Here is a 57,671-nt window from a genome sequence, read left to right on the forward strand (position 1 = left end):
CCAATCAGGCTTAACGTGAGCGTTTTTATTTAAATCGTTCATTAACGCGCCAGAGCCGGCACGGTACGCTAATCCACAATAAGAGCCGTGGGCACCAAAGTTTTTACTACCAAATGAGTTTTGAGCAAAGCGACGAATAAACGTATCGCGGCCATCATCACCCGCATTTGTCATCAATAATTGGTTCGCTTTAGGGCCTAAAGCTGGTTGCTTTGGATCGATTAAAGTATCTAAATCACGAATAGCACGTAAACCATCAACATGCCCTTCACCAAAGAGATCGCCACCTTCAACAACTTCTTGGATCAACTGTTCAAAACTGATACGTTTCCATTTACCTTCACCACGTTTACCCACACGTTTCATCGGCTCAAGAATACGTGTTGGGCTATCAAGGCTTTCCATCATGGTTGCGCCACGAGCACAAGCCGTCGAGCGGTTTTCTAAACCACTTTCCCCACCCATTTTTTCAAATGCTTCTTTAATTGGCATGTTATAGCCAAAATGATGATCATGAGAAAGTGGGTGATAAGGATTACCAGCAATACGTAAAATTTTATTATTTGCTCTATCAACACGGGCACGCACACCGCATTGTGTCCAGCATCCAAAACATTGCGTCATACAAACAGATTGATCTGTATTCGCTTGCCATTTTGCGTCTTTTACAACTTTACCTTCGGGTAATAAAGAGTTCCCGTTGATCCTATCAAGTGTCACTTTGCCTGATGTACCATCAACTAAACCATCTATGGCACGTTTAGCAACATCACGATAACTGGCAGCAAATGCGGCAATACCACCGATAACTAACCCACCTTTAAGCCATTGACGTCTTGTAAACTTAGCCATGCTGCACTCTCCTGACAACCCAACGAATACTTTCTCTAAATAAAATGGTTAACGCTATCCACAATCCAAATGTACCGACAATTGCCATCAGTCCATCATTACCTAGCGTGAACTCATAAGGGTTTGTAATAATGTTATATTTGGGAATATATTGAGCGCCCATCAACATCAACCAGCGTAATACCCACGCCAGTCCCATTGATACAAATGCCATGATGGTAATAAACGCAACTGAACGTGCTTGTTTTGCCATCAAAAGTCCCATCACGACAGAGATACCCCATAGTGCGATAACACCAATGGCACTCCACCAGCCAAGACTTCCCACAGCTAATTGTTCTCTAATTGCCACACCTGAAATCGTATCGCCGGCAACCCAAAAACCCGTACATACGGCTAATAACATCAGTGAACTCACAAACCACATTGCTAATTCACGCTGATGTTCTGGCTCGCGACGTGTTCCTAATGCTAGTAGTGTCGGTAATACTTGCATTGCACTAAAAAACAGCAGGATTGGTAACCAGTAGGTATACAGCACAGGTCTTGCTTTTAAGATAGATGCTTCACGACCTGTATATAACAGCAAACCAATCGCAGTTAATGAGCAAGCCAATGCTACCCAACGAGTTAATTTGTATTCACGCTTCCAAACTAAGCGCACAATCATTGCCACAAAGTAAAGTATGCTAAATGCTGAAAATAATGGCAGTAACAGCGAGCCCCATGCCATCCACGACCATGGTGTTGGGTAAGCATAGAAATGCCATACACGTGCTGTTTGATGTAAATCTGCTGTTAAAGCCAGAGGTGCCGTAATACCAGCTGTTACAGCAATAAACACAGCAACAGCTTCTAAACGTTGATTACCTGCATGACCTTTCCAACACTGCCAGCACGCATAAAGCGTTGCACTACATGCAATACCAATAAAAAAGAAATATTGCACAGCCCAAGGTAACCAAAAATATTCTTGAGGGATCGCGATGACTTCTTGAATTTGAGAAACTTGCGGGATCATGAGTGAACCTCCTGCTGCCATAATGCGGGTTGTCCTTGACCTGCTAACGGTTGTACAAATGCATCATCGAGGCCGAGATAAAAAACTTGTGGTAATGTGCCACTTTCTGGTTTTAATACTTTCAGCTCTTTTTCATGTGTACGTAGCATTTTGCTGATAGTGCTATTAGGATCTTTCATATCGCCGATAATACGAGCACCACCGACACAAGATTCAACGCACGCAGGCAGTAATCCAACTTCAAGGCGGTGTGCGCAGAAAGTGCATTTATCTGCTGTTTGTGTTGAGTGATTAATAAAACGTGCGTCATAAGGACATGCTTGAACACAATAAGCACAACCGACACAACGTTCATTATCGACAACGACAATGCCGTCTTTACGTTGGAAAGTGGCTTGAACAGGGCAAACAGGTACACAAGGCGGTTCATCACAATGGTTACACAATCTAGGCAGTAAGACATTGGTGATCCCTTCTTGCCCCTTGATAGCAACCTGATATTGGTTTACTGTCGTCCTAAATTGTCCTTGAGGAGTCTGATTTTCAATATTACAGCTTACTGTACAGGACTGGCATCCTACACAACGGCGTAAATCAATCAGCATTCCATAACGTTTATCTTCCGAGCCCTCACGACGCTCAGGTGATAATTTAATGCCGGCTTCAGCTAAAGGAACGATTGAAGCACCAGCAGTAAGGACCCCTAATTGTTGTAAAAATTTTCGTTTTCCAAGATCCATATTTGTCTCCAGTATCACTCAATAACACAAGCTCACAATGAGTGAAGGAAATAGAAAGTAAAAAGTATGTGTTTTGTTATAAGAGCATTGTAAAAATTACTGAAGACGGCACCTATTGTGGTTTACCACATACCCCGTGCGAACTTGATCCAAAACAATATTTAACATTAGATATTTATGACGATAAAACAGACAATTGGGATAAAACATGCGGTAACCATCGGGTTATTACTGCTCTTTTTTATACTTCCTTTACAAGCCACAGCAAAAGAGTGGACGATCGGTGTTTTAGCACTACGAGGAGATGCATCAACCCAGAGACATTGGCACCCACTTGTCGATACATTGAATAAACATCTCTCAACAGAAAACTTTGTATTAGTTCCTTTAAATCTTGAAGAAATGAAATTAGCGGTCGCGAAAAAAAACGTTGATTTCTTACTAACAAATCCTGCGCAATTTATTCAATTAGATAATGCGTTTCCATTACGTTGGTTACTCTCATTACACTCCGGCTATGAGCCAGATAACACAACAAGAAATGTTATTGGTAGCCTAATTTTGGTTCGTAACGATAGCCCAATTACTTCTGTTAACGAGCTAATAGGAAAACGTGTTGGAGCTATCGCACCAGATGCGTTTGGTGGATACCTTTTAGGTTATAAAGCGCTACAAGAACAAGGGATTGATCCTGATAAAGATTTCACATTACGTTTCACCGGTTTTCCTGCTGATGCTTTGCTTTACCTTTTACGAGATGAAGATATTAATGCCGCAATTATCCCCGTCTGTTTGTTAGAAAATATGGATAGTGAGGGATTAATAAAAAAAAGTGATTACCGGCCCGTGCTCACCTATCAAACCAACACTCCTTGTTTAACCAGTACACCGCTCTACCCTAATTGGTCATTTGCGGCACTAGATACCGTTCCTGATGAGTTAGTTGATAAAGTCACACGAATTTTACTCACAGATGATAGTAAACCGATGAAATGGGGGGCTCCTGCATCACATACCCAAGTTGAAACACTATTAAGAGAAGTAAATCAACATCCTCGACAAAGACAGCTTTGGCAAGATGCACAGAGTTGGGCAATTCAACACCAATTTATTATTGGTCTGTCATTAGCTGCTATCCTTTTTCTCATCCTAAATCAAGTCTGGGTCAGTTATTTAGTGAGACGCCGTAGTCGCCAATTAGAGCATGCGCACAATCGATTAAGACAGCAAAAAGAAGAATTAGAACACGCTCAACGCTTAAATATATTGGGAGAAATGGCATCAGGGTTTGCTCATGAGCTTAATCAGCCACTTTCTGCTATAAAAAGCTATGCACAAGGAAGCGTTATTCGCCTTAAAAAAGAGAATGAATCGCACCCATTGCTACCTGCATTGCAACAAATAGATAAACAAGCACAACGCGGTGCTGATATCATTAGAAATCTACGTTTATGGGTTGGAAAACAAACACCTAACAGCGATACAATTTCACTTTCTCATCAAAATATTGCGCAATGTATCCAACATATCTGGAAACTTTTACGCGTAGAAGAGAAATACCCACAGGTTTCACTGATCACCCATATTGATGAACATGACACCCTGTATTTACCTGAAACATTATTAGAGCAAATTTTATCGAATCTAATCACTAATAGTCTCCAAGCTGGCGCTAAAGTACTAAAAATTAGCACCCATAAAGCGCCTGATCGGTTGCTTATCGTCATTGAAGATGATGCAGGTGGAATGAGCTACAGCCAACTTGAACAGCCCTTTGCCCCATTCCAAACAACAAAAATGGAAGGTCTCGGACTAGGTTTAGTAATTTGTCAACGTTTATTACTTTCTCAAGGCGCTGATATTCATATTGAAAATCAAAAGAATGAACAAAATAAAATTGGATTAAAAATTACCCTTATTTTCCCTAACAAAAATAAATAACGGAGAAAAAATGCCAACTATTCATCTTGTTGATGATGATCTTGCTGTCACTGATGCTTGTCAGTTTTTATTAGAAAGTTTAGGTTATTCTGCCCATGTCTGGAATGATAGCGAGTTCTTTATCAACAACGTCAATCTTTATCAACAAGGTGTTGTGTTATTAGATATGAGAATGCCAAAACCCGATGGCAGACAAGTTCACCAGCATTTAATTGATAAACACAGTACACTTTCTGTCATTTTTTTAACGGGTCATGGTGATATTCCCATGGCGGTTGAAGAAATTAAAAAGGGTGCGATTGATTTTCTACAAAAACCTGTTGATAGCAATGCGCTACTCACTGCTTTAGACTCAGCTTTTGCTGACACCAAAATACGTTTTACTGCTCATGATATTCGTCGTCGTTATGCTTCATTAACACCAAGAGAAAAAGACATTGCCTATTATGTCATTCAAGGATTAATGAACCGTGAAATTGCAGAAGTGGCTTGTGTTTCCATCAGAACAGTCGAAGTACATCGTGCAAAAGTGATGGATAAAATGGCAGCTAAAAATATTGCTGAGCTAGTTACAGCGCTACAAGGTATCGAAATAGTTTCACCTAATTTATGACAAAATTTCTTATCTGCGCTAAAAAATGTCACAATATAAAATATTCATTGGAAAAAGAGTAAATAGATAGGCTTATGATAAAGTCACCTCCATTTAAAAAATCATTTTTACAGCCTAAATATTGGCTGACTTGGTTTGGGATCGGATTACTTTATATTCTGGTTCTGCTCCCTTATCCTGTTATTTATTGGTTAGGCACGCGTTTAGGGCGTTTTTCAAAAGTTTTTTTAAAAAAACGAGTCCAAATAGCAGAACGTAATCTCGAACTCTGTTTTCCACAAATGCCTAAAAGTGAACGCGAAGCCTTAGTGAATAAAAACTTCGAATCTGTTGGTATGGGATTATTTGAAACAGGTATGGCTTGGTTTTGGCCTGATTGGCGTGTAAAACGCTGGTTTAAAGTCAGTGGCAGAGAGAATATTCAAAAAGTACAAGAAACAGGTCAAGGAATTATTGTTGTTGGGATCCACTTTCTAACTTTAGAATTAGGCGCTCGCATTTTTGGTATGTTAAACCCCGGTATTGGTGTTTATCGTCCAAATGACAATCCAGTTATGGATTGGCTACAGACTTGGGGTCGGTTACGCTCCAATAAATTTATGCTTGATAGAAAAGATCTAAAAGGAATGATCCGCAACCTCAAAGCCGGTGAGATCCTTTGGTATGCCCCAGATCACGACTATGGCCCACGTAAGAGTGTTTTTGTTCCATTATTTGCTGTTGATAAAGCAGCTACAACAACAGGCACCTATATTCTAGCAAAAACGGGAAACCCGGCTTTGATTCCATTTACTCCTAAGCGATTACCAGAAGCCAAAGGGTATGAGTTAATTATTTCACCAGCAGTAGCAGACTTCCCACTTGATAGCGAAGAAAATGCCGCGAATGCAATGAATAAAGTAATAGAGCAAGAAATCTTACGAGCACCTGATCAATATATGTGGTTACATCGTCGCTTTAAAACTCGCCCAGAAGGTGATGCTTCTTTATATAACGAAATAAAGAAAGTACACTAATGATAAAGTGGCTGTTTTATTCACAAACAGCCACTTTATCATATTGCAATACACTGAAATAACAATAATAAAATAAATAACAGCACAAGCTGTAAACTCCTGCAAAACACATTATAAGAGCAAGACCTATCGCACTTATTCTGTATCATGGCTATATTCTTATTCACTATAAAATAAGAAAAAACCAATTCGTTGTTGCCATGCTCAACATCGCTATGGTTATTTTCAGTCTATTTTCTTGGTTTACTCTCTCGTTCTCGGCTAAAGGAGTAACATGGATCTCAAGCCCCGAAATAATTCTTGGAAACGTAATCTCTATATTGTCTGGTTTGGCTGTTTTCTAACGGGTGCCGGTTTTAGCCTGATCATGCCTTTTCTTCCACTCTATGTAGAAGAACTCGGTATCACTGATCACGAAGAGCTTAATCTTTGGACGGGTGTTGCATTTAGTATTACCTTCCTTTTTTCTGCCATTGCAGCGCCTTTTTGGGGGAAATTATCGGATAGAAAAGGTCGCAAATTAATGCTGTTACGTTCAGCCCTGGGTATGGCGATTGTGATGGTATTAATTGGATTTGCTCAAAATATATGGCAATTATTGGTACTACGAGCCTTGCTTGGTATATTAGGTGGCTTTGTTCCGAATGCAAATGCGTTAATTGCAACCCAAGTTCCGGTTAAAAAAAGCGGCTGGGCATTAGGTACACTTTCAACAGGTGCGGTAAGTGGCGCATTAATAGGCCCTTTAATTGGTGGTATGCTTGCCGATCTCTACGGTTTACGACCTGTGTTCTTTATTACTTCCGCTGTCTTATTTATTTGCTTTTTAGTCACCCTCTTTTTCGTAAGTGAAAACTTCACACCCGTTTCTAAAAAAGACGCACTAACCACAAAACAGGTCTTTTCATCACTTAAAAACAAAAGACTCGTTGTATGCCTGTTTTTCACCACAATGATCATTCAAATCGCAACAGGCTCTGTTACGCCTATTTTGACACTTTATATTCGTGAATTAACAGGTTCAGTCAGCAATCTTGCCTTTATCAGTGGTGTTGTCGCCTCCGTACCTGGCATTGCGGCTCTGATCAGCGCACCTCGTTTTGGTAAATTAGGTGACAGAATTGGCCCGGATAAAGTCCTTCTTTTTACCTTAGGGCTCTCTATTTTTATGCTTATTCCAATGGCTCTAGTTAGTAGCTATTGGGAACTTGGCGCACTACGTTTTTTACTTGGTGCAGTCAATGCAGCCATGTTACCTGCGGTACAAACGCTTATTCTCTATAACATTACCCCTACCATTGCAGGTCGGATTTTCAGCTATAACCAAGCATTAAGAGATGTTGGAAATGTTACAGGCCCGTTAATGGGCGCTTTTGTTGCTGCAAGTTATGGATTTAGAGCTGTTTTTTATTTCACCGCTGCCGTTGTCTTTTTTAATCTAATTTATTCTTGGTTAAGCTTTAAAACACCACAAAAAAAGTAGTCAAAAAATCTACAAATCAGATCAGTTAATAGTTTTTTTTCTTCAAAAAATTACACTTTTACATTTAAAGGCTCAATTGTTATTTTTTTTATTCTATTTTTTATAATTAATTGTTTATTAATAATATTTTTACCTCCTATTTGTTAAGGCCTCTAAAATTTTCTTGTCCTCTTTTTTCAAAAAATTGCAAGGTTAACTATTGTAAAATGAGATTTTTATCGACTTTTGCACCAAAAAATGGTTTATAAAGTATTAAATATACTTTTAGTCGCTAAATTATGACAAAAGTATGTTAAAAATATATTAATTAAATGCGGTGTGTATTGATAACAGAATGAAATAATTTTGTTTAACCACTAGCTAATATTTTGTTCTTTTTACTTGCAAACGACCTGTAGAGGTTTTTTTTGGGAATTTAAGATGCAATCTACTCACTCAAAATCTAGCCGAACTTTCTTTGGCCACCCATATCCATTAAGCTCTCTTTTCTTCACCGAAATGTGGGAACGCTTTTCTTTCTATGGTATTCGCCCATTATTAATTCTATTTATGGCGGCAACCGTTTATGAGGGTGGCATGGAAATCCCCAGAGAGCAGGCATCTGCTATTGTGGGTATTTTCGCAGGCGGTGTTTATTTAACGTCGCTACCTGGAGGTTGGTTGGCTGATAACTGGTTAGGTCAGCGACTAGCGGTATGGTATGGCTCTATCTTTATCGCGTTAGGGCACTTATCCATCGCACTTTCAGCGTTTTGGTCACAAGATCTGTTCTTTATCGGTTTATTACTGATTGTATTGGGTACGGGGCTATTTAAAACCTGTGTAACTGTGATGGTAGGAACCTTATATAAAAAGGATGATACTCGCCGTGATGGTGGATTCTCCTTATTTTATATGGGTATTAATATGGGGTCATTTATTGCCCCACTCATCACAGGTTTCTTAGTGCGTGATTATGGCTGGCATTGGGGCTTTGGTATCGGCGGAATTGGTATGCTTGTCGCGTTACTGATTTTCCGCTTTTATGCAGTACCGACCATGCGTCGCTTTGATAGTGAAGTTGGTTTGGATTCAAGTTGGGATCGTCCAACCGTTGTTCGTCGTAATGTCGGTCAATGGATCTTAGCATTGTCTGTTGTTCTTATAGCAATTGTTGGCCTTATTATTTCTGGTGTTATTCCTTTCAACCCAGTTGTTGTGGCTAACTTTATGGTCTATGTGATTTCTGGTAGTGTTATCGCCTATTTTATCTATTTATTCCTATTTGCTGGATTAAGTAGTAGTGACCGTTCTCGCTTATTTGTTTGTTTCCTTTTATTGGTTTCAGCAGCTCTTTTCTGGTCTGCATTCGAACAAAAACCGACATCATTTAACTTATTTGCCAATGACTATACTGACTTAAACTTTATGGGTTTTGAGATCCCAGCAGTTTGGTTCCAGTCTGTTAATGCCCTGTTTATTATTCTTCTTGCCCCTGTATTTAGCTGGTTATGGCCAATGATGGCTCGTAAGAATATGAATTTAAGTAGCATGACTAAGTTTGTGATTGGTATTTTATTTGCAGCTGGTGGCTTTACCGTCATGATGTTTGCATCTGAAAGTGTTATTGCAACAGGACAAGGCGTTTCACCACTTTGGTTAATTGGCAGTATCTTATTACTGACATTAGGTGAATTATGCTTAAGTCCTATAGGTCTTGCCACAATGACTATTTTGGCACCAGCTAAAATGCGTGGTCAGGTTATGGGATTATGGTTCTGTGCAAGCGCATTAGGTAATTTGGCTGCAGGTTTAATGGGGGGAAATATCCGTCCAGACAAACTTGATGTAATGCCTGACTTCTTCTCTCATGTTTCTATTGCGCTGGTTATTTGTGCAGTTGTTCTTGCTGCACTTATTATTCCAGTTCGTAAGCTTTTACAAAGCGCAGATAGCAAAGAGAAAGCACAAGCTTAATTAATGTGTCAATTATTAAAGCCATGTCTAATTTTACTTAGGCATGGCTTTTTGCTTTTACATCCTACAATTTGAACGCTGTGTTTAAGTATTGCACCCGATATTTAAAACACTTAATCTCATTACCTTCTATTTATTGATAGTTTATCACTAAGGTAATGCGATGACTGTTCTTCCTATTTATTATGTTAATGCTTTTTCCTCTCAACCTTTTTCAGGAAACCCTGCAGCTGTTGTTTTGTTAGAAGAATGGTTACCTGATGACACCTTAATTACACTCGCGAGCGAAATAAACTTACCTGAAACCGCTTTTTTAGTTGGCGACCATATTCGGTGGTTTACACCAAAAATTGAAGTTCCTCTTTGTGGACACGCAACATTAGCTACTGCTTTTGTACTAAAAACGATAAAACAGTCCCCTGATGATCTCTTTAAATTCCAATCTCTTTCAGGTGAGCTCACAGTTTCTAGTCAAGGTTCTCTCTTTACACTAAATTTCCCAGCTATACCCGCAACATTAAATAACGATATAAAATCAGTGATTGAAGAAAAATTAGCATTACAAATAGATGAAATTTGGCAAGCGCATGATCGTTATGTTTGCTTTTTATCTGATCCTGAAACTGTCATTAACTACCAACCTGATTTCTCTCAAATTGCACAATTGCCTTTACCCGGCGTAATTATCACAGCTAAAGGCCACTCTCCTTTTGACTTTATCTCTCGCTTCTTTGCCCCCGTAAAAGGCGTAAATGAAGATCCTGTTACAGGCACATCACATTGTGTATTAGCACCCATTTGGAGTAATAAACTCAATAAAAAACAGTTACAAGCAAGGCAAGTTTCAAAACGAGGTGGAAATATCGACTGTGCACTAAAAAATAATCGTGTTTTACTGGCAGGAGAGGCGGTACTCTTTTTAACTGGTGAAATAACCTTTTAATTATGAGCGGGATAATCAGCCATTCATCTACTTTGCTTTCAATTTACTCTATTTTATACTGTGGGCAATTTCTCCCTACAGTATAAAAAGAAGGCTTTATTGTTATGTCCATCTCTGACTTATCTCCTGAATTACAAGATAAAATTAAAAATTCAATCACACGCGTATCTAAAGTCATATTCCCTACTACAACAAATCACCACTCAACACTCTTTGGTGGCACAGCATTAGCTTGGATGGATGAGGTTTCATTTATTACCGCCACCCGTTTTAGCCGGAAACGCCTAGTGACGGTTTCAACTGAAAAAATAAATTTTAATCACCCTATTCCATCGGGAACGATTATTGAATTAGTAGGTGAAGTTATTCGTGTTGGACGTACAAGTTTGACGGTAAATGTTTCTATTTTTCTTGAGGATATGTATGCAGAAGGTCGTGAAGAAGTGATCCATGGTCAGTTTAATTTTGTTGCGGTTGATCATGACGGAAAACCAACACCATTATTCGATAAATAATATCTTATAGAGAGATTTATTATACTTTTTATCTTTCTTAATTCAAAACTGCACTATTTTATTAAGTTTGTTATTATTTTTTAATAATAACAAAGTATTAAGAACATTAATTTAGATGGATATTTTTCAATCAAAACAAAATAACCAATAAAATCAATAGATAATAAGATTACTAACATGTAAGGCAAGAGTTATCCACAGTTAATGTGGATAACTGAATAAATCCAAAAATCAAAGAACACAGATTTTTGTTACTACAAATTCAATCTGACACAGAGTCAGTTTCCGTCCTACTATTGCACTTTCAGCAATAACAATATCCGTTGATTGTGAATACAATCGTCCCACTTCCAACGCTAATTCAATAGTGGGTTCAATCAGTAATATCACCCCGACATCTTCAATATCAACAGGAAAATCGGCAAAAGTGCTAAGCTGTGCCACTTGTTTTATCTTATTTTTAGCAATTTCTTGCGCTTTTTCCGTTGCAACTTGATTAACTCTTACTTGTTTTTCAAAAACACCACCACCAGAATGAAGATAGATCATAATTTACTCATTATAGAAAACAAAGGCTGTTATCTTTATTATTCAAATCAAATGTATAAAAGCCAGTAGATAAATAAAAAAGAAACAGCCTTATCCCTATTTTTTCATTCTAATGAACACAATACAAAAGTGCTTTACCAACCATAAGAAACACCGCCACCGACAACGCCACGATCTTCAGTATTCCATGAAGCAGAAACTCGGATAATGGCACTTTCTGTTATTTGATACTGAGCACCTGTTGCCAATGCATTCGCATCGCGATAATTACCCACTCCCACACCTAAACTAAATGTGTGATTAGTTACGTAAGGAATATTAGCCATCGCAGCGACAGAAGCAATGCCCGCACTTGCTCTTTTATCTGCCTTATCAATTTTATTATCCATATTCTTAAGCGCAATATCATTATCAAGAAAGATATTCTTAAATTTATTATTGGTGTATTCATTTGCAATAGAGATAGAGTCATTTTTTGATTTTTCGATATATTCCTTCAACGATTCATCTCTTTCATTTATTAGTGAGTTAGTCACATAAATATACTCATTTCCTTTTTGGGTAACATAATTTTGATGCTCTTTGGTTAATTTCTCATTATTTTTTCCAATCAAACTTTCCATACCGGATGTTATTTTTCTGATCTCAATATCTGTATAACTATTAGCATTTTTTTCTGATGCATTAACCTGTCGAGTTGTTGAAAAAGTAATTTCATCTTTAATATTATTAACATGTTTAACTATTTTTTTATCATGCTCATTCACTTTAAAGTCCGTGTATTCCTTACTCTTATTTTCAGATTCAACAACTCTAGTGTTTATATTTTTTTCTATTCCTTCTTTCATATTATTAACTTTGTTATCAGTATATTGATTTGATTTTTTTTCTGTACTTTCAGCAAATTCTTTAGCCTTTAATTCACTTTCTTTTAAGACTGTTTCATTTGCTTTTGTAATATCGCCTTGTATTACTTTATTATTTTCATTTATCTGTTGAGTTGTTACTTTAATAACTGTATTTTTTTCTTGCTCTATTTTATTGTAAATAGAGGTATTATTGTCATTAATACGCTCATCTGTCTCAATAAGGATATTATCTTTTTCTTTCCTTAACTGAGAAACATTAACTGCATCAGTATCTTCTGTACCAGCTGCTACATTAATAATTTGTCGCTGATTTTTATCACTGCCAATTGATAATGTATTATTGCGATTATTACTACTTTTATCGCCTAATATAATTGCATTACTTGCAGATCCTGAAGACTTACTACCAATAATAACTGAATTATCCGCTTTATCAGAAAGGCGACTACCGCTCCCTAAAATAACACCATTTTCAGCATTATTTATTGCCCCTTTCCCTATACTAATTGAATCTTTATTTTCACTATAAGCTTCTGTTCCAATAGAAAGAGAACCTTCGCCGATAGCCATAGCACCACTTCCCAACGATATCGCATTATCACCAATAGCTGTACTTTTATGACCTATTGCAGTTGCATTTTCACCCTCGGCTCCTGCATTAGCACCAATTGCTGTTGATTGATCAGAATGTGCCCACGTATTATATCCAACTGCCGTAGATTCATTACCATCAGCTTTACTATTCCCCCCTAATAAGGTTGTATTATTTGCATAAGATAAAGGTGATGATAATAATGAAACCACTAATAGTTTTATCTTAAAATCTTTATTTTTAATCATATCTACATCACTCCATAGTTAATAAACTCATATATAGAGTAATATGTATTTTATTTTTTACACGTTATATGACTTATGAAATAAACTAATAATGAATTGAAACTCTATTAATTAAAGATAATAACATCAAAATACAATTAACTTTATTATAAATAAAAACCATTACTTAATTTATATTTAAATAATAATCAATAACTAAAGAACATTGATAGAAAAAGGAAATGAAAGTTAAATAACCCCATTCATTATTTATAAAAAATAAAATATTTCTATTTTTGAGACAATGATCAAATAAAGAATATCTCTAATCTATAAATAACAATGCTATTTATTAAAAGAAATACTAAGTAGAACCCCTAAACTTATTTATGCTTAGGGGGGTAGTATTATTCAATAAATTGTGCTTCTGCAATTAATAATTTATCAATTGATGATTGACATAAAAGAGGTCTAAGTGTTTCAAATTTCTTTTCTGACCATTGGTAAATATTTAAAGATAAAAGTTGCTCAATAATCTTGGGTTCAAAACGATATTTAAGGTGTCGTGCAGGTATCCCTCCCACAATGCTATAAGGTTCAACATTTTTGGAAACAACACTATTAGCTGCAATAATAGCCCCTTCTCCAACCGTCACACCTGGCATTATCATTGCACGCATTCCTATCCATACACCATCATGAATATGAGTATCCCCTTTACCAATATAGGCTTCCTCAAGCTTATCCATAAAAGGATAAAGTGAGAACCAATCCATACGGTGAGTATGATTTCCACCCATTAATATAACCGCCTGTGCTCCAATACAGACATAATCACCAATATATAATTTATCAATTTCCCACAATGGCTCCCATTGCAGGCTAACTTCATCACCATAAAGATAACGAACAACAGAAGTTTCAAAACCATCATCCCAGCAATCACTGTAATAACTGTGTTGCCCTTTAATGATAATGTTTTTATTTTTAACTGTTTCGTGCAGATATTCTACGCGCGACCAATGTTTATTTTTCATGATATGACTCGCAATAAATTTAATGAGTCATCAAAGAATGCTTAAATTCTCTGATGATGTGTTCGCATTCAAAACACATCGTCTTAAGCAATCCTTGGTTGAAGCAATAAGTTCTTCTTTTTCATCTTGTTTACGACCAATTTATACCACGCAATACGCTATGCTTGCAGTTTATCCATATCATCATAAAGGTTATTAAAGAAAAAGCCACGGATCGCCTTAATAGTATCCCTCTAGTTATTCCCCCGTGGCTTGATATCACTATTTAAAAAAGTCTTTACTACCATGAGGTGCACAACGTAAATATTGAGGAGCAACGTTGATGGTTTGTTTGAGTTTTTCCGCCGCATGCCAAGGCCAACGAGGATCATAAAGAATACCTCGGCCTAAAGCGATAAAGTCAGCCTGCTCTGTAAGTAAAATCGCTTCAGCTTGTTCTGGCTCGGTAATTAAACCAACAGTAATAACAGGTAGCTGCGTTTCATTATAAATTGCTTGAGCAAATGGCACTTGGTAATTAGGTCCTAGTTTTATTTCTTGTTTTTCTGATAACCCGCCAGAAGAAACATGAATATAATGGCAACCTAATTCTTCAAGATGTTGTGTTAACGCAATAGCACTTTCTAAATCCCAGCCACCTTCAACCCAATCTGTTGCAGAAATTCTGACACCCACACAAACATTATCAGAAACTGCATTTTTTACAGCGATAAAGACATCCACTAATAATCGACTACGATTATTGAAATCGCCACCGTATTGATCTGTTCTGTGATTTGATAATGGAGATAAGAATTCATGCAATAAATATCCATGTGCACCGTGGATCTCAATAACATCAAAGCCTGCTGATTCAGCTCTTTTAGCTGCATCAACAAAAGCTTGTTTTATTTCTTCAATTTCATCAATATCCAAGGCATGAGGCTGATGATTATTTCCAAAAGGAATTTCTGAAGGTGCAACTTTTTGCCATCCATTAGGAGAATCTGGCGCTAATGATGCTCCACCATTCCAAGGTAAATCAGTCGATGCTTTACGTCCTGCATGTGCAATCTGTATACCCATTTTTGCAGGTGAATATTGCTTAATATTATCAACAAGTTTTTTTAATTCACTGCCATGTTGATCAGACCAAATACCTAAATCTTTATAACTAATACGACCTCTAGGCTCAACTGCTGTCGCTTCAACAATTACTAACGATGCACCAGACAGTGCTAGTTGCCCATAGTGTATAGTGTGCCATGCTGTCGGGTAACCTTCTTGTGCTGAATATTGGCACATAGGTGCAACGATAATGCGGTTGTCTAACTGATGGGGGCCTAATTTTTTAGGAGAGAACAACAAGCTCATTTAAAGCCTCCTGCTACCAATAAGAATTTATGCAAAGAAAAATATCTTCACACTTGTATATACCATTTAACTATACAAGTTTAAGGCTATCGGATCTTATACATTTAGGCGATGGTTTACTTCACATTGTGAAAAACAAAAAGATCAGCATCAATTACTGATCTTTTTGTTAATTAATCATTAGATTTGACAGGTTGCACCAATAAGTAAAAATGAGAAAACACAATATGGTTCTCTCGCCTTTTCCTACCAATCTCTTGTTGCAATTAATTCTTCTATATCAGCATTTTCAAACCCATATTCATCCGCGATGAAGCCAAAATCTTCAGCAATACACTCTCTTGCTACTGTTTCAATTTCGCTCTCTTCTTCATAGAATTCTTCTGCTAATTCATTAAATTGATCTGTTGTTTCTTGCGTTAAAATATAAAGTTCTGACAAATTTTTAGGTGAAGTGGCTTCTATTTTTACACAAAGCGCTTTTAATAAATCTTGCCCTTTCTTTACAAGGTGTGTGGGGTAATAATTATCATTGTCCATTTCTTTTAAAAAAGAATGCGTGGCGAGTACTTTATTTTTAATCATGAATAACATCCTTATCTAAGTATTTATCTTAAGGTCATTAAAGTGCACTTATTATCTTAATTACAGAAAAGTATATTACGTTTCTTAATTAAATGTCTCGCTTTTATTTCTATGAATTTATAGAATTCTGCCCAGCAAATAGAAAATAGGCAATGAATTAAAATGACTAAAAAAATACGATTTATCTTTCTTTTTTTGACTATTGCACTACTCTCTTTTATGATCATTTTAAAATATTTAGAAAGCTCACCTTTAGCAACATGGCATTTCTATGGTAATAACGGTGAATATGTTACAGGTCATTACTACCCACCAGCAGAAGATAATGCAACAGATACCGTGATATCCATTCCAGAAAAACCAACTAAAGAAGGTTTAACAATCACGCATTGGGATAATTGTAACATTGATCTGAATATCGATAATAAAACGCTTTCTATTTCTTATTTTAATAATGGCCTTATCCAAGCTTCATTATCAACAAAAGATACATCTGATATTACATTAACTGAGCTGTATTTTTATCAACCTGATGATATGCATTGGTCGATAAATCGATTAAAGGATGGAACATACAAGGGTTGGATTTGGGATAATGTTGCAAATCAGCTTATTTCCGTCCGTTATCAGGAAGATAAAACAACAATTATTGACGGCACAAAATATACATTAATGCCAGAAAGTTATTGGTTATTTCAACATTGGGCTAATGGTATGTTAGTGGAAGAGTACACATTAGATGATTTACCAGCAAAAGATGGCTTTATCCCTGATATAGATAAACAAAGACTGGCTCACGCAAAAGCAGAACTTCAAACTACGGTAAATGAATTAGTGGTGCCATTAAATTTACCATTTAACTTAATGTTGTGGGATAACTCACTTTGTAAGTTATAACATCATGTGAAATGCTCCCAGAGGGTTGGGAGCATTCCTGACACAGAATGATTTAATTTATACTAAATAACACCATCTAATTTCATATAAATTCCTTTTATTAAAAATTAAATTCCTTTCAAGTAGTTAAGGTTTACTGCAAGAGTATAGATGAATAAAGTAAACAATTTAAATCTAATAAAAATGTTGCACAACAGGGATATATTAAAACATCTATTTACTTTCAATAAAAGAATAAGACATCAATTTAATATTTATATTACTCAATGAAATCAATATTTTATATTTAGATTATTTTAAAAGTAAAACCTTATTTATTGAATATCGATTTATAATAGACTTCACTTTTAAATCTAAAGTAATTTAAACAAAGTATTTAAGTTACTTTAGCATAATAGAGCGAGATATTTATTATTCACATTAAGTTTATTACACAAATTCTATCTAAAATAAATCTTTAAAATTAACATTAAATGCCTTAACGCGATAAACATGAAATAAGTAGCATACTTATCTCAATCTGTTCCTAAAAACTCCAGTCATTTATTTTTAGTAAAACATATTAAATAAAAATTTATCTTACATTAAGAGTTCATTAATCAAACCTTACTTTGTATTTTATTATATTGCTCAATTTTTATTTGGCTCTTATACTTTCTTAAGACAATTTTAGATAGGTATTATCATGAATATTTTATTGGTTGAAGACGATTTACAACTCGGAAAAGCACTTTGTCGCGGGCTTGAAATTGCGGGTTTTCAGCCATGTTGGGTCAGATTGCTTGCAGATGCTCGTGTTCAATTAAGTCAGCGTCCTTTTGATTTAATGCTATTAGATTTAGGCCTACCTGATGGTGAAGGGCAAGATGAACTAATTTCACTTAGAAAAAATGGCGAAAAAATTCCGATTATCATTTTAACTGCCCGCACTCAAATTGATAATTTAGTACAAACATTAGATTCAGGTGCAGATGATTTCTTACCAAAGCCTTTTGCTATGCCAGAACTGATTTCTCGCGTAAAAGCGGTTAGTCGTAGAATGGCCGGTTTTTCTTCACAAATATGGTCTATTGGCAATTTACAACTTAATCCAGCAAACCATCAAGTCACTTTAAATGACGAATTGCTTTTATTATCTGGTAAAGAATATCAACTATTATATGAATTAATGCGTAATACTGACAATGTGGTGCGTAAATCAGAGTTGGAACAACGTTTATTTGGTTTAGACGATAAAATTGAAAGCAATTCCCTTGAAGTGCATATGCATAATTTACGGAGAAAAATAGGCAAAGAACGTATTATCACGGTTCGTGGCGTAGGTTATTTATTAAAAAAAGAAACTAATTAAATGAAGATCCGCTCCTTCTTTATTTACACCATAGTCCTTCAGATTATCTCCATAGTTATGCTTTGGGGCGTTTGGTTAGCTTGGATACAATTTGATTATCTTGCCGAGTTCGAAAAAGTTTATAACAAACAGCAAGAAATTATTGCCAAGGGTTTTGCTAATACCTTAGAGATTGTGGCTGACCAACCTGAAGTTATCAAAGAAGTCGCTCATAATTTACAAGGCATGTATATCGATGCCATGCTTAATGGTGAAGATGATGAACTACAATATCTACCATGGTTTATTGCCTTAGATGAAAATAATACGCTGATTTATACTAATCGTCCTGAGTTGCCTATCCCTACAAGAGTACTCTCATTAGCATCAGAAAAAGTGTCTGTCGCTGGTGAAAAGTGGATACTCTCTTTTAGTTGGGGAGAAAAACATAAAATAAAAGTCTTTATTGGTGAATCCGTTGAAGACAGAGGCCATGTTATTGGTAACCCTGTTGAAGGCACCTTTATTCCTTTCTTATTTATTCTCGCAACTGTTATTTTTGCAATCTTAATTACCGCTTATTTTAGTTTACGCCCTTTAAGACAAGCTGCTGAACTTATTTCTAATCGCAAACCGCGTAATTTAACACCAATTAATGTAAGCCAGCAATTTAAAGAAATTCGCCCTATCTTTAAAGAACTAAACCAATTAATGGCCAGAATTGATGCGGCCAATATTCGTGAAAAACAATTTATGGCAGATGCAGCTCATGAGTTAAGAACACCAATAGCTGCAGTTATTGCTCAATTACACCTACTCTCCTTAGTCGATGATCAGCAAGAGCGAGAAGAAATTATTGATGATATGAAACAATCTCTTGATAGAGCTGCGGCTCTTTCTCATCAATTAATTGATTTGGCTCGATTAGAATGTGACAACTTCCCATTAAAAATAGAATCTCTTGATATCTATAACGTCATTGGAAATGCAATAGCACAACGCGTTCCTTATGCGATTTCTAAAAATATTGAATTATCACTTAATGAAGGGCACGCTTTAACGCTGAAAACCGATAAACAAGCATTACTCTCTATATTTAATAATCTACTTGATAATGCCATAAAATATTGCCCTAAAGGTAGCCAAGTGGAGGTTACTATTGAGAATAAATACGCAGAAGGTATTCATGTTATCGTGCGTGATAATGGCCCAGGTGTCGCAAAAGAGCATATCAATGCTCTATTTTCACGTTTTTATCGCGTTCCTGGCTCTAACGAAACAGGTAGCGGATTAGGTCTATCTATTGCACAAAATCTCGCTAATAAAATTCAAGCATCATTAATTATTACTGAAGGGCTAAATAATAAAGGGATTGGTTTTATTATTGTTCTACCTTTAGAAGTGAAATCATCAGATAGTGATTAATAGATAAATTAATAATATTCCAGAGTACAGGAGGTCATTATACCTCCTTTTTATTACCGTGATGAGGCACTAACGGACGTCATACCCAAAGATTAATTAACCAACGTAGGCCTGCTGTTACTATTGCTGCACTAAGCACAATTATAATAAAAGGCTTTTTCTGCCAAGTAAGTACACCCGCTACACCAACACCAATAATTTTTGAAATATCAGCAAGTTGGCCACCATCAAAAAATGTCGATGTCATCGCTACCGAAAACAGAATAACAATTGCCGATAATGAGAGGATCTCTTTAACTCTCTCTGATACCTCCGCTTTATTATTGAGTAATATTCCCGAAAGACGCATAGTGTATGTACCAACAGCAAGAATAATAATTCCTGTAATAATTGAAGCGGTAGACATTATACTTTCCTTATCACAAACAATACGCCTAATAACGATAACAAGACGGGGATCCCAGCAGGGAGGAATAATGTGGTTGCAAGTGCAATAATGCCTCCTATTATTGCAGCATGACGTGTTAGCTTATTTTTTAATGCAGGTAAACTTAATGCGAGAATGATCGCCGGAAACATCGCATCCAACCCTAGCATCTTTATATCTACAATAAATGACCCCAAGTAAACACCAATCATGGTTCCTAAAGGCCAAACAAATAAAATCCCTAATCCACAAGCCCAAAACGCTAATTTATTTTGTTCAGCAGTACGTTGAGATAAACCAAATACAACACTCTCATCATTTAATATATGAAAACCTAATAATGATTTAAGTCCCTTTCCGGGTAAATCCTTTACTGCTAGACTAAAAGGAATATGTCGTGCGTTAACCATTAATCCGGCAAGAGCTGCATATATTGCACTTCCTCCCATCGCTACAACACCAATAAAAAGAAATTCAGAAGCTCCCGCTAAAACAAAAATGGATAACACCAACGGCACCCAAAAATCAAAGCCTTGGGTATGAGCTAAAGCGCCATAAGAGATACCGACAATACCATCAGCTAATGAAACAAGCACAATATCTCTAAGTACGTTATTATCAAGACGACTGTTAATTTGCATAAAATATAGTATTTTTTATCGAACACTTCGTTCATTATGTTGAACGATTGGTTTTTTTGCAAGATGATTTTTGAAGGAAGCTATGATGTCATCGCCTTGTGCGCCTATTGAAATTATTTCTCAAGCACTGACTAGAGAAAGAAAAAAAGCGGGTCTTTCACTTGCTGAAATAGCAAGACGAGCTGGTGTTGCAAAATCAACATTGTCTCAACTAGAAGCTGGACAAGGAAACCCAAGTATTGAAACACTTTGGGCAATTTGTGTTGCGTTAAATATCCCTTTTTCTCAACTTATTTCAGCCCCACAATCTGAAATCAAAGTTATTCGCAAAGGTGATGGCTTTAAAATTAGTGCCGAAAAAGCGTATTACCATGCTTTTTTACTATCATCCTGTCCTGTCGGTGCAAAACGCGATATATACACCGTGATTGCACAACCAGGAAAAGACAGAGTATCAGATCCTCACAGTAAGAATGTCACCGAACATATTATTATTATTAGTGGTAGTGCAATGGTGGGAACTTTAGATAATCAGCAAGAATTACAACCCGGTGATTATATTTGCTATCCTGGCGATGTCACTCATGTATTACGCGCTTTAGAACCAGACACAACTGCCGTTATGATTATTGAACATCATAATTAACATAAAGAAACGAATTAACAGAGTAAAATTATTAATTTACCGCACTGCTATATAGCAATAAAAAATCTGAAAGCAGTGCGATAAATTTGATAAAAATATCTGTCTAGTCAATTATTTTTTAAGTGCTTTATCAAGATAAATCTCTCGTAACCGTTGGGATAACTGCCCAACTACACCTTGATTGATATCTTGATTATCGATTGAAATAACTGGCCAAATTAATGTAGTCGCTGAGCTAATAAAAGCTTCTTTAGCTTTTTTCGCCTCATCAAGTGTAAATCGGCGCTCGATTATTTTAAGCCCTTCTTCTTGCGCTAATTGAATAATCGCTTGGCGTGTAATACCGGGTAAAATATCCTGACTCAGTGGCCGAGTAATGATTTCATTATTATGATTAACAATAAAGAAATTACTTGAACTACCTTCTGTTATATAACCTTCTTTAATTAAAATGGCATCATCAGCGCCTTGTTGATGTGCTTGATGTTTAGCTAAGCAAGCCGCTAACAGGGCAACTGTTTTTATATCACAACGCTGCCAACGAATATCTTCAACACTGATCACTGAAATCCCTTCTTTTGCATTAGGGTGATTAACCACTGTTGAATGTTGAACAAAAGCCACTATTGTAGAAGAGACGGATGAAGGCGGAAAATCAAAAAAACGAGAGGAATCTGTACCTCGAGTTATTTGCAAATAAATAAGCCCTTCATGAAGATTATTTTTTTCAATAAGCTGATGATGAATATGAATTAATTGATCTTTGGTAATGGGTATCGATAAACCCAATTCTTTACATGATCGTTGTAATCGTTGGAAATGCCCGCTAAAGTCGATTAATTGACTATCGATAACCGCAGTAACTTCATAAACTGCATCTGCAAATAAAAAACCACGGTCAAAAACAGATATTTTAGCCTGTTCTCTAGGTACAAAGTGACTGTCTAAATACACTATATCAGACATTTTACCTCCGCTATAAATTTGATTGATTTTTGATTTAACTTCCCACCTTACTCCATCAATTTTATATTTCAAAGATGATTTACCCACCTTCATACCTCTTTAAATTATATTTTTATTTAAAGAAATCATGCCATATAAGCAAAAATTGCTATAATTTAACTTATATACCAAACATAAGGATAAAGAGGTTACTATGTTAGATATTAATAAAAATAATCTCTCTCAGCTAACAGAGAAATTGGTGAAGAAACAATGCACTTTAATGAACATTATCGCTATACTGGGTTTTATCGCTGGTTTTATCTGTATTATTAATCCTCTCTCTTCAGGTATTGTTATCAGTGTATTACTCAGTATTGTTTTTTTTGCTTGTGCAATATCCACTATTATTGCTGGTTTTAATAGTCAGCTCTATTCCGGTTGGTCAATGCTAATTACGTTATTAGCGGGTTTTATTTACCTTCTTTTAGGCTATATCTTTATTACTGATCCATTGCAAGGTATGCTTAGCCTCGCCTTTTTTATCGGCTTTCTATTTATTTTTGCTGGGATATTGCGCCTGAATGTTGGTTTCAAACAAATTAAAGACAATTTTTATGGCTGGTTCAATATATTAGTGGGATTTTTAGACTTCGTTATCGCCTATTTCTTAATTGCTTTTGGCCCTGAAACCTCTGTTGCATTAGTTATGGCATTGATTGGTATACAACTTATTTTAAGTTCTATCACAATACTATCGATAACCAGTGCAATAAAAAGAATGACGCACTAATTGACTATTTAATGATAATAATCTTATTGATTAAATATAGATTAAGAGCCACATAAAGTGGCTCTTAAGTAGAAAACAGAATAGATTATTATTAAGCACAAGGTAAACGCAGAGATACCGTATACATATTCTCTCCACACAGGTAACAATTTCCCGTTTTTTCAAAGACCATCACCTGAATACCGAGTTGTCCTACTTCAATGTTAGGCAATGCATCCGCCAAAATACTCTCTAATGCAGGCTCAACAATTTCAACCATATTAATAGGATCATTATTAGGTGTTGTATCGTGCAAGAAATTCCCTAAACGAGGATCATCAGCGTAGATTTCTAATGTTGAGCGATAGACCAATGTTCTTTCACTGTTATTTATCTTAGAGTAACCATTATAGATGATAACCATTTTTTGGATATTCATCTTCGCTACACGATTTTTAATTTGTAAACACAAAGAAGGTAAAAGCCTAATATTGACAGAATTAAAGTAACGATCGCAAATCTGGGGAATAATGACACTAATACAAGGTTTTGGCGCAATATTTTTAATTTGCTTACTACACTCTCCCGTTAAAGAGTTATCAACAATAATACGCTCACGTCGAGAAAAACAGATATTATCGAAGATATCAACCGTAAAGAAAGAAATATAATGAATACCATTTGTTAATAATTGATTTTCTAATCTAACAGAGACTGCTGATTTATCAGTACATGGTAACATCTTAAGTTGATCATTAAAATAAAATCCAACTTGTGTGCTTTCACTAATATCACGACCTAAAATAAGATTCGCGTTAACGCAATAATTCTCACTATGATAGCTAAGAATACCATTTAATGTTGCAGGCACTCTTGGAGAAGGCAATTTCTCCGTTGTCATTTCAACATAAAAATCTCTTGATTTAATTGGGTTAGTTGGATCTTCGCTATTTTCAGTTTCAGCATGAAAGATAGCCAATTGTTTAGGTTCACTCTTTTTAAATTTGACTTTAAAATTTGCAATACCGTATTTGTTCGTTTTGCCAATATTACTTAGCTCACCATCAGCATTATAAATTTCTGGCTCGACGGCTAATGTACTATTCTCTACATCGTAAATTAATTTGACTTCTTTATTTTGAACATCTTCGCCTTCTTTATCTTGAAGATGTGCAACAAAACTTTTAGACACACTTTCCCACTGACTTGGCCATTGCATAGATTCTGAACGTATTGTCAGTAAGTCATCAAATTTTTCACAATTAGACGCTGAACAATCGGTGTTAGGATTGGTTTTAGGTGGGGTAACACGAATTTGTATCGGCGTTGCGTAATAAACCCTATTTTCATCATCTTCATCTTTTAAGATTAATTGTAATGATGCCACACCATTTCGATTACCCGTTAAAGAGATCTCTGTTTTACTGTCATCGACTATCGTAATGTAGACATCTTTGTTATTTGGCAAAATTAAAATGCCTTTCGGACTCGTACGCCATTCAGCTAAACGTAGGTTAATCCCCGTGACAACCACCTCATATTTGATAACTCGATTCATTTTAACTTCATTATCAGGATCATCAGGAGATGATTTTATCTGATTAAATTTAATTTCCACATTAGGATCAATTACGACTTGAGAATCATCATCATAAACAAGTGGTATCGGTGCTATTGCGTCTTTCTCACCTTGTAAAATTTTTTGTAAACGTTCTTCTTTTGTTTCGATATTCATTGAGTGATTTCCTTTCTTTTCCGATTCCATGTTTAGCTTAAAGCAAAAAAATCGAGTGAAAATTACAATAGAAAAAAGTCAACTAAGCATTGTTAATAGAAAAAACAAAAAAACACCATATAAACAATAAGATAAAGAATTCCCCAAGCATCTTTCATCTATGGAAACGATAAAAAACACTTTTAACATAAAAAATAATTTAAAATTTAAAATATTTTTGTATATAGCTATTGACTGTTATGAAAATGTGATTAAAATCAATCTTAGAAAATATTTGTGACACGAATCACATTTTATTAATAGGATACTTAATATGAAATCAATGACTTCTTTTATTACTAATCTGCACCAAGTTGTTGTAAAATTATCTTCAACTCGTTTACTGTAATTATTTGATTTATAGATAAAATACAGCATAAAGCCAGAAATAGCACCCTCATCGCACAAAAGACTATTTCTGGCTTTTATTCACTCTACTGCGCTTATTTACCATTTCACTTACCCTCGCATTTTTCGTAACAAAAAATTCACCTTATTGAACTAAGCTCTCTTTTCTATACTCTTAATATACAACCCGCATTAACTATGAGGATATTTTATGCAGCAGCAACTGCTTACATGGATACGTCAATTTAATGAAGAGTACGCCCAAATTGCTTCTCTCCTACTCGTTTTAGCCATTATTTTTCTTGTCGCAATCATTCTCCATTTTATTTTGCACAGGCTGGTCTTGCCTAAAATTTCCAAGGCAATAAGTCAATACGATCAGAAATGGCAACTTTCTCTAGAAATAAATAAGCTATTTAGTCGTTTTGCTTTTTTAATCCAAGGTATTGTTGTTAATATCCAAGCGCTAGTGTGGATGGGATCGGGTAAAACCCAAGAAATTCTCACCACCAGTGCCCAAGCCTGGTGCTTAATTTTTGGCTTGTTGATGCTTTTCTCTATTATGGATCTCTGTATGCAGATCATGAGAAATTCATCCTCATTTGGCCGATTACCATTAAAAGGTATTTTTCAAAGCTTAAAACTCGCCGCCTCGGTGCTGATTGGGATAATGATTATTTCCCTACTTATTGGCAAATCCCCTCTTATTTTACTCAGTGGTTTAGGCGCCATGACGGCGGTGTTAATGTTGGTGTTTAAAGATCCTATTATGGGATTAGTCGCCGGCATTCAATTATCTGCAAACAATATGATAAGTCTTGGTGACTGGCTAGAAATGCCTAAATATGGAGCTGATGGCGCTGTCATTGATATTAGTTTAACAACCGTTAAAGTGCGTAATTGGGACAATACGGTTACAACGATTCCCACTTATTCTCTCATTTCAGATTCCTTTAAAAACTGGCAAGCAATGACAAAATCAGGAGGACGTCGTATTAAAAGAAGTCTTGCTCTTGATATTAACAGCATCCATTTTTTAGATAAAAAACAAATTGATAATCTAGAAAAGGCTCATTTGTTAGCGCCTTATATAAAAAATAAGGAAAGTGAAATTAACCAATTCAATTCCACCTTAGGTAATGAATGTCAAATACCATTAAACCAACGTGGCATGACCAATATTGGAACCTTCCGTGCGTATGTTGAAGCCTATTTAAAAAACCATCCTAATGTTCATAAGCAAATGACAATTATGGTAAGACAATTAGCACCAACTTCTGATGGGCTTCCCATTGAAATTTATGCCTTTACGAATACCACTGTTTGGGTTCAATACGAGGCAATTCAATCAGATATATTTGATCATATCTTTGCTATTTTGCCTCAATTCGGCTTAAGGGTTCACCAGTCTCCAACTGGAAATGATGTAAGAGCACTCAGATTTCCTGTCGAAAATAATCCTCAATAAATCATTTTCGTATTAAGTAAAAAAGAAGAGTCATTCTTCTTTTTTACTTTTCTTATTAACAAATATTTTTAATCTCTTATTTTGTTATTATGTTAACAATCTTGTTTTTCTATATATTTATGAAAAACGATATGTTATTTTTCACATAGCGATTGATTGTTAATTCCTATTTATTTGATATTTTATTTACCACTAAAGTGGTATTAATCAGAAATTGTAACCATTTGTTTAATAATCATTTTTTTATATAACGTTATTAACATTTTTTATATTGATATAAATCATTATAGGTAGAAGGGTTATAACTTAACATATATATACAACTTTACTTGTTGTGAAAAATGTTAGGGTAATGTCAATGTCAAAAATTAAAAATAATACTTCTATTACTGAAATGAGTCGGCGTGGATTCATTCAGTCTGCAGCGGTTATTTCTGGTGCAGCTGCTGTTGCAGGAACGGTTTCATTACCATTCGCTGCTAATGCTCAAACTCCCCAGGGGATCCGCCCTGATGAGACATCTGAAACTATCAAATACAGTGCATGTTTAGTGAACTGTGGTAGTCGTTGTCCATTAAAAGTGCATGTGAAAGATGGCGTTATTCGTCGTATTTCTAATGAAACGATGTATGACGATTCAACATTTGGTCTTCACCAAATTCGCCCGTGTCTGCGTGGTCGTTCTGTACGCTGGAAAACATATAACCCAGACCGTTTAAAATACCCAATGAAGCGTGTTGGTAAACGTGGTGAAGGTAAATTTGAGCGCATTTCTTGGGATGAAGCCACTTCAATCATCGCGGAAAAATTAAAATATACCATCGAAAAATACGGTAATGAGTCCATTTATTACCAATATGGTACAGGCTCTACTGGCGCGAACTTACACGGTAGAACAGCATGTAAACGCTTATTAAGTACTGTTGGTGGCTTTTTAAGTGACTATGGTACTTATTCATACTCTCAATTAACCGGTATTGTGCCTTATGTTTACGGGGACATGTTGGAATCACTGTTAACAGAAATTGAGAATTCAGACTTAGTCGTGATGTTTGGTCATAACCTTGCTGAAACACGTATGTCTGGTGGTGGTCAATTCTATGAAACGTTAAATGCGTTAGATAAGAGCAAAAGTAAAGTTATCATCATCGATCCTCGTCGTACTGACAGTGTGACAACATTAGGTGCCGAATGGATCCCAATTTATCCAGGTACCGATGCTGCGTTAGTCGCTGCATTAGGTTATGTGATGATCCAAGAAGGCATCACCGATGAAGACTTCTTACGCGAATATTGTGTCGGTTGGGATAAACAAACATTACCAGCATCAGCACCTGAAAATGGCTCTTATAAAGATTATATTTTAGGTAATGGTCCTGATGGCATTGCAAAAACACCTGAGTGGGCAAGTAAATTAACGGGTATTTCTGTTGATCGTATTATCCAATTAGCACGTGAAATTGGTGGTGCAAGAGCTGCGTGGATCTCTCAAGGTTGGGGTATCCAGCGTACGGTGAGCAGGCATGTCGTGCGATTATGATGCTACCATTAATGTCAGGTCACATTGGCCGCCCTGGTACGAATACAGGTTGTTGGGGTGGTAACGTTGCTTATCCAGTTGCAAGCTTTGCTCTGCCTAATCCAGTTAAGACGTTGATCCCAACATTTATGTGGTCCGAAGCAATTGCTCGCGGTGATCAACTGACCAGCAAAAATGCGGGTGTCAGAAATAAAGATAAACTTGATACAGGCATTAAATTTATGTGGTGTTATTCCAGCAACGTGATTGGTAACCAACACGCTGACTTGAATAAAACGCATGATTTACTGCAAGATGAATCAAAATGTGAGTTTATTTTAGTGTGGGATAACCACATGACCCCTTCTGCAAAATACGCAGATATTTTATTGCCAGATGTGACAACTGTTGAGACTAACGATCTTATCAATAACTCTTACGCAAGTGGCGCTTACCACTATGTTGTCCGTTTACAAAATGCGATTAAGCCACTTTGGGAAAACCGCCCTTGTTATGATGTCTTAACAGACATTGCCGAAAAAATGGGCACCAAAGAACAATTCACTGAAGGACGTACTTACGAAGAGTGGATTGAATATTGCTATAACCAAATGCGTGAGAAAAATCCAGCGTTGCCTACATTTGCAGAAACTAACGATGTAGGAATTATCGATCGTAAATTACCTAATCGTAATCAATACGTTGCACTTGAAGCATTCCGTCAAGATCCTATCGCTAATCCATTAAAAACAGCGTCAGGTAAGATTGAAATTTATTCTGAAAAATTGATGCAAGATACTGAAGGCTGGGTTTTACCTGAAGGCGACCGTATCCCTGCAATTCCAGAATATTGTAAGAATGAAGAAGGCGTTGAAAACGTTAAGCTTAAAGAGAAATTCCCTCTGCAAATGACCGGTTTCCACGACAAAGGCCACGTTCACTCAAGCTACTATAACGTCGCTATGTTACGTGAAGCTATTCCGCATCAATTCTGGTTAAACCCAATTGACGCAGCTGAACGCGGATTAAAATCTGGCGATATTGCTGAGATTTATAATGATCGTGGTCGTTTAAATATTCTCGTTAAAGTGACAGATCGTGTATTACCTGGTGTGATTGCAGTACCGCAAGGTGCATGGCGTTCACTTGATACAACAGGTGTAGATACAGGTGGATGTATTAATACATTAACAAGCTGGCACCCATCGCCGTTTGCTAAAGGAAATCCACAACATACAAACCTTGTTGAAGTGAAACGTGCATAAGGAGTTAACTCATGAAGCAATATGGTTTTTATTTTGACTCCACTAAATGCACTGGCTGTAAAACCTGTCAAGTCAGTTGCAAGGATGAAAAAGATTTAGATTTAGGCCCTAAATTCCGTCGTGTTTATGAATACGGTGGTGGTAGCTGGGCAAAACAGGACGGGATCTGGACACAAAATATCTATAGTTATTATTTATCCATTTCTTGTAACCATTGTTCAAATCCGACTTGCGTTGCAGGTTGCCCAACGGGTGCTATGCATAAACGTGAAGAAGATGGTTTAGTGGTTGTTAACCAAGATATTTGTGTGGGTTGTCGTTATTGTGAATTACGTTGCCCTTATGGTGCACCACAATTCGATGAGAAGAAAAAACTCATGTCTAAGTGTGATGGTTGCTACGAACGTGTAGCACAAGGCATGAAACCGGTTTGTGTTGAGTCTTGTCCTCAACGTGCACTTGATTTTGATGATATTGAAGTGATCAGAGCAAAACACGGTACTGAGTGTGGTATCGCACCAATGCCTGATCCTAGCTTGACCAATCCAAATATCGTGATCAAAGCACACAAAGAAGCGAAGCCTTCTGGTGATAAAACCGGCTCAGTTCAAAATGCGGCGGAGGTATAAACCATGCATGAACTTCCTCTAGTCTTTTTTACTGTTTTAGGTTCATCAGCAGCAGGTCTGTTTCTTATTGCTTATATCAGTAAAAAATTAGGTCAAATTGATGAAAACCAACTACGTAATGCAAATATTTTAGCCTTGGTTTTAACATTAATTGGCTTAGGTATTGGTGGATTACACGTTGGTCAGCCACTGCGTTTTTTCAATATGCTTTTAGGCGTTGGCCGTTCTCCAATGAGTAACGAAGCGTTTTTAAGTGGTGTGTTTACAGGTTTTGCTTTTGCCACTGTCGCACTCACTATAATGAAAAAATGGAAAGGCTTACGTGAAATTTGTAACCTATTTACCGTTGTTTTTGGTCTAGCATTTGTTTGGTCTATTCCGCAAATTTATCATATTCCTACAATTGCTAACTGGAATACAAACTACACGACATTGCAATTCTGGATGACGCTGTTAGTTGGCGGTGGTGTATTAGCAATGGCAACAGGTGCTCGACGTTTAGGTGCATTGTCCTTTATTATTGGTGCCATTATTACTTTTGCTACTCGCTCTGGCTATGTTAGCTTCCTTGGCTTTACAGGCCCAGAACTCAGCGCTGATCAATCTCTATTTTGGGGATTCCAATTAGCAGTATTAGCATTAGGTGTGGTTATCGTAGGATTTACTGCTGTAAAAGCACAAGCATCAAAAATGACGCTAGCAACTTGTGCTGCTGCGGTCATTATTGCTGAGTTGTCAGGTCGTATCGCCTTCTATAATTTATGGCATATTACAATGTAATCTTGACGTTATGACTGATTAATCAGTTATAAAAAAGAAACAAAAATGCATACCCGAAAAAGGTATGCATTTTTTTAGAATGAAGAACCAGGTTGCTGCAAAAAGTCTAATTCTTCAGGTGTAGATGTTCGTCCTAAAATTTCATTACGGTGAGGATAGCGACCATATTTATCAATAATTTCTTTGTGTCTTAATTCATATTGATAAGTATTGTCATCATTAAGCTGAGAAAACAAGATAACCGCATCTTGATGAATTTTAGGGGATTCTGAATGCATAAATGGCATGATCATAAACTTACGTTTAACCGGTGTTAATGTCAGATACTCAGGTAACCTGATAGCTTCTTGCGCTAAGATTAATGCCATATTATCTTGGGCAAAAGCTTTTGGCGTATCTCGCCAAATATTACGTGAGAATTGATCAAGAATAATCACCTCAGCTAAACGCCCTTCTATCGTTTCTCTCCATGATGCCAACTCGCCACGACTCGCGCTTAAACATAATTCACCAAATCTACGGCTAATTTCTTTATCAAACTGAGGATCTTTTTTAAACCATTGCTCTGGTGTGCATTCTTCAAACCAAAACGTCAAAGTTGATTGATAAGGGATCATAAAAACTACCACGCTAGTTGTTTATTAATCAAAACAGCGTTTATTTTCTTTACAATAAACGTCATTGACAGGTTATTACTTTTATAAATTACCATTTTAATATAGCAACAGCTATTAACCTCTATCTGAAAAGAATATAAAAATAAATCCCCTTTTCAATCTTAAAGGGGATTTTTAAATGCTTCCCAGCTAACGCTTATATCCATTAAGTCGCGCCATCCATAAGCCAAATTATCTACAAGTATGTATAAAATGGCATTCACTCCATTTATTACATTCTGTCGATATCATGATGTAATATAACTAACCTGTGCATTTACAAACATCAAATTTATCTCTTCATTACTATCCTGCCTTAAAAATCAGCATTTAAAAATTTTATTTTTTATAGTGAAACCACTAAAAAAGATCTATGTCGTTTTGTTCTATTTTTAATAACCATCATTTTAGACAATAAAGATTGTTATAAATAACAGTTATAATCAATATGTTATATTTCTATTTTTTGTTTTTTAGCTTTAACCTTGTTATTATCTTGTGTGATTAAACCCAAAAGCAAGCAGAGATCAAAAGTGAGATAAATGTTTAAAATTTGCACATTAATAATGACATTTATTGAAAAGTTTGCCCTATTCCTCTGTTTCTTTAACAATTTTGGAGTACAATTGTGGCAATTTATTTACTGAATGATCTATTATGTCTGCTATCTCTATTATTGGAATAAGCTACCTTATTGGTGCTATTATATCGTTTATTATTACTTTCTTTTTAACCAAAGATCCTAGCCTAGCCATGCGTCTTTTAAGTGCATTATTAATCGCCTTAACTTGGCCTCTTAGCTTCCCTATGGCACTTATTTTCTCTATTTTTAGCTAATTTTAACTTAATAATAATAGTTATATTCTATTCAATTAGAATAATAACTATTTATATTTCTTCTCTTAAATAAATATATTTATCACTTTGCAAAAATAACACTTTTAGCTTAGATTTTATCTAAAAAAGACTATCTAATTGCTCGTTATTTTATTCACCTAATTGTAATCTTATCAATTTATATCAGTATGTTATAATTAATACTCAAATTATCGTAAATAGCGCACCATTTTAAAAACCTAAAATTAGATTAAATATTTTTATAAATTTACAATCAAACCTAATTTCATTACAGTATCTTCTGTAAATTGGTCGAATACATGTATTACTTACTACCACTAATAATAATTTTTAATTAGAGCTAGAATATGTTTAGTGAAAATGTCATTACAGATATTATCTATTGGATTGAAGAAAATTTAGAGAAAGATCTAAAGCTTGAGAATGTTTCGCAAAAATCAGGATATTCCAAATGGCATCTTCAACGCATATTTAAAGAACACACAGGATTAACATTAGCGTCTTATATTCGAGCAAGACGACTCTCTTGTGCTGCAGTTGAATTACGCTTGCAAAGAACACCACTGCTGGATATTGCATTAAAATATCGTTTTGATTCTCAGCAGACATTCTCAAGAGCGTTTAAAAAGCTATTTGATATAACCCCCTATAATTATCGTAGAAAAGAGAATTGGCAAGCTTATGGCTTTACATTACCGTTAAGAAAATTTAGTGGTTTTAATTTAGATATCGAAATCGTCACAATAGACTCGCTTCCATTAATCGGTATAGAGCATACCTATAAAGCTAATATGATTGATTGGAATTTTAATACAGAAAAAGCGCGAGAAGAATACTGGAAAGTCTTCTTTCAACAGAAGCTCTCCAAGCATGAACGGGTTTATGCTTTACATAATATTTTATCTAATAAAAATAATGAATTAACAATAAAATATGCAACCATGATGGAAAATAAACCTGACGCTTATCATTCTCAATTCAAAGATCATGCTCATATAAAGGATACAAAGTATTTAAAATTTAGTATTCCAGAAGCATTATTAAAATTAGATTATAAAGATATTATCTATAATACCTATGGTATTTTACTTAGAAAACTTAATATTCCAAGAAAGAATGGTGCTCCCGATATTGAAGAGTATATATTTCAAGATGATTATCCTGTTTCAATTCTCGCTACTAATCCTGCATCATTATTAAAAGATGTTAATTATTATATTCCAATTGAAATAGATAAATAAGGACAAGGGTAAGGTAAAAGAGTAATTTTATCTTATTGATGAAAAGCCACCTGTTTTATAAGTGGCTTTTGTTAGATATAGAAAGTTGAAAATTAATACTCAATATCAAATTTAATACCCAATCACCTTTACCGTAAATTAATACCTATTTCATTCTGTATTCAGGTAAATTAGATGTACCTATTTATTAAATACTTTCAGTCTGTTCCTAGTGAAAAGAGTGCCATCATTTAATAATTTCGTAGCAGTGTCAGTAATAACTTCAACATTAGAATATTATTCTAAATAAAAGAATATATTATAAAAACAATTCATCCATCAGGAAAGTTAGTCCGAACGCCCTTAAGTGATAAAGGTAATTTTCCCTATTATTATGATGATACGAACATTACCAGTGATGGGATCACGGGCAAACAATATTTATGTTGCATTTCAACAGAGAATAAATGTTTGAACTTTTCTTAATCGAAGATGGTGCAAAATTAACATCCACAAATATTTTTAGCTTTATCAACGGATTTAACCGAAGTATTGCTATATTTAGCATCAATAGTAAATTTTTATTTATATTAAAAATAAAACAACGAGGTACTGAGAAATAATCAAAATTAGTAAATGATAGAACATTATTTAACGCAACTAATAAAGAAAAAACCCGTTATCTCTTACGAGATAACGGGTTCTTATATGGTGCCGGCTACCGGAGTCGAACTGGTGACCTACTGATTACAAGTCAGTTGCTCTACCAACTGAGCTAAGCCGGCTAATTCTGGCGGAAGGATAGAGATTCGAACTCTAGGATGGTTTCCCATCGGCGGTTTTCAAGACCGCTGCCTTCAGCCACTCGGCCATCCTTCCATAGCGCGGAATTATGCCTATCTCTGACCCCGCTGTCTAGCCCTGATTGTAAAAAAAATGACTTTTTTATCTGTTTGCTCAATCTTCACACATTTTCTGCTTAAAAAATGCTAACCCTCTAATATATTGGTTAATTTTTGATAACTAGAGGCCAAAAATTATAGTGATGAAGAGAGATAAATAGAGTAACCCAAAAGAGATAAAATAAGAGAGAATAGAAAAAAGAGAATTATAGATAAGAAAAAACCCGCTATCTCTTACAAGATAACGGGTTCTTATATGGTGCCGGCTACCGGAGTCGAACTGGTGACCTACTGATTACAAGTCAGTTGCTCTACCAACTGAGCTAAGCCGGCTAATTCTGGCGGAAGGATAGAGATTCGAACTCTAGGATGGTTTCCCATCGGCGGTTTTCAAGACCGCTGCCTTCAGCCACTCGGCCATCCTTCCATAGCGCGAAATTATGCCTATCTCTGACCCCGCTGTCTAGCTCCAATTGTAAAAAAATTGAATTTTTTAGTTTGTTTGCTCAAAGTTCATCCGAATATCCCTTTTAAAGTGATAACCTGTTAATATAATGGCCGAATAATGGTGATTGTTTATTCTATTTTTAATTACATTGTCTCTTAAGGGCTCGCAAACTGAATGCGTACATTGAACCAACTCAAGCCAAATACACTAACTCGTCTATATGCCCTATTTCTTCTTTTTATGGTCATATCGCTTTTTCTCTATGCTTACAGTTATTTTGACACTTGGCTAGATAGCAAAAAAAACGCGATAAACAATACAACTCATAAATTCGCTCGCCAAGTTGAAGATTATCGTTACCACTCCAATCAGCTTTTCCAGTTATCAAATAAAATAGCTGATACCTCAATATTCCCTGTATTGCGACTTAATCCAATAAAATTACGTTCTGATGTATTTTGGCTTGAAGGTCGAGACCAAACCGTAGATTCCATTATATTTGGTAAACCCAATGAGCAAACCTTTCAGTTAGCACAACGATTCGCGAATTCACTCGAAATTCTTTGGGGTGTACGTAATGATTACAGTTCTCTTTATTATCTAAATGGTAAAGGGAATGATCTTATCTTAATTACGACCCATTCTGTGCTTAAGCCAGAGATCCGTTACAAAGAAAGCTATTTGACATTAACAGCTGAAAATAAGCGGTCTGAGTTATTGATGCAATCAACAGCATTAGATGAAAAAGAGAGCCTTTCTCCTATTAGGAAGATGTCTACAGAAAACATTTATTACTATACCTATCGTATTATGTTTAATGTGCCAGGTCAGTTAACCAGCGTAGTGGCGTTTGATTTGCCTATCAATAATTTTTTACCTTCAGAGTTATCTCCACACTACTTAAGATTACTGCCAACAGGTCAGCAATCGGTCTATGATAAGAATGACATTGAAATATCAACCGATGGCTCTTCACTGATTTTTTCTCAACCAATTATTGGGATCCCCTATTCACTCTCTTATGAATACCCACTAAAGTCGATGATCAAAGAAATTGTCTACAAAAATATTTGGTTATTAATCAGCTTACTGGTATTTGTTTCTATCTCCGTTTTTGGCCATATCTATATCCGTAATAAGTACGTTTATCCTTATATCTCTATGACACGTAATCTACGGATCAAAGAAGAGATGACTAACGACATCATTTCAAACCTTCCTATAGGATTATTAGTCTATAATTTTTCCTCTAATCATAAGATTATTAGCAACAGCCATGCGGAAAAATTACTGCCTCATATCGATTTATCTAAGATCCGCCAAATGGCAGTTGAGCACAATGGTTTAATCCAAACGGCTATCAACAACGAAATTTATGAAATAAGAACAAGTAATAATAACAATATTGACAATACATCATTATTCATATTTCTGAATAAAGATAACGAAGCTCTTATCAACAAAAAATTGCAACTTGCACAACAAGAATATGAGAAAAATACCATCGCTCGACGCAAGATCTTATCTAATATGTCATTAGAATTAATGCGTCCCATTAAAGATATAAATGAGATGGTTTATCAATTCAAAGACTTATTACCCGAAGACACTCATCAACAATTGCTTAGTTTATTATTAGAGAAAACAAATTACATTTCTGAGTGGATAGAAAACATTACATTAATTAATAAGTTAGAAAATCAAGAATGGAAAATACATAAGGATGAATTTGAACTATCAACATTAGTTGAATCTATTCTGATAACAGCATCACCTTTTATGATAAGAAAAGGTCTAACACTTTATTTCCACAATAATATAAGACCGGGCTTACTTTTAATTAACGATGGCCCTGCTTTAAGTAAGATTATTTTATCATTGATTAATTATGCCATTAGTACGACTAATTATGGAAAGATAACCGTTAATCTGAATTTAGTTAAAGATAAAGATAAAAATAAAGAAGAAATACTTATTGATATTATTGACAGTGGAAGCGGGCTTACACCTCAAGATATTGCTAATATAAAATACCCATTCTTAGGCCAAGCAATGGGAGACAAATATTATTCTAATTCAGGTATCATTTTTTATTTATGCCACTTGCTATGTAATAAAATACAAGGAGAATTAACTATTAAGAGCCAAGAAAGTATTGGTTCTCATTTTCGAATTGCCCTCCCATACCAGCATATAGATACAGAAGAACGGACTTTTAACGTATTATTGGAGGGGATAAACGCAAAACTCGCTATAAAAAACCCTGAAATAGAAAAAATCATCTGCCAACAGCTTGATAAATATGGCGCTACATACTTTGATAAAAATAGAGAGAATCTTTATCCTGAATACGATATCATACTTAGGGATACACCGAATGATAATCCTGAATCTCCAACAATATTATTAATGAGCTCTATTGTTGGTTTCGAAAAAATATCAAAAGATTTAATAAAGTGTAACTATAACTTCGGTGACCCTTTAATAGAGGCTATTACTTATTTAATTGAAGAAAATGAGTCATTCTCCCCAGATACAACTAACGAGAGTATTTGGGATGAAAATAATAACCTTGATAAATACGAAGTAATTCTTAATAATTACAGGAAGAAGTTGAATGGTAGTGATTATAAGGAACTATTTATCAGTACTGTTCCTATTGATGTTGAAAAACTACACTTAGAAGCAACAAATAAAGACTTTCATTCTCTAGCCCAGACAACTCATCGTCTAAAAGGTGTTTTTGCCATGTTAGATTTAGAATATCTCAGAGAAAGCTGTGAATATTTAGAGCATGACATAAAAAATCATAATGAATTAGAGATCAAAGAACGTATCACTCAACTGGATAAATGGATTCAACAGTTGCTGCAGCAAGGTAACAATTAAACATGAATAACCTTAATATTATTATTGCCGATGATCACCCAATCGTTTTATTCGGTATTCGTAAATCTTTAGAACAAATTGAATGGGTCAATGTTGTAGGTGAATTTGAGGATTCAACTTCACTTATCAATAACTTACCTAAGTTAAATGTGGATGCTTTAATTACTGACTTATCTATGCCTGGCGATAAGTATGGTGATGGTATTACACTCATTAAGTACATTAAAAGACATTATCCTAATTTGTCGATTATTGTACTAACAATGAATAACAACCCTGCTATTTTGAGCGCAGTCCTTGATCTTGAAATTGAAGGTATTGTGCTTAAGCAAGGCGCTCCAACTGATCTGCCAAAAGCATTGGCTGCGCTACAAAAAGGCAAGAAATTTATGCCTGAAAGTGTTGCGAAGCTACTTGAAAAAGTCAATGCGAATGGTTATGGCGATAAACGTTTATCACCTAAAGAAAGTGAAGTCCTAAGATTATTTGCTGAAGGCTTCCTTGTGACCGAAATCGCCAAAAAACTCAATCGTAGTATTAAAACGATTAGTAGTCAGAAAAAATCAGCCATGATGAAATTAGGTGTCGATAACGATATCGCATTACTTAATTACTTGTCATCAGTGACTATTGATAAGGAAATTAACGGCCCAGATTAATTTCACCGTAGTTACCTTAGTCGAACCGATAAAATCAGGAAGCTCAACCCGTTGTAGGAGCTTCTCTGTTTTTTTTACTCCTTATTCCTCATTCTCTTTGCACTTATCGATCTTTTCTTGCAAATACTTTCCATTCAAAGAGTACCTTATAAGCTGTATAGCTTATATTTTCATACCTTTACTAGGTTTTGAGCTTACAGACTATTACAGAGATGCTCTCACTCTCCTTTTAATCAACTTATATTATTACTACTCTTTGTTTCATTTTATCTATCAAAATGCTTTGTGATTACGTTATTTTACCTTCTAGAAGCTTAAAAAAAGACAAAGACTAATAAATTAGTCTTTGTCTTTTTACTTGTTTTATCGTTCACTATCTAGAATTATTCTTTAGAGATATACTTCACCAATACTTCTCTTAAAATAGAGAGCGAAACAGGTTTAGATACACAATCATTCATTCCTGCAGCAATACAGCGTTGCTTCTCTTCGGCTATTGCATTCGCTGTCACACCTATCACAGGCATATTACTGCCCATTTCTCTTATATGTGTTGCCAACTGATAACCATTCATGTTTGGCATATTGACATCCGTCAGAACGATATCAACATGATTTTTAGCTAAATATGTTAATGCATCACAGCCATCTTCTGCTGTTGCTGTATTAAAGCCGATTTTTTTCAATTGATCGGTCAACAATAAGCGGTTTATTGGATGATCATCGACAATAAGGATAGTTAAAGTTTGTAAGCGACAATCCGTATCTTGATCTTGCTTCACGATCTCCACACAATTTGCTTCCACTTTACTTTGTGGCAATTGCATTATTATTTTTGTTAAATCGTTTAGCTTATAAGTACTACATACCCATACGTTTTCAGCTGTTTTCTTCAATGGTTCAAAGTAATGCGCATTAATCCTAATAAATTGGCAGTTATCTTTTCTTGGTACATCGTAATCAGTGATAATAAAATCGGTTGGAGATATCACCTCCTCTTCGGTAAGCAATTCACAACTCAAACCAAAGTAACGAAGATATCGACCAATAAAGCCTTCTAAATAAAGATTTTTAATATCAATAAAACAACGAACATTACTTTCTTTATAAATATTCTGTTTAGAATTAGGATCTATTCCATCTAAGGCACCATAAAGAGGTATACGGATCGTAAAGCGACTACCAATATTTTCTTGGGAAACAACGCTGATATCGCCATCCATCAAGTTGATCAACTTTTCACATATGGCTAAACCTAACCCTGTTCCCTCTGATGCACTTTCTGTATTCTGGGACACTTGGAAGAATGGTTCAAAAAGCTCATGCAATGCTTTGTCACTGATCCCTCGTCCTGTATCATGAATATCAAAATAGAGATAATAATCATCTTTATAAAGATGCAAGGTAATACATCCGGTCGTGGTAAATTTAATGCTGTTATTCAATAAATTAGAGATAACTTGTTGTACACGAACAGGATCACTATTTACAATTTTAGGTACATCAGGTTCGATAAAACAGTAAATAGCCAAGCCTTTTTTCGCAATCAAAGGTAAATAGTTAGAGATAACAAAAGAGAGCACTTGGCGACAATTAAATGGCTTAATATCAATTTTTAACTGTTTAGATTCAATTTTCGAAAAATCGAGGATATCACTAATAATTTTTAGTAATAATGATGAAGAGTTATCCATCGTTTTTAGCAATCGAGCGGTATCATCACTTTGTGTAAGAGACTGCAATAACTCTAAATTACCAATAATGCCATAAAGTGGCGTTCGTAATTCATGGCTGACTGTTGCCAAAAACATCGATTTAGCTTGGTTAGCTTGTTCCGCAGCTGTTGCCATATTTTGTAGTGAACGCTCCATTTTAACCCGTGAGCTGATATCCACTAAAACACAGATAGCCACATCTTCATTTTGATAACGTGAATTAACAAAGCTTATTTGCAAATGATTACGATTGTTGGTCACTACATCGACCATATTGCTACTTTTCTCAGCAATAATAGAGAGAATATTTTGTTTATCGCTATGGCTAAGTAAACGAAAATAGTTATGTGCCAGCTCGTTACTTAAAATGATCATGCCATCACGTATTCTGAGAATACTGATCCCAACCGGCGCTGATGCCACAATCTTATGGTTAAATTGCTCGTGTTCTTCTAGGCGAGAAGCATTATTTTCGGCTGGGGAGAATATTTTTCTCTCAAAAATCCACACAAAAATAAAAATCATAATGGCTGAAATAATATTTAAGATCAGCGCATTAAAAATCGTGAATTTAAATTCATTTAAAATTTGCTTGAGTGGTAATGAATACACCACACTAAAAGACGAAGGCAATAATTTACGCTTAGCAACTAAATCACTAAAGTCTTCATCAAAACCAAAATAAGGAGCGCTGACATCAGGAACTTGTTTAACCGAATGATAAGTATTTTCTGCAGGATAGCTTAAAACCGTAGTATTTCTATTATTAAGAAGATGAATTGAAATCACTCTATCTTTGGTAGGAGAAAAATACTCAAGACGAATAGCTCTTTCAATACCAATCAGACCAATAAATTTACCTGAAGCATAAACGGGTGACATAACATATAAAATGCCACTATCCCCTTTTGCATCTGGCACAATCCAATATTGGTTAACTTCTTTACCTTGTGCTCGTTGATTAATGTAGTTACGGGTATTTTCGTAAACCATCTTTTTCAACATTTCAGTATCAACTGGGGATGCACGCAAAGGGAAGTTAATCATACACATGCTATGGGAACCAACCATAAAGACTTGGTTTATCCCTTGTAAGGCCGGAGTATTATCTTTCCAATAATATAAGATACTATTAAATGAGCGGAAATAGTTGTCTGTTTGCCCTTTAAATAATTCACAATCTGCGGTTTCATTAAGCTTATGAAGTGAAAATGGCCCTTCATAAAATAATGAATTTTTCATACTCGGGTTTAAGTTAATTTGTTCTTGGTGGCGTTCTGCAAGGTATTGTAAATCACGGATAGTGCTGGAGGTTTGCCTAAAGAAGCCAAGAAGATTAGTGTAGTTATTACTATATTCTTGCCGAATATCAGATTTAGTATCATTGAAGATGTTGATAAGGTAAAACATCGTTAGCAATGCCCCCATCGCCCACAACATGATACCTAATATACGAAAAAGGTAGCGGGAAATTTTTAACGATGTTTTAAAGGACGAGAGATATCTCAAACAACCACCCTAATCAATATTCCTACCGCTCAAGAAACTTATTCTATTCTAGCAGAAGTTACTGTATGTCTGAATGATATGATCTTTATCATCAGGATAATTTTTTCTGATGATAAACGGATCTCACCACATAAAAAAAGCAGGCAATTATGCCTGCTTTCTTTTATTTATACATCACAATAATGATAAATACTATTCTTCGTCCGCATCATCTGCTAAATCTGAATCAGGTGCCTCTGATAACTCTTCGTTAATAACTTCATTAACTTCATCGTCATCTAGTGCATCATCTTCATCTTCGACACGTTGCAAACCAACAACTAACTCACCTTCTGTTGTACGAATTAAGGTAACACCTTGTGTATTACGTCCAACAATGCTGACTTCAGAAACACGTGTACGAACTAATGTACCCGCATTGGTGATCATCATGATTTGGTCAGTTTCTTCAACTTGAATTGCACCAACAACTTTACCGTTACGCTCACTCACTTTAATAGAGATAACGCCTTGTGTTGCACGATTTTTCGTTGGGTATTCACTTTGAGCAGTACGTTTACCATAACCATTCTCAGTTACGGTTAAGATATCACCTTCACCACGAGGAATGATCAGTGACACCACTTTATCGTCATCGCTCAGCTTCATACCACGAACACCTGTCGCAGTACGACCCATTGGGCGAACACAATCTTCTGCAAAGCGAACCACTTTACCTTCCGCAGAGAACAGCATAACTTCATTAGTGCTATCGGTTAAATCAACACCGATTAACTCATCGCCTTCATTTAAATTAACAGCAATGATACCTGCACTACGAGGGCGGCTGAAATCTTGCAAAGGTGTTTTCTTCACCGTTCCGCTTGCCGTCGCCATAAAGACAAATTTACCTTCTTCATACTCTCTTACTGGCAAAATAGCGGTAATACGTTCATTTTGTTCAAGAGGTAACAAATTGATAATTGGACGACCACGAGCACCGCGACTTGCTTCTGGTAACTGGTAAACTTTCATCCAGTAGAGACGACCACGGCTTGAGAAGCATAAAATCGTATCATGGGTGTTAGCTACCAGTAGGCGATCGATAAAGTCTTCTTCTTTAATTCTGGCTGCTGATTTACCTTTACCGCCACGACGTTGTGCTTCGTAATCGGTAAGCGGTTGATATTTAACGTAACCTTGATGAGAAAGTGTCACAACAACATTTTCTTCATTGATCAAGTCTTCAATATTAATATCAGCCGTATTTTCAGTGATCTCAGTACGACGAGGATCGTTATATTGATCTTTAATCGCATTTAGCTCTTCACGAATGACTTCCATCAAACGCTCTGGGCTTCTTAAGATATGTAACAACTCAGCAATTTGGAGTAATAAATCACGATATTCATCTAACAGTTTTTCATGTTCAAGACCTGTCAGTTTCTGCAAACGCAGATCCAAAATAGCTTGAGCCTGTTGCTCTGTTAGATAGTATTTACCGTCATGCACACCATACTGTGGCTCTAACCATTCAGGGCGAGCAACGTTGCTATCGCCAGCACGCTCTAGCATGGTAGAAACGCTACCTAAATCCCATGGTTGTGCAATTAATGCCGCTTTCGCTTCTGCTGGATTTGGTGCTTGACGGATCATTTCAATAACTGGGTCAATGTTCGCCAAAGCGACAGCAAGTGCTTCTAAGATATGAGCACGGTCACGCGCTTTACGTAATTCGTAAATAGTACGACGAGTAACAACTTCACGACGGTGACGAATAAAAGCAGAAATAATTTCTTTTAAATTTAATAATTTTGGCTGGCCTTGGTGAAGCGCAACCATATTAATACCGAAAGAAACCTGCATTTGTGTTTGTGAGAATAAGTGATTTAATACCACTTCCCCCACAGCATCACGTTTGATTTCAACGACAATACGCATACCGTCTTTATCAGACTCGTCACGTAATCCGCTAATACCTTCAATACGCTTATCTTTAACAAGCTCTGCAATTTTTTCAATTAAGCGAGCTTTATTCACCTGATAAGGAATTTCTGTCACGATAATCGTTTCGCGACCTGTTTTCTCATCAGTTTCGATATCAGCCTGAGCGCGGATATAAATTTTTCCGCGACCAGTACGGTAAGCATCTAAAATTCCTCTGCGGCCATTAATAATAGCGGCAGTCGGGAAATCAGGCCCCGTAATATGTTCCATCAACTCTTCAATCGTGATGTCTTCGTTATCAACGAAAGCAAGGCAACCGTCGATAACTTCGCCTAGGTTATGTGGAGGAATGTTTGTTGCCATCCCTACCGCAATCCCTGAAGAACCATTGACTAACAAGTTTGGAATACGGGTTGGCATTACTGCCGGAATATGTTCTGTTCCATCATAGTTAGGAACAAAATCAACCGTTTCTTTTTCCAAATCCGCCAGCAGTTCATGGGCGATTTTCGCCATACGAACTTCGGTATAACGCATTGCAGCCGCCGAGTCACCATCAACTGACCCGAAGTTACCCTGCCCGTCAACCAACATGTAACGCATAGAAAAAGGCTGTGCTAAACGAACAATCGTTTCATAAACAGCACTGTCACCGTGCGGGTGATATTTACCGATAACATCCCCAACAACACGGGCTGATTTTTTATAAGGTTTATTCCAATCGTTTCCTAGTACATTCATCGCGAAAAGTACTCGACGGTGTACTGGCTTCAGTCCGTCTCGAACATCGGGTAATGCGCGTCCTACAATAACAGACATCGCATAATCCAAATATGAGCTTTTCAGCTCTTCTTCGATATTAACTGGTGTGATTTCTCTGGCAATGTCGCTCATGGAGCCACTGTCCCTCATACTACGGATTCAAAGGTTTAGAACTATACCACAAATCGCCAATTTTTGGAAAAAGGAAACAACTAAATTAATACTCCTTTCGCTATTCTCTTCGATTTCACCGTCTAACGTTGGTAGAATCATGACAATATGAAAATAGGAGTAATACTTTCTGATGAATGATAAAACAACCTCTTTACATGCTAACGTGGATCAGCATGAAATCGACAAGTTTGAAAGCGTCGCATCACGGTGGTGGGATCTTGAAGGTGAATTTAAGCCATTACACCGCATCAACCCACTAAGACTCAACTATATTCAAGAACGCGCAGACGGCCTATTTGGAAAAAAAGTCTTAGATGTCGGTTGTGGTGGCGGTATTTTGTCTGAGAGTATGGCATGTGTTGGCGCTGAAGTGACTGGTCTTGATATGGGAACAGAACCGTTACAAGTCGCACGGTTGCACTCACTGGAATCCGGTATTCCCGTCACTTACATTCAAGATACCGTTGAAAACCACGCGAATGAAAATCCACAAACTTACGATGTCGTTACTTGTATGGAGATGTTAGAACACGTTCCTGACCCATCTTCGGTTGTCAGAGCCTGTGCAAAACTGGTAAAACCAGGTGGACATGTTTTCTTCTCAACCATCAATCGTAATAAAAAAGCGTGGCTAATGCTGGTCGTAGGTGCGGAATATATTCTGAATATGGTACCTAAAGGCACACATGATGCTAATAAGTTTATTCGCCCGTCAGAATTACTTAGCTGGGTCGATGAAACTGATTTACGTAGCAAAAATATGATTGGTTTACATTATAACCCGATCACTGACAAATTCAGATTAGCGCCCAATGTCGATGTGAATTATATGGTGCACACACAATCGACATATAACTCGAATTCGTGAAACTGAAAGTTTGATTTGGTCTAATAAAACATCAAACGATCACATTTTTTAAAATTGACTTTACATCGTTGCCACTTGAATTTGTGTTTCTTACTGCCTGTATTTATGCAGGGTACGGGCAGTTGTTAAAAAATTTATCCCCTATTTATCCACAGAAACAATCAGATTTGTACACTTGATCAATCTCTCAATTACCTTTATCTTGTTATCACCATTTGAACCAACCCCTATATATTGTGTTTCCTTAAATTTCACACCACAAGACTCCTTGACATAGTTTGTCATCGGGAGCGTTTTTTTGCGGTATAAAATTTCAGGTAACACTAATGCAAGATAAGGTGCATCGCTCATGAATCATAGCCTGCTTGTCACAAAACGTGATGGTCATAAAGAACGCATTGACTTAGACAAAATTCACCGTGTTATCGCCTGGGCCGCTGAAGGTCTAGAAAATGTCTCAGTATCTCAAGTTGAATTACGTTCTCAGATTCAGTTTTATGATGGTATCAAAACTGCTGATATCCATGAAACGCTGGTAAAAGCTGCTGCAGACTTAATCTCTGGTGAAACACCTGATTATCAGTATCTCGCTGCCCGTCTTGCCGTATTTAATTTACGTAAAAAAGCGTATGGCCAATTTGAGCCACCAAAACTGTATGATCACGTTAAAAAATTAGTCGATTTAGGCAAATACGATCGCCATCTTCTAGAAGATTACACACAAGAAGAGTTCGAACAGATGAATAATTTTATTGTTCATCAACGTGATATGAATTTCTCCTACGCGGCAGTTAAACAGTTAGAAGGTAAATACTTCGTTCAAAACCGTATTACAGGTGAAATTTACGAAAGCGCACAGTTCTTATATGTTTTAGTTGCAGCTTGCTTGTTCTCTCGTTATCCACAAGCAACACGTATGGACTATATCGAACGTTTCTATAATGCGATTTCAACCTTTAAAATCTCATTACCAACACCAATCATGGCTGGAGTAAGAACCCCAACTCGTCAATTTAGCTCTTGTGTTTTAATTGAGTGCGACGATAGCCTTGATTCTATCAATGCAACATCAAGTGCCATTGTGAAATATGTTTCTCAACGTGCGGGTATTGGTATTAATGCAGGTCGTATTCGTGCATTAGGTAGTGCTATTCGTAATGGTGAAGCATTCCACACAGGTTGTATTCCGTTCTATAAACACTTCCAAACTGCGGTAAAATCTTGTTCGCAAGGCGGTGTCCGTGGTGGTGCAGCAACCTTATTCTACCCATTATGGCATTTAGAAGTTGAAAGCCTGCTGGTACTGAAAAATAACCGTGGGGTTGAAGATAATCGTGTTCGCCATTTAGATTACGGTGTTCAGTTAAATAAATTAATGTACGAACGTTTAATCAAAGGTCAGGATATTACTTTATTCAGCCCTTCTGATGTCCCTGGTTTATATGATGCATTCTTTGCTGATCAAAATGAATTTGAACGTTTATATGTACAATATGAGAAAGATAAGAGCATCCGCCAAAAACAAGTTAAAGCGGTTGAGCTATTCTCATTAATGATGCAAGAACGCGCTTCAACTGGTCGTATTTATATTCAAAATGTTGACCATTGTAATACACATAGCCCATTTGATCCGGCTGTTGCACCCATTCGCCAATCAAACTTATGCTTAGAAATTGCACTGCCAACTAAACCATTAAATGATATTAAAGATCCTAATGGTGAAATTGCACTGTGTACATTATCTGCCTTTAACTTAGGTGCAATTGAAAATCTTGATGATTTAGAAGAACTGGCTCGTTTAGCCGTTCGTTCATTGGATGCACTGTTAGATTATCAAGATTATCCAATCTTAGCGGCCAAACAAGGTGCAATGGGGCGTCGCACCTTAGGTATTGGTGTTATTAACTTTGCTTATTATTTAGCAAAACACGGTGTTCGCTACTCTGATGGTAGCGCAAATAACTTAACTCATCGTGCATTTGAAGCAATTCAATACTATTTATTAAAAGCATCTAATGAATTAGCGAAAGAACAAGGCGCATGTCCATGGTTTAATGAAACGACTTACGCTGAAGGTATTTTACCTATTGATACCTATAAAAAATCATTGGATGTATTGACAAAAGAGCCACTGCATTACGATTGGGAAAGTTTACGCAAAGACATTAAAGAGCACGGTTTACGTAACTCAACTCTGTCTGCGCTGATGCCATCAGAAACCTCTTCACAGATTTCGAATGCAACAAATGGTATCGAACCACCACGTGGTTATATCAGTATTAAAGCCTCTAAAGACGGTATCTTACGTCAAGTGGTTCCTGAGTATGAGCGTTTGAAAGGCGCTTATGAATTACTGTGGCAAATGCCAAGTATTGAAGGTTACTTGCAGTTAGTGGGCATCATGCAAAAATTCGTTGACCAAGCAATTTCAGCAAACACTAACTACGATCCTACTCGTTTCCCTAGCGGTAAAGTTCCAATGAACCAACTGCTGAAAGATTTGCTGCTCGCTTACAAATATGGTGTGAAAACACTTTATTATCACAATACCCGCGACGGTGCAGACGATGTACAGGGTGATCTGGAAGAAGTCGTTGAGGCGGAAGATTCAGATTGTGAAGGCGGCGCGTGTAAAATTTAATTGAGGAAGCTATGTCTTATACTACTTTTTCACAAGTTAAAAATGATCAACTTCAGGAGCCCATGTTTTTTGGGCAACCTGTTAACGTAGCGCGTTATGATCAGCAAAAATACCCTATTTTTGAAAAGCTAATTGAAAAACAGCTCTCCTTCTTCTGGCGTCCAGAAGAAGTGGACGTTTCTCGTGATCGTATTGACTACAATGCGTTACCTGATCATGAAAAACATATTTTTATTAGCAATTTAAAATATCAAACACTGTTGGATTCAATTCAAGGAAGAAGCCCTAACGTGGCATTCTTACCTTTAATCTCAATCCCAGAGTTAGAAACATGGGTTGAAACATGGTCATTCTCTGAAACCATTCACTCACGCTCTTATACTCATATTATTCGTAATATTGTTAACGATCCGTCAGTTGTGTTTGATGATATCGTTGAAAATGAAGAAATTTTAAAACGTGCGCGTGATATTTCTTCTTATTATGATGAATTAATCAATCTGACAAACCTTTATCACATGTATGGTGAAGGCGACCATCAGGTTAAAGGCAAAACCGTTCATGTCACATTACGCAAATTAAAGAAACAGCTTTATTTGTGTTTAATGAGCGTTAACGCACTAGAAGCGATTCGTTTCTACGTTAGCTTTGCCTGTTCATTTGCCTTTGCTGAGCGTGAACTGATGGAAGGTAATGCGAAAATCATTAGACTTATTGCTCGTGACGAAGCACTACACTTAACAGGCACACAGCACATGCTGAATTTACTGCGTTCAGGTCAAGATGATCCTGAAATGGCAGAAATTGCAGAAGAATGTGAGCAAGAGTGTTATGACCTGTTCGTTGAAGCTGCCGAGCAAGAAAAAGAGTGGGCTGAATACCTATTCTCTGAAGGCTCAATGATTGGTTTAAATAAAGATATCCTTTGTCAATATGTTGAATATATTACTAATATTCGCATGCAAGCAGTGGGTCTTAAATTACCATTTAAAGCACGCTCTAACCCTATTCCATGGATCAATGCATGGTTAGTGTCTGACAACGTTCAAGTTGCGCCTCAAGAAGTTGAAGTCAGTTCTTACCTCGTGGGTCAAATCGATTCACAAGTTGATACTGATGACTTAAGTAACTTTGAATTGTAATACTGAGAAATAACATCGATACGTTATGGCATCTCATAAAGTGACCCTGCATCAGCAGGGTCTTTCAAAACCTTTAGAATTTCATACTGACACCCATCCTTCTTTGCTTGATGCATTAGAACATGGGAAAGTCCAAGTCGAATACCAATGTCGTGAAGGCTATTGTGGCTCTTGTCGTCTACGTTTAGTAAAAGGCAAAGTTTGTTATCGCAACGAGCCTTTAGCATTTATCCAGCCTGATGAAATCTTACCTTGTAGTTGTCATCCCATCAGTGATATTGAAATAGAAATTTACTCTGAATAATTTGAATTATCTTAATTTAAGCTTTTTTCTAACACTCTTGTTCAACTTTTACTAAGGTTAAGTTAACACAATAAAAAAAGGAAAAGCATTATGAAATTAAAGTCTCTTTTCTCAGTCATTGCTATTTCTACATCAATTTTGCTCGTTGCAGGCTGTTCCAGCCCACAAAAAATTGAAACAGTAAATGGGGAAACAATTTTAACGACAGATAAACCCCAAGAAGATGAAGCAACTGGATTAATTACCTACAAAGATGCAGAAACAGGACAGCTCAAACAAATTAATCGTGATCAAATAAGACGAATGGTAGAACTTGACGATTAACGCCCTGATAAATCTTTCTCTTAAAGCGCCAATTCATATTTATGATTGGCGTTTTTTTATTCACAATACCTTGTCTGTAAACAAATCATTACGATCTACGTAATTAAAATTTGACAGAAATTTACCATTCTTATACTCTGCATTTCTAAGTAAATAAATAGTCTAGTGAATAGAGGAACTTGTGAAGAATCGCACTATAGGCAGTGTTTTTATTGTTGCAGGAACAACAATTGGGGCAGGTATGCTGGCAATGCCACTGGCTGCTGTGGGTATTGGCTTTAGCACAATGATGCTATTGCTTGTTGGTTTATGGTTATTGATGAGTTATACCGCATTACTTCTGGTGGAAGTTTATCAATACAACGACCCTCATACTGGCCTTGGTTCTATCGCAAAACGCTATCTCGGTATAGGCGGTCAAGTCATCACAGGGCTTGCACTATTGTTATTAATGTATGCGCTAACCACCGCTTATATTAGTGGTGCGGGTGAACTCCTTTCAGCCACTCTTTCATCTTGGATTGGTCATGAGCTCTCTGTCACACAAGGTATTATTATCTTTACAGTGATTGGCGGAGCTGTAGTCGGGATTGGCACAACATCGGTTGATATGATTAACCGTCTATTGTTTACCGCAAAAGTTTTCTTCCTCATATTTATGCTAATTGTGATGTTACCTCACGTTGAATCAGTAAACTTAACCTCAATGCCTGTCGCGTATGGGCTTATTCTTTCTGCTATTCCTGTTATTTTCACCTCTTTTGGTTTCCACGGTAGTGTGCCAAGTATCGTCAGCTATATGAATGGCGATATTAAAAAGCTACGTATTATCTTTATTACTGGTAGTGCTATTCCGCTCATTGCTTATATTTTATGGCAAATGGCCACATTAGGCGCAATCCCAACAAATACTTTTATGGGAATTATGGCACAACAATCTGGATTAAATGGTTTACTAACAGCGATTCGTGATGTTGTTGCTACACCTCGCGTAAATATTGCTGTTAACCTATTTGCTGCATTGGCTTTGGCTACATCATTCCTGGGTGTTGCATTAGGTCTATTTGATTATCTTGCGGATTTATTTAAGCGCAGTAATCGTGCGACTGGACGTATGCAATCCAGCCTATTAACCTTTATTCCCCCTTTATTATGTGCACTATATTTTCCTAACTTTGTACAAGCTTTAGCTTATGCCGCTATTGCACTGTCAATTTTAGCGTTACTTCTACCCGCTTTATTAGTATGGAAAGTCAGACAAGAACAAAATAGTGCAGATAAATACAAAGTTAAAGGTGGGAATGGTGCATTAGGTATTGTATTTGTTTGTGGGCTGGTGGTTATTGGTATTCAAGTCGCCATCACTTTTGATGTATTACCTCAAGTTGGCTAATATCCTTTCTAATACAGCTGTATTATAGACAATAAAAAGCAGGTGCTGATTTAGACACCTGCTTTTTTTGATTCAGATATAGCGTCTAGATTAGAAACTTAAACCTGCCCCCACATAGAAACCATCAGCTAATTTATTATTGCTTCTATTATGTGAGTTTTCGATTTCAATCACACGATAACCAGCATTAACATGCAATGGTTTAAAGACGGTTAATTGTGCACCCACATCAGCTTCATAATAAGATTTGCTACCAGAGGTTAATCCTTCAGGAGATGCATAAGCCTCACCATATAAGCTTAAAGCCGGCAGAACATTCCAATTAAGTCCCACACCACCCGCTAAAGCGGCACCATCATCACCATTTTTTGGCGCTAAATAGAGTGCTTTACCACCAACACTTGCTGAAAAAGGCCCTAAAGGTAGCGCAAATTTTGCACCTAAGCTTCCTACTTGACCATCATGATCACTACGTGCCCAGTTTCCATTAAAAGAAAGGCCTGCATTAGGATCACCTAAACCGGCGCGAACATCCGTATAATGTTTCCCTGCTTGAATATTCATTGATACTGCATTGGCATTTCCAGCCACAAACAACGCACTTATCGCACCGACCAATAAATATTTTTTCATTGTAATTACCCCAGCAAATAATTGTCCTAATATATAACTATACAATAAATTTATTAAACAACTTGAGTCAAAATTGAAAGATAATCTGTAGAATTATCAATCTATGTAAATAAGTTACGTCTATCAATGTTATTGGTCTAATTGGTTTTATTAATGAGTTCAATATTGTTAAAGTGGAAATACAGTCAATATTAACCATAATAAGTATAAGGCTGTTCGCTTCGTTTTATTCACACGTGCTGTTTTTTTAGAACGTTTACTATTTCATAAACTGGAGATATGTGATGGAAAAGAAAAAGCTAACAACGGCGTCAGGCGCACCTGTCGTAGACAATAATAACTCGATGACAGCAGGCCCTCGTGGTCCGATGTTACTTCAAGATGTCTGGTTTTTAGAAAAACTAGCTCACTTTGATCGTGAAGTTATCCCAGAAAGACGTATGCACGCAAAAGGCTCTGGTGCTTTTGGTACATTTAAAGTCACTCACGATATTACAAAATATACTCGTGCTAAAATTTTCTCTAAAGTGGGTAAAAAAACAGAAATGTTTGCCCGCTTCTCAACAGTGGCTGGTGAAAGAGGTGCCGCAGACGCCGAACGTGATATTCGTGGTTTTGCGTTAAAATTTTATACTGAAGAAGGTAACTGGGATATGGTGGGTAACAACACCCCTGTTTTCTACCTTCGTGATGCTCTAAAATTTCCAGATTTAAACCACATTGTAAAACGTGATCCTAAAACTAACCTACGCAATATGGCATACAAATGGGATTTCTTTTCTCATTTACCAGAATCATTACACCAATTAACCATTGATATGAGCGATCGTGGTTTACCACAAAGCTATCGTTTTATTCATGGTTTTGGTAGCCATACTTATAGCTTTATTAATAAAGATAATGAGCGTTTTTGGGTTAAATTTCACTTCCGTTGCCAGCAGGGCATTAAAAACCTGATGGATGATGAAGCAGAAGCGTTGGTCGGTAAAGATAGAGAAAGCTCACAACGTGATTTATTTGATGCGATTGAACGTGGTGATTTCCCTCGCTGGAATTTACAAATCCAAGTAATGCCAGAAAAAGAAGCGTCAAAAGTCCCTTATAATCCTTTTGATTTAACTAAAGTTTGGCCTCATGCTGATTACCCATTAATCGATGTAGGCTATTTCGAATTAAATCGTAACCCTGAAAACTATTTCTCTGATGTAGAGCAAGCGGCATTTAGCCCCGCTAACATTGTTCCTGGTATTGGTTTCTCACCAGATAAGATGTTACAAGGTCGCCTATTCTCTTATGGTGATGCACACCGTTATCGTTTAGGTGTTAATCATCACCAAATCCCAGTGAATGCGCCGAAATGCCCATTCCATAATTATCATCGTGATGGTGCAATGCGCGTTGATGGTAATAGTGGTAGTGGTATTACTTACGAGCCAAATAATGGCGGCATGTTCCAAGAACAACCTAACTTTAAAGAACCACCATTATCTATTGAAGGTGCAGCAGATCACTGGAATCATCGTGAAGATGAAGATTATTTCAGTCAGCCTCGTGCACTTTATGAATTACTGAGTGATGAAGAGCATCAACGTATGTTTGCTCGTATCGCAGGTGAATTAGTACAGGCAAGTAAAGATACACAAAAACGTCAAATTGCCCTATTTAAGAAAGTCCATCCTGAATATGGCGCAGGCGTTGAAAAAGCAATAAAAGCGTTAGCAAAAAAAGACACTAAGTAACAAATAATAAAAAGCCTTGTGAGCAACTCGGCAAAACAAACCTCCTAGTTATTAATAAATTGGTAATTAGGAGGTTTTCTTTATCATTAAATTAATTTTTTTATTATTAACAAAGAAGCTCTTCGTAACTAAATTGGCCTGAAATATTAATCACCAAGCTAGGCGTATTTGAATTTTTTGTAGTTACCATCTTAATAATTGTTTTATTATTTTCATAACCCAACGTTAACTCATTCTTACTCCTCGCAAACGACTGAACTAATTTTGGATTAATAATATTTAAAAAAACACAAATATAAATAATTCAACTACTTTATCTAATAAATGGTATTGTTGATTAGACTAACAATATTATCTATAAAATGTTACTGATAAGAATAATATCTTACCCTAATTGTGTTTTCACCCACTCTTGCACTTGCTTGCGAGAGATTTTAATTCCGCCATTTTTAAGACTTTCTGGGAGTTGTAAACAAGCAACAGGACGTTGAAATCCGGCTAATTGAGAGTGATACCATTGTGGTAACTGATTAATTGTTTCAAGATCGGTATCTACAACCGCAACAGGCCGTTGTCCAAACTCCATATCATCGATAGGAACAACAAAAGATTGGCTTACATTAGGGTGTGTATTGAGTATTTTCTCAATATCTTCTGGCTGAATACCTTCACCTGCACTAAAAAAAAGATTATCTAATCGCCCTAAAACACACCATTCATCAGCAATAAAACCGCCTTTGTCTCGCGTTGAATACCATCCATCAGCTGTAAGTGATAACGGTTTTAATTTACCATCAAACCAATAACCTAAAGCAACGCTATCAGACATTATCTGAAGTTCATCATTGACTAACCTAACATTTTTGCCTTTTAGCGGAAGCCCTACCCCTGCTTTACCATCAGCACGCTTTGCACAAACCGTCGATGCCATTTCCGTCATGCCATAACCACACCAGCATTGAATACCCCAATGTTCTGCTTCTTGCGTTAGCTCAATAGGGATCATCGCTCCCCCTAATAAAACAGATTTTAAGGTAATAGATTGTTGATTATCTTGCTGCGCTCTATTTTGTAAGAAGCGCCATAGTTGTGTGGGCACTAAAGAGGCATGAGTACAACCTTGCAATGCATCCACAAATGGGTGCATTTCACGTACCACCAGCGTTGCTCCGCGTAATAACCAGCGCCAAAGTATACCTTGCCCTGATACATGAAAAAGAGGCAAAGAAAGTAACCAGCTATCACCTTTTTCCAAAGGCATTAACGACAAAACACCCATTGCACTACAAAGATGAGCATCAAAGGTGTGTACCGCCGCTTTGGGTAAACCTGATGATCCCGATGTCAAAATAAGTGTTGCCATACGAGATGGTTCCCATAAGACATCATTTACTCTTTGAGTTTTATATTGATGTGGCGTGTTATCTAGCTCAATACCGCTAAGATCAAGCAATGTCACTTTCAAATCTAGCGGTGAGCCACTCAAATCAGCATAAAAATCAATACATAAGTGAGGTAATAATTCATCAAGTAAAGATTTTGGAAGCTGTGGATTTAAAGGTAAAACCTTAGCGCCACATTGAAAAGCTGCGAGTAATACAAAAACAAGATTGAGGTGATTTTTTCCACGTAGCAACACGGTGCTTTGTGTATCAACCCCTTGTTTCATAAAATTATCAGCTAAGTGATTAATATGACAACTTAGCTGTTGCCATGTAATTGATGAAACACCTGAAATGATGGCCGTTTCATTTGGGTATAATTGTGCCCAGTGATGCCACGGCCATTGTTTAAATGGAACTACTGTTGCCATACTGTCTCTAGCTGTTCAAGAGAGATAAGTGGAATATCCACATTTGGCCAAGGACGAATAAGTTGTTGTTTAATTAAATCAACAGTATCGAGTCCTGGAATGCTATTAGGTGTTAACCATTGTGCAATTCTTGCTAATTGAGTGAGCCCAAAACTACTTTCAATGCTTGAACTAATAATGGCATCTAGTCCTAACGCATGCGCTTGTTCAACAAGCATTTGACAGCGTTCAAGACTCCCCACTAGCGTAGGTTTGATAACAATCGTTGTCACACCAGATTGTGGTTTTACTTCAAAACCGTCATCACGCACAGTTTCATCCCAAGCAATATTAATTCCTGTTGCTTGAGAAAAAGCCAGTGACTCTTCTGGGGTTTTACAAGGCTCTTCTAAGAATGCAATGCGATCTCGCCACGCAGGATTTACATACTTCGCAAAGCCTTCTGCTTTTGCCGGCGTCCAACTTCGATTGGCATCGAGTCTGAGTTTTAAGTCAGGAATAGCTTCTAATAACAGATTAACGACGATCCCATCACGCACAGCTTCATATAAGCCCACTTTGATTTTAGCGACCTTTTCACCTTCCATATCATTAAGGCTTAAAATCAAATCATCAGGATCGCCATTACACAAAGGTGCAGCACGATAATTCGCGTCTTGGGGCAACGTCTCATCAAGCTCTGCTAATGCACAGCTAATACCAAAAGCCACACTTGGTAGTTCACTATGAACTGGGTTTTCACCCGCACACCAAGCTGTTAACCAAGATTGTGCAGCTTCTTGTGCTTGTTCTAAAGTTTCACGGCTAAACTCAGGAAGAGGTGAAATTTCACCCCATCCTTGCTTGCCATTTTGCTCTAAACAGACAAGAAGACCATCACGCGTTTTTAACCTTTGATAGCGCAGAACAACGCCTGCATCTACAGGTAGGCTGAATGAATAGAGTTTGGCGTTTCGCATTATGGATTACGTTTAAATTGAGTGAAATCAGGTTGACGTTTTTCATTAAAGGCATTGCGGCCTTCTTGACCTTCATCAGTCATATAGAACAGCATAGTTGCATTACCCGCTAATTCTTGAAGACCCGCTTGACCATCGCAGTCTGCGTTTAATGCGGCTTTCAAACAACGTAATGCCATTGGACTGTTTTCCAACATTTCACGACACCAGCGCACGGTTTCTTTTTCAAGATCTGCATAAGGGACAACGGTATTAACTAAACCCATTTCTAATGCTTCTTTTGCATCATATTGACGACATAAGAACCAAATTTCGCGTGCTTTCTTTTGACCAACAATACGCGCCATATAAGATGCGCCCCAACCACCATCGAAAGAACCTACTTTAGGGCCAGTTTGACCAAAAATAGCGTTTTCAGCAGCGATAGTTAAGTCACACATCATATGAAGTACATGACCGCCACCGATAGAATAACCCGCTACCATTGCTACAACAGGTTTCGGACAAGTACGGATTTGACGTTGGAAATCCAACACGTTTAGATGATGTGTACCGCTCTCATCACGATATCCGCCGTAGTCACCACGAATTTTTTGGTCACCACCAGCGCAGAATGCTTTCTCACCCGCACCTGTTAAAATGATCGTACCAATAGTGTCATCATAGCGTGCATCAGCTAATGCTTGGATCATCTCTTTCACTGTCAAAGGACGGAAAGCATTACGCACTTGCGGGCGGTTAATCGTAATTTTTGCAATGCCATCGACTGATTTATGATAGAGGATATCTTCAAAACCTTCAGAGCAATCCTGCCATTCAATCGGTGCATATAATTTTTCTTCGCTCGGGTAAAGCATAATTAGGTTCCTTTAACCAAAGAGGGATAAAACATGATTTATCACCGCAGCATAAGCAACAGGCTGTGCCTGATGGGCATTATGACCAGCATGCGGGATAGTCGTTAATGGCAGCGAATACT

48 protein-coding genes, 4 tRNA genes and 1 pseudogene (2 of these 53 running past the window's edge) are annotated in these 57,671 nt (G+C 36.5%); 28 read left to right on the forward strand and 25 right to left on the reverse strand.

What is annotated here, in order from left to right; translation table 11 throughout:
* The 3 genes in view from ttrA to ttrB are tightly spaced (each overlapping or abutting the next) and all read right to left on the reverse strand, a layout consistent with a single transcriptional unit that may run on beyond the window.
* Nucleotides 1-852: the 5' end (the start) of a tetrathionate reductase subunit TtrA gene (gene ttrA, locus QSH13_RS06685; RefSeq protein WP_286038964.1), read on the reverse strand. 2,229 nt of this gene lie to the left of the window's left edge; 852 of the gene's 3,081 nt are visible here — the first part of the coding sequence; its start codon is at nt 850-852; its stop codon lies off the left edge, out of view.
* Entirely contained in the window at nt 845-1,873 is a 1,029-nt protein-coding gene (ttrC, locus tag QSH13_RS06690) for a tetrathionate reductase subunit TtrC (protein WP_286038965.1), read from the reverse strand. The genes ttrA and ttrC overlap by 8 nt, the downstream gene beginning before the upstream one ends.
* Entirely contained in the window at nt 1,870-2,613 is a 744-nt protein-coding gene (gene ttrB / locus QSH13_RS06695; protein WP_196544756.1) for a tetrathionate reductase subunit TtrB, read from the reverse strand. Before ttrB ends, ttrC begins: the two co-directional genes overlap by 4 nt.
* A 177-nt stretch (nt 2,614-2,790) precedes the next feature.
* On the opposite strand from ttrB, the gene ttrS reads away from it, so the two are divergent.
* The 7 genes from ttrS to QSH13_RS06730 all read left to right on the forward strand — a co-directional run bounded on the left by ttrS (nt 2,791) and on the right by QSH13_RS06730 (nt 11,080).
* Nucleotides 2,791-4,554, forward strand: coding sequence for a tetrathionate respiration histidine kinase TtrS (ttrS, locus tag QSH13_RS06700; protein ID WP_109406703.1), 1,764 nt, complete (start codon nt 2,791-2,793; stop codon nt 4,552-4,554).
* 10 nt (nt 4,555-4,564) lie between these two features.
* Nucleotides 4,565-5,167 carry a tetrathionate respiration response regulator TtrR gene (gene ttrR / locus QSH13_RS06705; RefSeq protein ID WP_109406704.1) on the forward strand — a complete coding sequence of 201 codons (603 nt, stop codon included), beginning with the start codon at nt 4,565-4,567 and terminating at the stop codon, nt 5,165-5,167.
* A 74-nt stretch (nt 5,168-5,241) separates the two neighbouring features.
* Entirely contained in the window at nt 5,242-6,183 is a 942-nt protein-coding gene (locus QSH13_RS06710) for a Kdo(2)-lipid IV(A) acyltransferase (protein WP_109396027.1), read from the forward strand.
* A gap of 274 nt (nt 6,184-6,457) precedes the next feature.
* Nucleotides 6,458-7,666, forward strand: coding sequence for a multidrug efflux MFS transporter MdtG (gene mdtG / locus QSH13_RS06715; protein ID WP_109396028.1), 1,209 nt, complete (start codon nt 6,458-6,460; stop codon nt 7,664-7,666).
* A 420-nt stretch (nt 7,667-8,086) separates the two neighbouring features.
* A complete protein-coding gene (locus QSH13_RS06720) occupies nt 8,087-9,622 on the forward strand; it encodes a peptide MFS transporter (protein ID WP_109396029.1) in 1,536 nt (511 codons plus the stop codon).
* A gap of 163 nt (nt 9,623-9,785) precedes the next feature.
* Nucleotides 9,786-10,565: a PhzF family phenazine biosynthesis protein gene (locus QSH13_RS06725; RefSeq protein ID WP_109396030.1), complete on the forward strand. Its 780-nt coding sequence runs from the start codon at nt 9,786-9,788 to the stop codon at nt 10,563-10,565.
* Between the two features lie 104 nt (nt 10,566-10,669).
* On the forward strand, nt 10,670-11,080 hold the full coding sequence (locus QSH13_RS06730; protein WP_006533237.1) for an acyl-CoA thioesterase: 411 nt from the start codon (nt 10,670-10,672) through the stop codon (nt 11,078-11,080).
* Nucleotides 11,081-11,311: 231 nt separating this feature from the next.
* On the opposite strand, the gene QSH13_RS06735 is transcribed toward QSH13_RS06730, so the two are convergent.
* The 3 genes from QSH13_RS06735 to QSH13_RS06745 form a co-directional block, all read right to left on the reverse strand.
* Nucleotides 11,312-11,629, reverse strand: coding sequence for a hypothetical protein (locus tag QSH13_RS06735; RefSeq protein ID WP_109396031.1), 318 nt, complete (start codon nt 11,627-11,629; stop codon nt 11,312-11,314).
* A gap of 134 nt (nt 11,630-11,763) precedes the next feature.
* Entirely contained in the window at nt 11,764-13,338 is a 1,575-nt protein-coding gene (locus QSH13_RS06740) for a YadA-like family protein (RefSeq protein ID WP_286038966.1), read from the reverse strand.
* 386 nt (nt 13,339-13,724) lie between these two features.
* Nucleotides 13,725-14,354, reverse strand: coding sequence for a CatB-related O-acetyltransferase (locus tag QSH13_RS06745; protein ID WP_109396033.1), 630 nt, complete (start codon nt 14,352-14,354; stop codon nt 13,725-13,727).
* A 37-nt stretch (nt 14,355-14,391) separates the two neighbouring features.
* Here QSH13_RS06745 and QSH13_RS06750 point away from each other — a divergent pair, with 37 nt between their 5' ends.
* Nucleotides 14,392-14,553 (forward strand): hypothetical protein, encoded by a 162-nt coding sequence (locus QSH13_RS06750; protein WP_162556428.1) that lies wholly within the window; start codon nt 14,392-14,394, stop codon nt 14,551-14,553.
* Between the two features lie 62 nt (nt 14,554-14,615).
* Here the strand turns inward: QSH13_RS06750 and QSH13_RS06755 are convergent, their stop codons facing one another.
* Together QSH13_RS06755 and QSH13_RS06760 are read right to left on the reverse strand one after the other, a co-directional pair.
* Nucleotides 14,616-15,707 carry an NADH:flavin oxidoreductase/NADH oxidase gene (locus tag QSH13_RS06755; protein ID WP_109396034.1) on the reverse strand — a complete coding sequence of 364 codons (1,092 nt, stop codon included), beginning with the start codon at nt 15,705-15,707 and terminating at the stop codon, nt 14,616-14,618.
* A gap of 246 nt (nt 15,708-15,953) precedes the next feature.
* Nucleotides 15,954-16,292: a DUF5713 family protein gene (locus QSH13_RS06760; RefSeq protein WP_109396035.1), complete on the reverse strand. Its 339-nt coding sequence runs from the start codon at nt 16,290-16,292 to the stop codon at nt 15,954-15,956.
* 162 nt (nt 16,293-16,454) lie between these two features.
* Here QSH13_RS06760 and QSH13_RS06765 point away from each other — a divergent pair, with 162 nt between their 5' ends.
* From QSH13_RS06765 to QSH13_RS06775, 3 genes are all read left to right on the forward strand, one after another.
* On the forward strand, nt 16,455-17,189 hold the full coding sequence (locus QSH13_RS06765) for a hypothetical protein (RefSeq protein ID WP_109396036.1): 735 nt from the start codon (nt 16,455-16,457) through the stop codon (nt 17,187-17,189).
* Nucleotides 17,190-17,874: 685 nt separating this feature from the next.
* Nucleotides 17,875-18,540, forward strand: a complete 666-nt coding sequence (locus tag QSH13_RS06770; RefSeq protein WP_109396037.1) for a response regulator — start codon at nt 17,875-17,877, stop codon at nt 18,538-18,540.
* Complete coding sequence (locus QSH13_RS06775; protein WP_109396038.1) at nt 18,541-19,944, forward strand: ATP-binding protein; 1,404 nt, start codon at nt 18,541-18,543, stop codon at nt 19,942-19,944.
* Between the two features lie 79 nt (nt 19,945-20,023).
* Here QSH13_RS06775 and QSH13_RS06780 read toward each other — a convergent pair whose 3' ends face one another.
* The gene (locus tag QSH13_RS06780) at nt 20,024-20,353 is read right to left on the reverse strand and encodes an AzlD domain-containing protein (RefSeq protein WP_196544193.1); all 330 of its coding nucleotides are present in this window, start codon (nt 20,351-20,353) and stop codon (nt 20,024-20,026) included.
* Complete coding sequence (locus QSH13_RS06785) at nt 20,350-21,012, reverse strand: AzlC family ABC transporter permease (RefSeq protein ID WP_109396040.1); 663 nt, start codon at nt 21,010-21,012, stop codon at nt 20,350-20,352. Before QSH13_RS06785 ends, QSH13_RS06780 begins: the two co-directional genes overlap by 4 nt.
* A gap of 85 nt (nt 21,013-21,097) precedes the next feature.
* On the opposite strand from QSH13_RS06785, the gene QSH13_RS06790 reads away from it, so the two are divergent.
* Nucleotides 21,098-21,658, forward strand: a complete 561-nt coding sequence (locus QSH13_RS06790; protein ID WP_185902294.1) for a helix-turn-helix domain-containing protein — start codon at nt 21,098-21,100, stop codon at nt 21,656-21,658.
* A gap of 111 nt (nt 21,659-21,769) precedes the next feature.
* On the opposite strand, the gene QSH13_RS06795 is transcribed toward QSH13_RS06790, so the two are convergent.
* Nucleotides 21,770-22,624, reverse strand: a complete 855-nt coding sequence (locus QSH13_RS06795; protein ID WP_109406717.1) for a D-amino-acid transaminase — start codon at nt 22,622-22,624, stop codon at nt 21,770-21,772.
* Between the two features lie 193 nt (nt 22,625-22,817).
* On the opposite strand from QSH13_RS06795, the gene QSH13_RS06800 reads away from it, so the two are divergent.
* Nucleotides 22,818-23,396 (forward strand): HdeD family acid-resistance protein, encoded by a 579-nt coding sequence (locus QSH13_RS06800; RefSeq protein ID WP_286038967.1) that lies wholly within the window; start codon nt 22,818-22,820, stop codon nt 23,394-23,396.
* A 91-nt stretch (nt 23,397-23,487) separates the two neighbouring features.
* On the opposite strand, the gene QSH13_RS06805 is transcribed toward QSH13_RS06800, so the two are convergent.
* Complete coding sequence (locus tag QSH13_RS06805; protein WP_286038968.1) at nt 23,488-25,110, reverse strand: hypothetical protein; 1,623 nt, start codon at nt 25,108-25,110, stop codon at nt 23,488-23,490.
* A gap of 598 nt (nt 25,111-25,708) precedes the next feature.
* On the opposite strand from QSH13_RS06805, the gene QSH13_RS06810 reads away from it, so the two are divergent.
* From QSH13_RS06810 to QSH13_RS06825, 4 genes and pseudogenes are all read left to right on the forward strand, one after another.
* The gene (locus QSH13_RS06810; RefSeq protein ID WP_196544190.1) at nt 25,709-26,965 is read left to right on the forward strand and encodes a mechanosensitive ion channel family protein; all 1,257 of its coding nucleotides are present in this window, start codon (nt 25,709-25,711) and stop codon (nt 26,963-26,965) included.
* Between the two features lie 358 nt (nt 26,966-27,323).
* Nucleotides 27,324-29,749 (forward strand): annotated as a pseudogene (locus tag QSH13_RS06815) (DMSO/selenate family reductase complex A subunit).
* A gap of 11 nt (nt 29,750-29,760) precedes the next feature.
* Nucleotides 29,761-30,378 (forward strand): DMSO/selenate family reductase complex B subunit, encoded by a 618-nt coding sequence (locus QSH13_RS06820; RefSeq protein ID WP_023581764.1) that lies wholly within the window; start codon nt 29,761-29,763, stop codon nt 30,376-30,378.
* Nucleotides 30,379-30,381: 3 nt separating this feature from the next.
* Nucleotides 30,382-31,158, forward strand: a complete 777-nt coding sequence (locus QSH13_RS06825) for a dimethyl sulfoxide reductase anchor subunit family protein (protein WP_109396047.1) — start codon at nt 30,382-30,384, stop codon at nt 31,156-31,158.
* Between the two features lie 74 nt (nt 31,159-31,232).
* Here the strand turns inward: QSH13_RS06825 and QSH13_RS06830 are convergent, their stop codons facing one another.
* Nucleotides 31,233-31,775 carry a DUF924 family protein gene (locus tag QSH13_RS06830; protein ID WP_109396048.1) on the reverse strand — a complete coding sequence of 181 codons (543 nt, stop codon included), beginning with the start codon at nt 31,773-31,775 and terminating at the stop codon, nt 31,233-31,235.
* Between the two features lie 696 nt (nt 31,776-32,471).
* Here QSH13_RS06830 and QSH13_RS06835 point away from each other — a divergent pair.
* Both QSH13_RS06835 and QSH13_RS06840 read left to right on the forward strand, forming a co-directional pair.
* Nucleotides 32,472-32,651 (forward strand): GhoT/OrtT family toxin, encoded by a 180-nt coding sequence (locus tag QSH13_RS06835; protein ID WP_109396049.1) that lies wholly within the window; start codon nt 32,472-32,474, stop codon nt 32,649-32,651.
* A 368-nt stretch (nt 32,652-33,019) separates the two neighbouring features.
* Nucleotides 33,020-33,913: a helix-turn-helix domain-containing protein gene (locus QSH13_RS06840; protein ID WP_196544188.1), complete on the forward strand. Its 894-nt coding sequence runs from the start codon at nt 33,020-33,022 to the stop codon at nt 33,911-33,913.
* Nucleotides 33,914-34,601: 688 nt separating this feature from the next.
* Here QSH13_RS06840 and QSH13_RS06845 read toward each other — a convergent pair.
* The 4 genes from QSH13_RS06845 to QSH13_RS06860 all read right to left on the reverse strand — a co-directional run bounded on the left by QSH13_RS06845 (nt 34,602) and on the right by QSH13_RS06860 (nt 35,221).
* A tRNA-Thr gene (locus QSH13_RS06845) sits at nt 34,602-34,677 on the reverse strand.
* Nucleotides 34,678-34,683: 6 nt separating this feature from the next.
* A tRNA-Ser gene (locus QSH13_RS06850) sits at nt 34,684-34,771 on the reverse strand.
* Between the two features lie 280 nt (nt 34,772-35,051).
* Nucleotides 35,052-35,127: transfer RNA gene (locus tag QSH13_RS06855), tRNA-Thr, on the reverse strand.
* A 6-nt stretch (nt 35,128-35,133) separates the two neighbouring features.
* Nucleotides 35,134-35,221: transfer RNA gene (locus tag QSH13_RS06860), tRNA-Ser, on the reverse strand.
* A gap of 195 nt (nt 35,222-35,416) precedes the next feature.
* Between QSH13_RS06860 and rcsD the strand changes: the two genes are divergently transcribed.
* Both rcsD and rcsB read left to right on the forward strand, forming a co-directional pair.
* Nucleotides 35,417-38,131, forward strand: a complete 2,715-nt coding sequence (gene rcsD, locus QSH13_RS06865; RefSeq protein ID WP_109395805.1) for a phosphotransferase RcsD — start codon at nt 35,417-35,419, stop codon at nt 38,129-38,131.
* A gap of 2 nt (nt 38,132-38,133) precedes the next feature.
* Complete coding sequence (rcsB, locus tag QSH13_RS06870) at nt 38,134-38,790, forward strand: response regulator transcription factor RcsB (RefSeq protein ID WP_006533269.1); 657 nt, start codon at nt 38,134-38,136, stop codon at nt 38,788-38,790.
* 383 nt (nt 38,791-39,173) lie between these two features.
* Here rcsB and rcsC read toward each other — a convergent pair whose 3' ends face one another.
* The gene (gene rcsC, locus QSH13_RS06875; RefSeq protein WP_185900995.1) at nt 39,174-42,014 is read right to left on the reverse strand and encodes a two-component system sensor histidine kinase RcsC; all 2,841 of its coding nucleotides are present in this window, start codon (nt 42,012-42,014) and stop codon (nt 39,174-39,176) included.
* Between the two features lie 192 nt (nt 42,015-42,206).
* On the reverse strand, nt 42,207-44,834 hold the full coding sequence (gyrA, locus tag QSH13_RS06880) for a DNA topoisomerase (ATP-hydrolyzing) subunit A (protein WP_109395803.1): 2,628 nt from the start codon (nt 44,832-44,834) through the stop codon (nt 42,207-42,209).
* 172 nt (nt 44,835-45,006) lie between these two features.
* Between gyrA and ubiG the strand changes: the two genes are divergently transcribed.
* Nucleotides 45,007-45,744: a bifunctional 2-polyprenyl-6-hydroxyphenol methylase/3-demethylubiquinol 3-O-methyltransferase UbiG gene (gene ubiG, locus QSH13_RS06885; RefSeq protein WP_109395802.1), complete on the forward strand. Its 738-nt coding sequence runs from the start codon at nt 45,007-45,009 to the stop codon at nt 45,742-45,744.
* Nucleotides 45,745-45,885: 141 nt separating this feature from the next.
* On the opposite strand, the gene QSH13_RS06890 is transcribed toward ubiG, so the two are convergent.
* Nucleotides 45,886-46,095, reverse strand: coding sequence for a hypothetical protein (locus tag QSH13_RS06890; protein ID WP_109395801.1), 210 nt, complete (start codon nt 46,093-46,095; stop codon nt 45,886-45,888).
* Between QSH13_RS06890 and nrdA the strand changes: the two genes are divergently transcribed.
* From nrdA to tyrP, 5 genes are all read left to right on the forward strand, one after another.
* The gene (nrdA, locus tag QSH13_RS06895) at nt 46,094-48,385 is read left to right on the forward strand and encodes a class 1a ribonucleoside-diphosphate reductase subunit alpha (RefSeq protein WP_196544186.1); all 2,292 of its coding nucleotides are present in this window, start codon (nt 46,094-46,096) and stop codon (nt 48,383-48,385) included. The genes QSH13_RS06890 and nrdA overlap by 2 nt on opposite strands.
* A gap of 11 nt (nt 48,386-48,396) precedes the next feature.
* On the forward strand, nt 48,397-49,527 hold the full coding sequence (nrdB, locus tag QSH13_RS06900; RefSeq protein ID WP_109395799.1) for a class Ia ribonucleoside-diphosphate reductase subunit beta: 1,131 nt from the start codon (nt 48,397-48,399) through the stop codon (nt 49,525-49,527).
* Nucleotides 49,528-49,552: 25 nt separating this feature from the next.
* A complete protein-coding gene (yfaE, locus tag QSH13_RS06905) occupies nt 49,553-49,831 on the forward strand; it encodes a class I ribonucleotide reductase maintenance protein YfaE (RefSeq protein WP_075670674.1) in 279 nt (92 codons plus the stop codon).
* 90 nt (nt 49,832-49,921) lie between these two features.
* Entirely contained in the window at nt 49,922-50,155 is a 234-nt protein-coding gene (locus QSH13_RS06910) for a YgdI/YgdR family lipoprotein (protein WP_109395798.1), read from the forward strand.
* A 181-nt stretch (nt 50,156-50,336) separates the two neighbouring features.
* Nucleotides 50,337-51,548 (forward strand): tyrosine transporter TyrP, encoded by a 1,212-nt coding sequence (tyrP, locus tag QSH13_RS06915; RefSeq protein WP_109406711.1) that lies wholly within the window; start codon nt 50,337-50,339, stop codon nt 51,546-51,548.
* Nucleotides 51,549-51,638: 90 nt separating this feature from the next.
* On the opposite strand, the gene QSH13_RS06920 is transcribed toward tyrP, so the two are convergent.
* A complete protein-coding gene (locus QSH13_RS06920; RefSeq protein WP_109395796.1) occupies nt 51,639-52,181 on the reverse strand; it encodes a YfaZ family outer membrane protein in 543 nt (180 codons plus the stop codon).
* A 284-nt stretch (nt 52,182-52,465) separates the two neighbouring features.
* Between QSH13_RS06920 and QSH13_RS06925 the strand changes: the two genes are divergently transcribed.
* Nucleotides 52,466-53,920, forward strand: a complete 1,455-nt coding sequence (locus QSH13_RS06925; protein WP_109395795.1) for a catalase — start codon at nt 52,466-52,468, stop codon at nt 53,918-53,920.
* A gap of 385 nt (nt 53,921-54,305) precedes the next feature.
* Here QSH13_RS06925 and menE read toward each other — a convergent pair whose 3' ends face one another.
* The 4 genes in view from menE to menH are tightly spaced (at most 12 nt apart) and all read right to left on the reverse strand, a layout consistent with a single transcriptional unit that may run on beyond the window.
* On the reverse strand, nt 54,306-55,733 hold the full coding sequence (menE, locus tag QSH13_RS06930) for an o-succinylbenzoate--CoA ligase (protein ID WP_286038969.1): 1,428 nt from the start codon (nt 55,731-55,733) through the stop codon (nt 54,306-54,308).
* Nucleotides 55,721-56,692, reverse strand: coding sequence for an o-succinylbenzoate synthase (gene menC, locus QSH13_RS06935; RefSeq protein WP_286038970.1), 972 nt, complete (start codon nt 56,690-56,692; stop codon nt 55,721-55,723). Before menC ends, menE begins: the two co-directional genes overlap by 13 nt.
* Nucleotides 56,692-57,549 carry a 1,4-dihydroxy-2-naphthoyl-CoA synthase gene (gene menB, locus QSH13_RS06940; RefSeq protein WP_286038971.1) on the reverse strand — a complete coding sequence of 286 codons (858 nt, stop codon included), beginning with the start codon at nt 57,547-57,549 and terminating at the stop codon, nt 56,692-56,694. The genes menC and menB overlap by 1 nt, the downstream gene beginning before the upstream one ends.
* Nucleotides 57,550-57,561: 12 nt before the next feature.
* A protein-coding gene (gene menH / locus QSH13_RS06945; RefSeq protein WP_196544183.1) for a 2-succinyl-6-hydroxy-2,4-cyclohexadiene-1-carboxylate synthase crosses the window boundary here: on the reverse strand, nt 57,562-57,671 show its final stretch. 658 nt of this gene lie beyond the right edge of the window; only the last 110 of its 768 coding nucleotides appear in the window; its start codon lies beyond the right edge, outside the window; it ends in the stop codon at nt 57,562-57,564.

It is taken from the genome of Proteus faecis (genome assembly GCF_030286765.1).
Taxonomy (GTDB): Bacteria; Pseudomonadota; Gammaproteobacteria; order Enterobacterales; family Enterobacteriaceae; genus Proteus; species Proteus faecis.

Coding starts and splice junctions, on each gene's coding strand:
- QSH13_RS06830 (WP_109396048.1), bottom strand. CDS start 31,775: ATGATCCCTTATCAATCAACTTTGACGTTTTGGTTTGAAGAATGCACA.
- QSH13_RS06750 (WP_162556428.1), top strand. CDS start 14,392: ATGCTTAAATTCTCTGATGATGTGTTCGCATTCAAAACACATCGTCTT.
- QSH13_RS06760 (WP_109396035.1), bottom strand. CDS start 16,292: ATGATTAAAAATAAAGTACTCGCCACGCATTCTTTTTTAAAAGAAATG.
- QSH13_RS06740 (WP_286038966.1), bottom strand. CDS start 13,338: ATGATTAAAAATAAAGATTTTAAGATAAAACTATTAGTGGTTTCATTA.
- QSH13_RS06745 (WP_109396033.1), bottom strand. CDS start 14,354: ATGAAAAATAAACATTGGTCGCGCGTAGAATATCTGCACGAAACAGTT.
- ubiG (WP_109395802.1), top strand. CDS start 45,007: ATGAATGATAAAACAACCTCTTTACATGCTAACGTGGATCAGCATGAA.
- QSH13_RS06925 (WP_109395795.1), top strand. CDS start 52,466: ATGGAAAAGAAAAAGCTAACAACGGCGTCAGGCGCACCTGTCGTAGAC.
- QSH13_RS06765 (WP_109396036.1), top strand. CDS start 16,455: ATGACTAAAAAAATACGATTTATCTTTCTTTTTTTGACTATTGCACTA.
- QSH13_RS06730 (WP_006533237.1), top strand. CDS start 10,670: ATGTCCATCTCTGACTTATCTCCTGAATTACAAGATAAAATTAAAAAT.
- QSH13_RS06890 (WP_109395801.1), bottom strand. CDS start 46,095: ATGAGCGATGCACCTTATCTTGCATTAGTGTTACCTGAAATTTTATAC.
- QSH13_RS06910 (WP_109395798.1), top strand. CDS start 49,922: ATGAAATTAAAGTCTCTTTTCTCAGTCATTGCTATTTCTACATCAATT.
- ttrR (WP_109406704.1), top strand. CDS start 4,565: ATGCCAACTATTCATCTTGTTGATGATGATCTTGCTGTCACTGATGCT.
- QSH13_RS06725 (WP_109396030.1), top strand. CDS start 9,786: ATGACTGTTCTTCCTATTTATTATGTTAATGCTTTTTCCTCTCAACCT.
- ttrS (WP_109406703.1), top strand. CDS start 2,791: ATGACGATAAAACAGACAATTGGGATAAAACATGCGGTAACCATCGGG.
- QSH13_RS06790 (WP_185902294.1), top strand. CDS start 21,098: ATGTCATCGCCTTGTGCGCCTATTGAAATTATTTCTCAAGCACTGACT.
- QSH13_RS06795 (WP_109406717.1), bottom strand. CDS start 22,624: ATGTCTGATATAGTGTATTTAGACAGTCACTTTGTACCTAGAGAACAG.
- menB (WP_286038971.1), bottom strand. CDS start 57,549: ATGCTTTACCCGAGCGAAGAAAAATTATATGCACCGATTGAATGGCAG.
- ttrB (WP_196544756.1), bottom strand. CDS start 2,613: ATGGATCTTGGAAAACGAAAATTTTTACAACAATTAGGGGTCCTTACT.
- nrdB (WP_109395799.1), top strand. CDS start 48,397: ATGTCTTATACTACTTTTTCACAAGTTAAAAATGATCAACTTCAGGAG.
- QSH13_RS06820 (WP_023581764.1), top strand. CDS start 29,761: ATGAAGCAATATGGTTTTTATTTTGACTCCACTAAATGCACTGGCTGT.
- QSH13_RS06835 (WP_109396049.1), top strand. CDS start 32,472: ATGTCTGCTATCTCTATTATTGGAATAAGCTACCTTATTGGTGCTATT.
- nrdA (WP_196544186.1), top strand. CDS start 46,094: ATGAATCATAGCCTGCTTGTCACAAAACGTGATGGTCATAAAGAACGC.
- menE (WP_286038969.1), bottom strand. CDS start 55,733: ATGGCAACAGTAGTTCCATTTAAACAATGGCCGTGGCATCACTGGGCA.
- rcsD (WP_109395805.1), top strand. CDS start 35,417: ATGCGTACATTGAACCAACTCAAGCCAAATACACTAACTCGTCTATAT.
- QSH13_RS06775 (WP_109396038.1), top strand. CDS start 18,541: ATGAAGATCCGCTCCTTCTTTATTTACACCATAGTCCTTCAGATTATC.
- QSH13_RS06840 (WP_196544188.1), top strand. CDS start 33,020: ATGTTTAGTGAAAATGTCATTACAGATATTATCTATTGGATTGAAGAA.
- mdtG (WP_109396028.1), top strand. CDS start 6,458: ATGGATCTCAAGCCCCGAAATAATTCTTGGAAACGTAATCTCTATATT.
- QSH13_RS06920 (WP_109395796.1), bottom strand. CDS start 52,181: ATGAAAAAATATTTATTGGTCGGTGCGATAAGTGCGTTGTTTGTGGCT.
- rcsB (WP_006533269.1), top strand. CDS start 38,134: ATGAATAACCTTAATATTATTATTGCCGATGATCACCCAATCGTTTTA.
- QSH13_RS06800 (WP_286038967.1), top strand. CDS start 22,818: ATGTTAGATATTAATAAAAATAATCTCTCTCAGCTAACAGAGAAATTG.
- QSH13_RS06770 (WP_109396037.1), top strand. CDS start 17,875: ATGAATATTTTATTGGTTGAAGACGATTTACAACTCGGAAAAGCACTT.
- ttrC (WP_286038965.1), bottom strand. CDS start 1,873: ATGATCCCGCAAGTTTCTCAAATTCAAGAAGTCATCGCGATCCCTCAA.
- QSH13_RS06785 (WP_109396040.1), bottom strand. CDS start 21,012: ATGCAAATTAACAGTCGTCTTGATAATAACGTACTTAGAGATATTGTG.
- QSH13_RS06825 (WP_109396047.1), top strand. CDS start 30,382: ATGCATGAACTTCCTCTAGTCTTTTTTACTGTTTTAGGTTCATCAGCA.
- QSH13_RS06805 (WP_286038968.1), bottom strand. CDS start 25,110: ATGAATATCGAAACAAAAGAAGAACGTTTACAAAAAATTTTACAAGGT.
- QSH13_RS06810 (WP_196544190.1), top strand. CDS start 25,709: ATGCAGCAGCAACTGCTTACATGGATACGTCAATTTAATGAAGAGTAC.
- QSH13_RS06735 (WP_109396031.1), bottom strand. CDS start 11,629: ATGATCTATCTTCATTCTGGTGGTGGTGTTTTTGAAAAACAAGTAAGA.
- QSH13_RS06710 (WP_109396027.1), top strand. CDS start 5,242: ATGATAAAGTCACCTCCATTTAAAAAATCATTTTTACAGCCTAAATAT.
- QSH13_RS06720 (WP_109396029.1), top strand. CDS start 8,087: ATGCAATCTACTCACTCAAAATCTAGCCGAACTTTCTTTGGCCACCCA.
- gyrA (WP_109395803.1), bottom strand. CDS start 44,834: ATGAGCGACATTGCCAGAGAAATCACACCAGTTAATATCGAAGAAGAG.
- menC (WP_286038970.1), bottom strand. CDS start 56,692: ATGCGAAACGCCAAACTCTATTCATTCAGCCTACCTGTAGATGCAGGC.
- QSH13_RS06755 (WP_109396034.1), bottom strand. CDS start 15,707: ATGAGCTTGTTGTTCTCTCCTAAAAAATTAGGCCCCCATCAGTTAGAC.
- yfaE (WP_075670674.1), top strand. CDS start 49,553: ATGGCATCTCATAAAGTGACCCTGCATCAGCAGGGTCTTTCAAAACCT.